The sequence below is a fragment of the Streptomyces sp. NPDC005811 genome (assembly GCF_040630405.1).
Lineage (GTDB): Bacteria > Actinomycetota > Actinomycetes > Streptomycetales > Streptomycetaceae > Streptomyces.
Map to the genome: position 1 here is coordinate 57,120 of NZ_JBEXXK010000030.1, position 57,671 is coordinate 114,790.

Annotated in this window: 46 protein-coding genes and 1 pseudogene (1 of these 47 only partly in view); 32 read left to right on the plus strand and 15 right to left on the minus strand. The window is 69.8% G+C overall.

Annotated elements, in window-relative coordinates:
- Together ABZ490_RS29515 and ABZ490_RS29520 are read left to right on the plus strand one after the other, a co-directional pair.
- On the plus strand, positions 1–595 hold the 3' portion of the coding sequence (locus tag ABZ490_RS29515; RefSeq protein WP_358996364.1) for a sigma-70 family RNA polymerase sigma factor. 296 nt of this gene lie to the left of the window's left edge; only the last 595 of its 891 coding nucleotides appear in the window; its start codon lies beyond the left edge, outside the window; its stop codon occupies positions 593–595.
- Between the two features lie 10 nt (positions 596–605).
- On the plus strand, positions 606–1,421 hold the full coding sequence (locus ABZ490_RS29520; protein WP_358996367.1) for a hypothetical protein: 816 nt from the start codon (positions 606–608) through the stop codon (positions 1,419–1,421).
- 202 nt (positions 1,422–1,623) lie between these two features.
- Here ABZ490_RS29520 and ABZ490_RS29525 read toward each other — a convergent pair whose 3' ends face one another.
- Positions 1,624–1,902, minus strand: a complete 279-nt coding sequence (locus ABZ490_RS29525; protein WP_358996370.1) for a hypothetical protein — start codon at positions 1,900–1,902, stop codon at positions 1,624–1,626.
- A gap of 350 nt (positions 1,903–2,252) precedes the next feature.
- Here ABZ490_RS29525 and ABZ490_RS29530 point away from each other — a divergent pair, with 350 nt between their 5' ends.
- The 3 genes from ABZ490_RS29530 (at position 2,253) to ABZ490_RS29540 (ending at position 4,394) form a co-directional block, all read left to right on the plus strand.
- The gene (locus tag ABZ490_RS29530) at positions 2,253–3,305 is read left to right on the plus strand and encodes a hypothetical protein (RefSeq protein WP_358996372.1); all 1,053 of its coding nucleotides are present in this window, start codon (positions 2,253–2,255) and stop codon (positions 3,303–3,305) included.
- A gap of 107 nt (positions 3,306–3,412) precedes the next feature.
- Positions 3,413–3,763, plus strand: coding sequence for a hypothetical protein (locus ABZ490_RS29535; protein WP_358996374.1), 351 nt, complete (start codon positions 3,413–3,415; stop codon positions 3,761–3,763).
- Positions 3,764–3,854: 91 nt separating this feature from the next.
- The gene (locus ABZ490_RS29540; RefSeq protein ID WP_358996377.1) at positions 3,855–4,394 is read left to right on the plus strand and encodes a hypothetical protein; all 540 of its coding nucleotides are present in this window, start codon (positions 3,855–3,857) and stop codon (positions 4,392–4,394) included.
- Here ABZ490_RS29540 and ABZ490_RS29545 read toward each other — a convergent pair.
- Positions 4,376–4,960: a DUF6417 family protein gene (locus ABZ490_RS29545; RefSeq protein WP_358996380.1), complete on the minus strand. Its 585-nt coding sequence runs from the start codon at positions 4,958–4,960 to the stop codon at positions 4,376–4,378. The two genes, ABZ490_RS29540 and ABZ490_RS29545, sit on opposite strands and share 19 nt — an antisense overlap.
- Positions 4,961–5,247: 287 nt before the next feature.
- On the opposite strand from ABZ490_RS29545, the gene ABZ490_RS29550 reads away from it, so the two are divergent.
- Both ABZ490_RS29550 and ABZ490_RS29555 read left to right on the plus strand, forming a co-directional pair.
- Positions 5,248–5,946, plus strand: a complete 699-nt coding sequence (locus ABZ490_RS29550; RefSeq protein WP_358996383.1) for an HNH endonuclease family protein — start codon at positions 5,248–5,250, stop codon at positions 5,944–5,946.
- A 704-nt stretch (positions 5,947–6,650) separates the two neighbouring features.
- Positions 6,651–7,766, plus strand: coding sequence for a three-Cys-motif partner protein TcmP (locus ABZ490_RS29555; protein WP_358996386.1), 1,116 nt, complete (start codon positions 6,651–6,653; stop codon positions 7,764–7,766).
- Positions 7,767–7,772: 6 nt separating this feature from the next.
- Here the strand turns inward: ABZ490_RS29555 and ABZ490_RS29560 are convergent, their stop codons facing one another.
- From ABZ490_RS29560 to ABZ490_RS29570, 3 genes are all read right to left on the minus strand, one after another.
- The gene (locus tag ABZ490_RS29560; protein ID WP_358996389.1) at positions 7,773–8,540 is read right to left on the minus strand and encodes a phage Gp37/Gp68 family protein; all 768 of its coding nucleotides are present in this window, start codon (positions 8,538–8,540) and stop codon (positions 7,773–7,775) included.
- Positions 8,541–8,771: 231 nt separating this feature from the next.
- Complete coding sequence (locus tag ABZ490_RS29565; protein WP_358996392.1) at positions 8,772–9,599, minus strand: DUF721 domain-containing protein; 828 nt, start codon at positions 9,597–9,599, stop codon at positions 8,772–8,774.
- Complete coding sequence (locus tag ABZ490_RS29570) at positions 9,596–10,426, minus strand: hypothetical protein (protein WP_358996395.1); 831 nt, start codon at positions 10,424–10,426, stop codon at positions 9,596–9,598. Before ABZ490_RS29570 ends, ABZ490_RS29565 begins: the two co-directional genes overlap by 4 nt.
- A gap of 1,134 nt (positions 10,427–11,560) precedes the next feature.
- Between ABZ490_RS29570 and ABZ490_RS29575 the strand changes: the two genes are divergently transcribed.
- Both ABZ490_RS29575 and ABZ490_RS29580 read left to right on the plus strand, forming a co-directional pair.
- A complete protein-coding gene (locus ABZ490_RS29575) occupies positions 11,561–17,800 on the plus strand; it encodes a DNRLRE domain-containing protein (RefSeq protein WP_358996537.1) in 6,240 nt (2,079 codons plus the stop codon).
- 17 nt (positions 17,801–17,817) lie between these two features.
- Positions 17,818–17,991, plus strand: coding sequence for a hypothetical protein (locus ABZ490_RS29580; RefSeq protein WP_358996398.1), 174 nt, complete (start codon positions 17,818–17,820; stop codon positions 17,989–17,991).
- A gap of 142 nt (positions 17,992–18,133) precedes the next feature.
- Here ABZ490_RS29580 and ABZ490_RS29585 read toward each other — a convergent pair whose 3' ends face one another.
- Positions 18,134–18,400: a DUF6417 family protein gene (locus ABZ490_RS29585; RefSeq protein WP_358996401.1), complete on the minus strand. Its 267-nt coding sequence runs from the start codon at positions 18,398–18,400 to the stop codon at positions 18,134–18,136.
- A 993-nt stretch (positions 18,401–19,393) separates the two neighbouring features.
- Between ABZ490_RS29585 and ABZ490_RS29590 the strand changes: the two genes are divergently transcribed.
- The gene (locus ABZ490_RS29590) at positions 19,394–25,492 is read left to right on the plus strand and encodes a DNRLRE domain-containing protein (RefSeq protein WP_358996404.1); all 6,099 of its coding nucleotides are present in this window, start codon (positions 19,394–19,396) and stop codon (positions 25,490–25,492) included.
- An 82-nt stretch (positions 25,493–25,574) separates the two neighbouring features.
- Positions 25,575–25,901, plus strand: a complete 327-nt coding sequence (locus ABZ490_RS29595) for a hypothetical protein (protein WP_358996407.1) — start codon at positions 25,575–25,577, stop codon at positions 25,899–25,901.
- Between the two features lie 489 nt (positions 25,902–26,390).
- Here the strand turns inward: ABZ490_RS29595 and ABZ490_RS29600 are convergent, their stop codons facing one another.
- A complete protein-coding gene (locus ABZ490_RS29600) occupies positions 26,391–26,939 on the minus strand; it encodes a hypothetical protein (protein WP_358996410.1) in 549 nt (182 codons plus the stop codon).
- A 426-nt stretch (positions 26,940–27,365) separates the two neighbouring features.
- Between ABZ490_RS29600 and ABZ490_RS29605 the strand changes: the two genes are divergently transcribed.
- The 14 genes from ABZ490_RS29605 (at position 27,366) to ABZ490_RS29670 (ending at position 42,229) form a co-directional block, all read left to right on the plus strand.
- The gene (locus ABZ490_RS29605; RefSeq protein WP_358996413.1) at positions 27,366–28,481 is read left to right on the plus strand and encodes a DNA-binding protein; all 1,116 of its coding nucleotides are present in this window, start codon (positions 27,366–27,368) and stop codon (positions 28,479–28,481) included.
- A gap of 84 nt (positions 28,482–28,565) precedes the next feature.
- Positions 28,566–29,807 (plus strand): helix-turn-helix transcriptional regulator, encoded by a 1,242-nt coding sequence (locus tag ABZ490_RS29610; protein WP_358996416.1) that lies wholly within the window; start codon positions 28,566–28,568, stop codon positions 29,805–29,807.
- Between the two features lie 186 nt (positions 29,808–29,993).
- Positions 29,994–30,410 (plus strand): ATP-binding protein, encoded by a 417-nt coding sequence (locus tag ABZ490_RS29615; RefSeq protein WP_358996419.1) that lies wholly within the window; start codon positions 29,994–29,996, stop codon positions 30,408–30,410.
- 65 nt (positions 30,411–30,475) lie between these two features.
- Positions 30,476–31,540 carry a radical SAM protein gene (locus ABZ490_RS29620; RefSeq protein ID WP_358996422.1) on the plus strand — a complete coding sequence of 355 codons (1,065 nt, stop codon included), beginning with the start codon at positions 30,476–30,478 and terminating at the stop codon, positions 31,538–31,540.
- Positions 31,540–32,736, plus strand: a complete 1,197-nt coding sequence (locus tag ABZ490_RS29625) for an enolase C-terminal domain-like protein (RefSeq protein ID WP_358996425.1) — start codon at positions 31,540–31,542, stop codon at positions 32,734–32,736. The genes ABZ490_RS29620 and ABZ490_RS29625 overlap by 1 nt, the downstream gene beginning before the upstream one ends.
- Positions 32,733–33,449 carry an HAD family hydrolase gene (locus ABZ490_RS29630; protein ID WP_358996428.1) on the plus strand — a complete coding sequence of 239 codons (717 nt, stop codon included), beginning with the start codon at positions 32,733–32,735 and terminating at the stop codon, positions 33,447–33,449. The genes ABZ490_RS29625 and ABZ490_RS29630 overlap by 4 nt, the downstream gene beginning before the upstream one ends.
- Positions 33,449–34,618 (plus strand): GGDEF domain-containing protein, encoded by a 1,170-nt coding sequence (locus ABZ490_RS29635; protein ID WP_358996431.1) that lies wholly within the window; start codon positions 33,449–33,451, stop codon positions 34,616–34,618. The genes ABZ490_RS29630 and ABZ490_RS29635 overlap by 1 nt, the downstream gene beginning before the upstream one ends.
- A 4-nt stretch (positions 34,619–34,622) precedes the next feature.
- Positions 34,623–36,788: a phosphoketolase gene (locus ABZ490_RS29640; protein ID WP_358996434.1), complete on the plus strand. Its 2,166-nt coding sequence runs from the start codon at positions 34,623–34,625 to the stop codon at positions 36,786–36,788.
- Complete coding sequence (locus ABZ490_RS29645) at positions 36,785–37,645, plus strand: phytanoyl-CoA dioxygenase family protein (protein WP_358996437.1); 861 nt, start codon at positions 36,785–36,787, stop codon at positions 37,643–37,645. Before ABZ490_RS29640 ends, ABZ490_RS29645 begins: the two co-directional genes overlap by 4 nt.
- 41 nt (positions 37,646–37,686) lie before the next feature.
- Complete coding sequence (locus ABZ490_RS29650; protein WP_358996439.1) at positions 37,687–38,490, plus strand: class I SAM-dependent methyltransferase; 804 nt, start codon at positions 37,687–37,689, stop codon at positions 38,488–38,490.
- A 278-nt stretch (positions 38,491–38,768) separates the two neighbouring features.
- Positions 38,769–39,200 carry a hypothetical protein gene (locus tag ABZ490_RS29655; RefSeq protein ID WP_358996442.1) on the plus strand — a complete coding sequence of 144 codons (432 nt, stop codon included), beginning with the start codon at positions 38,769–38,771 and terminating at the stop codon, positions 39,198–39,200.
- A 303-nt stretch (positions 39,201–39,503) separates the two neighbouring features.
- Entirely contained in the window at positions 39,504–40,124 is a 621-nt protein-coding gene (locus ABZ490_RS29660) for a hypothetical protein (protein WP_358996445.1), read from the plus strand.
- A gap of 131 nt (positions 40,125–40,255) precedes the next feature.
- Positions 40,256–41,017: a hypothetical protein gene (locus ABZ490_RS29665; RefSeq protein ID WP_358996448.1), complete on the plus strand. Its 762-nt coding sequence runs from the start codon at positions 40,256–40,258 to the stop codon at positions 41,015–41,017.
- Positions 41,018–41,134: 117 nt separating this feature from the next.
- Entirely contained in the window at positions 41,135–42,229 is a 1,095-nt protein-coding gene (locus tag ABZ490_RS29670) for a PIN domain-containing protein (protein WP_358996450.1), read from the plus strand.
- Between the two features lie 18 nt (positions 42,230–42,247).
- Here the strand turns inward: ABZ490_RS29670 and ABZ490_RS29675 are convergent, their stop codons facing one another.
- Positions 42,248–42,838 carry a hypothetical protein gene (locus tag ABZ490_RS29675; protein WP_358996453.1) on the minus strand — a complete coding sequence of 197 codons (591 nt, stop codon included), beginning with the start codon at positions 42,836–42,838 and terminating at the stop codon, positions 42,248–42,250.
- Positions 42,839–43,021: 183 nt separating this feature from the next.
- Positions 43,022–43,549 (minus strand): DUF721 domain-containing protein, encoded by a 528-nt coding sequence (locus tag ABZ490_RS29680; protein WP_358996540.1) that lies wholly within the window; start codon positions 43,547–43,549, stop codon positions 43,022–43,024.
- Between the two features lie 9 nt (positions 43,550–43,558).
- Here ABZ490_RS29680 and ABZ490_RS29685 point away from each other — a divergent pair, with 9 nt between their 5' ends.
- From ABZ490_RS29685 to ABZ490_RS29700, 4 genes are all read left to right on the plus strand, one after another.
- On the plus strand, positions 43,559–44,086 hold the full coding sequence (locus ABZ490_RS29685; RefSeq protein WP_358996456.1) for a hypothetical protein: 528 nt from the start codon (positions 43,559–43,561) through the stop codon (positions 44,084–44,086).
- Positions 44,087–44,289: 203 nt separating this feature from the next.
- Positions 44,290–44,523, plus strand: a complete 234-nt coding sequence (locus ABZ490_RS29690) for a hypothetical protein (protein WP_358996459.1) — start codon at positions 44,290–44,292, stop codon at positions 44,521–44,523.
- A 96-nt stretch (positions 44,524–44,619) separates the two neighbouring features.
- The gene (locus ABZ490_RS29695) at positions 44,620–45,471 is read left to right on the plus strand and encodes a hypothetical protein (protein WP_358996462.1); all 852 of its coding nucleotides are present in this window, start codon (positions 44,620–44,622) and stop codon (positions 45,469–45,471) included.
- Between the two features lie 280 nt (positions 45,472–45,751).
- Positions 45,752–45,925 (plus strand): hypothetical protein, encoded by a 174-nt coding sequence (locus ABZ490_RS29700; RefSeq protein ID WP_358996464.1) that lies wholly within the window; start codon positions 45,752–45,754, stop codon positions 45,923–45,925.
- A gap of 524 nt (positions 45,926–46,449) precedes the next feature.
- Here ABZ490_RS29700 and ABZ490_RS29705 read toward each other — a convergent pair.
- The 3 genes and pseudogenes from ABZ490_RS29705 to ABZ490_RS29715 all read right to left on the minus strand — a co-directional run.
- Positions 46,450–46,944 (minus strand): annotated as a pseudogene (locus tag ABZ490_RS29705) (recombinase family protein); the annotation flags it as partial.
- A 728-nt stretch (positions 46,945–47,672) separates the two neighbouring features.
- Complete coding sequence (locus ABZ490_RS29710) at positions 47,673–48,512, minus strand: DciA family protein (protein ID WP_358996467.1); 840 nt, start codon at positions 48,510–48,512, stop codon at positions 47,673–47,675.
- Positions 48,509–51,100, minus strand: coding sequence for a hypothetical protein (locus ABZ490_RS29715; protein WP_358996470.1), 2,592 nt, complete (start codon positions 51,098–51,100; stop codon positions 48,509–48,511). Before ABZ490_RS29715 ends, ABZ490_RS29710 begins: the two co-directional genes overlap by 4 nt.
- Positions 51,101–52,226: 1,126 nt before the next feature.
- Here ABZ490_RS29715 and ABZ490_RS29720 point away from each other — a divergent pair.
- The gene (locus ABZ490_RS29720) at positions 52,227–52,880 is read left to right on the plus strand and encodes an HAD family hydrolase (RefSeq protein WP_358996473.1); all 654 of its coding nucleotides are present in this window, start codon (positions 52,227–52,229) and stop codon (positions 52,878–52,880) included.
- A gap of 4 nt (positions 52,881–52,884) precedes the next feature.
- Entirely contained in the window at positions 52,885–53,724 is an 840-nt protein-coding gene (locus tag ABZ490_RS29725) for a DUF1932 domain-containing protein (protein ID WP_358996476.1), read from the plus strand.
- Between the two features lie 7 nt (positions 53,725–53,731).
- Here ABZ490_RS29725 and ABZ490_RS29730 read toward each other — a convergent pair whose 3' ends face one another.
- From ABZ490_RS29730 to ABZ490_RS29740, 3 genes are all read right to left on the minus strand, one after another.
- Positions 53,732–54,295 (minus strand): guanylate kinase, encoded by a 564-nt coding sequence (locus ABZ490_RS29730; RefSeq protein WP_358996479.1) that lies wholly within the window; start codon positions 54,293–54,295, stop codon positions 53,732–53,734.
- On the minus strand, positions 54,292–55,323 hold the full coding sequence (locus ABZ490_RS29735; RefSeq protein WP_358996482.1) for an AAA family ATPase: 1,032 nt from the start codon (positions 55,321–55,323) through the stop codon (positions 54,292–54,294). The genes ABZ490_RS29730 and ABZ490_RS29735 overlap by 4 nt, the downstream gene beginning before the upstream one ends.
- A 196-nt stretch (positions 55,324–55,519) precedes the next feature.
- Complete coding sequence (locus ABZ490_RS29740) at positions 55,520–56,284, minus strand: GntR family transcriptional regulator (RefSeq protein WP_358996485.1); 765 nt, start codon at positions 56,282–56,284, stop codon at positions 55,520–55,522.
- Between the two features lie 453 nt (positions 56,285–56,737).
- Here ABZ490_RS29740 and ABZ490_RS29745 point away from each other — a divergent pair, with 453 nt between their 5' ends.
- The gene (locus tag ABZ490_RS29745) at positions 56,738–57,493 is read left to right on the plus strand and encodes a hypothetical protein (protein WP_358996487.1); all 756 of its coding nucleotides are present in this window, start codon (positions 56,738–56,740) and stop codon (positions 57,491–57,493) included.
- Positions 57,494–57,671: the final 178 nt, after the last annotated feature.

Sequence of the window (57,671 nt, forward strand, 5' to 3'; positions counted from 1 at the left end):
GCTCTGGACCGCGGCAGCGCGCGAGGCCCGCAAGGAACCCGACTGGATCTCGCATTGCATCCGGCAGGTGGCCCTCCAGCCGGAGTCGCCGCCGCTCGCTCACCGGGCGTTCACTGAGGACGTGGCCGATGCGTACACCGCGTACGCACGCGCCTTCCTGCTCACCGATCACCGCGCCCGCTGGGTGGTGGCGGAGACCTTCGACATCCTCTGGCTGTGCTGGAGTGATGCAGCAGCCGGCGAGAACCTCCGCCGGTATGCCTGGCACCTGCTGCGTTCCCGCGTCATGGCCCGCGCCCACAGCAACGAGGACGGCACCCCCGACCTGCGCGCCACGGTCTTCTCCACGGCGGAAGTACATGAATCGGTCCCCGGCCACCTCGTCGTCCTCAGTGAACTGGTTGATCTGTTCGACGCGATCGGCCGGCTTCCGGACGATCAGCTGGACGTCGCCGTGCTGCGCTACCTGTGCGATTGGCCCTCCAAGGAGATTTCCGACGTCGTGGGCCTGAGCCCAGCCATCACCCACGCCGTCGACCATCACGCCCGCGCCACCCTCGAGCACCTGCTCCGCGCCCTCAAGCCCCGGGAGTAACCAAGCCGCCATGACCGCCATCGACGCTCTTCTCGCTCGCGCCCGGCTCCACCACCACCCCAGCGTTCCCGCCGACACCGTTGCCTACGAGGACTGTCCCTACTTCGGGCCGACCTTCGACACGGCGGCCGGCGGCGCCGAGAATTCGGATGACGGCGCTTCCGCCACCCAGCATCTCGATCACCTCTGCGAAGTCGTCGTCACGACCGCAGACCCCGATGCACTGGAGTTCCTCACCGACCGACTCCCCGAACCCCCGGGCGCGTGGCTGCTGGGATGTGCTCTGCACCTTGCCGGTGTCGACGACGGCGCGCGGTTCTGGTGGCAGTACTCCGCCGGCGCCGGTCATGCCCCGGCCGCCTACTGCCTCTCCCTGCATCACCACGCCCGCGGTGAGACCCACGCTGCGGCCTTCTGGTTCGAGCAAACCGGCCTCGATGCGGCCTCCGACTCCGAGGTCCTCACCGTCTCCGGCGTCTGCCCGCCCCTGCACCGCTTCCGCTTCGACGCCAGCGTTCCCACCGTGCTGCGCATCCTCAGCCACCTCTCGGCACCCGGGCAACGACAGCGGACCCACCGCGCCGACGCCATCACCAACTACGTCGCCAACGCCGTCACCCGAGGGCAGCGCCGCCACCCGGGCGTCGAAATCCCGGTGCCCGAATCCCGCTTCGCCGACCGAGTCAGCTTCATCCTCTCCGCAACCCCGCCCTGGACCCACCGGGTTGCCCGGGTCCTCAACCCTTCCCTGCCCAGCCGCAGACGGGGCGGCGCCCGAAGCGGCGAGCGCGCGCGTGATGCCACCGTGCGGAGCGCCGATGGATGACCGAGCCCGGACATTGCCCTTCAGGCAGGCCCACCGCGCCGCCGACATGGGTCCCACTTGCAGAGCAGTATGGCGCGCGTGCACCGCAAGGTCCGGGACCCCTGCCCGGGGCCCCGGCGCCTCGGCGTGTCGCCGCTATAAGGCCAGCCGACAGTGCAGCAGCCAGCAGGTCAGCAGCGGCCAGAGGGAGAGACGGAGGAAGTCAGGCATGAAGGCGCTCGCTTCCGCCCGGGCGCTCCCCGCGGGCAGTCGCCACATGTGCCTGGGCACGGGCCAGATAGGCGTTGCTGGCCTCCTGGAACTCGGCGCTCGCCACGCGATCACTCAGGTAGGCGTCCATCCCGTCCCGGATGACGGTGTTGGCCGTCACCCCCTCGACCGCGGCCACTGCGTGGATCCGTTCCAGCAGCACCGCTGGAAAGCGGACTGACACCACGACTTGTCGCCCTTTGCTGTCAGTCTTCTTAGAGTCTTCTGTCACGGGTTCCTCCACAGGGCCCTCAGGAGGCGTGCCCCCCAGGTTCCTGCCAGGGAAGCGGGGCGCGCCTCCTGCTCTATGTCGAGTTCGTACTCGACGCGGTAGAGGCTACGGCACTACATGAAGCCTCTTGCTGAAGTCGACCTTAACTACGGGGTATTTGACCGACTCGGACCAACGCTGCACTCCAAAGCTGATGTGAACTTCAACACCCAGGTCTAGTTGAGTGTGTTCGCAGGCTTCACGTCGCCTGTCATGCCATCATCCATGTGAGTGTGCTGAAGCACACCAGCCTGTGCCGGGCGGGGGACGGCAGAGAACCACCGTCAACTGCGTCTTTGCAAGGAGATACGTTGTCCACCACCTGGACCTTCGGTAACGGCAGCGAGGAGTCGCCTCTCAACGCCGCCGGCATAGCTGCTGTCACCGCCCAGACCCTCCTCGACGAAATCCGCGAGATCCGCCGCGAGATGACGGAGGGCCAAGACGTCGACGAGCCCGTGCTGGACGACCCCGACGACATGGCCGAGCGGGTCCGCGAGATCCTCAGCACCGCCGAGCACCCGCCCAGTCGACCGGGCGGCCGTGCCGGCCAGGAGTTCGCCTGGGACCAGTTCGCCGCCCAGCTCCTGCCCCGCCTCGTCGGCAAGGTCGAGGCCGCCCTCGCCCGCTGCACCAACACCGGCGGCATGCCCGTCACGGTCATCGGCGCGAAGGGCGACCTCAGCGAGCGGACCCGCATGTTCGCTGAGCTGATCCTGTCGAAACGGCCCTGCGTCTCGATTTCCGTCACGGGCTGCCTGCGCCGCCTCTTCGCCACCGGAAACCCGACCGCCGCATCGCTGTCGATCCTGGTGCACCTGCCCGACACGCCCCTGCACGCGGCCACCGTGACGAAGCACTCGGCACTGATGTCCAACTGCTCCTACGCCCACCGGCTCACAGAGCGCGGCGAGTGGGTCCAGATGGCCGGCGAGCCGCTCATCCCCGACCCCGAACCCGGTTACGTCCTCCTGCCCAACTCCCTGGAACACATGGAGGAAGCACTCCGCCGCGCCGGCTACACGAAGGTGCAGTTCGTCGACGCCGCCGAGATCACCCCGGCCGTCATCGAAGCCGTCCTCGAGCACGCCGTCCCCGCCGCCATCCACTGCTCCGGACACGTCCTGAACAGCGCGGTGGCCCTCGTGGCCAGCCGGCACGGCATGGCGGTCCGCCTGTACGGGCCCAACGGCAAGGCCCTGGAACCCTGGGCCGCCAGCAAGATGATCTGCAACGCGGTCACCGGCGACCAGCCGTTCCTCGAAGGCCTCATCATCGCCCGTGACCCGATGGCCGCCATGCGGATCGGACGGATCGTCAACGACGAGCTCGGCCGCGAGGACTCCGAGGAAGAAGACCTGTGACACGGCGGGGTGGCGGCCACCGGCACTCCCCGGCGGCCGCCACCCCGTTTCCCATGCACCACAAACCAGCCAGTCCCGACAGACTGGCGGCACCGAAGGACCCCACCGTGAACGACCGACCCCTGCTCGCCGCCGTGAACGACCCGGCGTCCACTCCCGATGCCGCTGCGGCTCCCTGGAGCCTCATCCCGCCCAAGCTCGTCCGGCAGGCCTTCTACCAGAGGGTCAAGGAGGCCCGGCGCCCCGCCGGAACCCTCGCCCTCCCGGCGATCACGGCGACCGGCACGCTGTACTACACCGGCGCCATCCAACACGCCGACACACCCATGGCCCTGGGCCTGACCGCGCTCGTCGTCCTCTACGACTCCGTCATCGCCGTCTGCCGCACCTGGCGAACTACCGACAACGCGGCCACCGCACAAGGGCGTTACGGCGACGGAGCACGTAAGACCGCCTGAAGGAAGAACCGGGCCCAGGGACAGCGCCTCACTCAGCCGTCTTCTGTCAGGCCCGGCTGCTTTCCTATGCTGGTCCGGCCAGGATGCTCACATGGACGCATCAGTGTGGGTGGGCGCAGTGTTCGGTCTGGCAGGCACCGGAATCGGCGGGGCCCTTTCCATCTGGGCCTCAGTCATGACCCAGCGACGGCAGGCAGATCACGAACGCGAGGGCCAACGGCAGGCGCGCGCATCCGCAGCCGTCGAGGCCGTCCTGACCGAGCTGTTCGAGATCCAGCGCGATGCCCGCCGGGCCGGCCCCGACAGCGAGACACGCAGAGTCGCACTTCACGAGCGTGTGCTGAACATCCAGGTGCTGATGCAGCGCGTCCCCGACGCGGCCCTTCGCGACCGGGTGCGCGAAGCCGCTCTCTTCCTGCCGCTCTCACCTGCCGGCGATACGCGGACCTGGGAAGAGCGAAGGGTCGACCGGATGTATCTGTGCGCCGATGCCATCGCCTGCCTCGGCGCCTACCTCCGGGGCGAACCGATGCCTGCGCGCGTGAGCCGAATAGCGGAGATACGTACCTTATGGCCGCATCCTGACATCGGATCGGACAGGGATTCCTTCATCTACGACTCGGAAGAATGATCACCTGATGGGGTAACGGGAGGCGCGCAATGCTGCGCCGCCGGGCCCGGACGGTGCATGACGGCGTAGTCACGGCCGAACCGGTTGGCCTCCAAGGCGGATCCGGTCAGCCGGTGCAGCCAGAACCCGTACGCCACCGACTCCATCTGCTCCCGCGTCAGACACAGCCGCCACCGCCCCGCACCCCGGTCGTGCACCGCCGCACGCACCTGCTCGGCAAGCCCCGGCGCCAGCGGGGTCCGCAGCTGACCGGCCAGAGCGACGAACACCCTGAGCGCCGCCATCTGCGACGGCAGCAACTCCACCAACCGCTCCCCCGGGCCGGGCCCGGACGACGCCGGAGCCGGCCGGGCACTGGCGTAGGCGAGCAGATCATGGCCGGCCGCGGACAGGCGTACCGCCCAGTGCACCGCCCGGCCCTCCCAGGCCGACAGCTCAGCACGCGTCTCCCGGTCCGCCTCCTCCACCAACCCCTGTCCGGCGAGCACCCGCACCGCAGCACGTAGCGGTGCCGCCCCCGTGTCCAGCACCCAGCCGTGCTTGAACCTCTCTTCGCACGCCCGCACCGTCTCGAGCGCATCAAGGGGCCTGTCCGCCCGCACGCCGCCGTGTCCCTTCGCTGTTCCATCACCTCGGGCAGCCGACCAGGTGGAGTGAGCACCATGGGTCCGTTCCTCGCCCGGCTCGAGGGTGCCCCAGGGCGGCCGGGTACGGGGGCGGTTCGGCCCGGCTGTCGTGCGATCGTGTGACTTCCTCGCCGTACGGGTGATGCACGGGCCAGACGGCTGCCGCAGCGCCCCGGCTCCGACTACGAAGATCACATCCCTGTCTTGATCTTCGGAAGGACCCGTTCGTGCGCCTCGCCCGTACCGGACGCACCGCAGCCGTCGCGCTGTCCGCGCTCGCCGCCCTGCTCACCCCTGCCACCGCCCACGCTGCCGCGCCGGTCGTCACGCCGCGGGGGTACGCCCCCGGCGACACCGTCACCCTGCCGGTCCGTGACGCTCTGGCTGGGCTCACGGTCGCCGACGAGAACCGCGCCGGTTACAGCCGTGACCTGTTCAAGCACTGGATCGACGCCGACCGCGACGGTTGCAACACGCGCGCCGAGGTCCTCCTCGAAGAGGCCGTCACCGATCCCGTACAGGGCGCGGGATGCACCCTCACCGGCGGCACCTGGTACTCGCCGTACGACGACCGCTACTTCGACGCCGCCCGCTCCCTCGACATCGACCACCGGGTCCCGCTCGCCGAAGCCTGGGACTCCGGCGCCTCCGCCTGGACCGCGAAAGAACGCGAGGCCTACGCCAACGACCTCGACGACCCCCGCGCCCTGGTCGCGGTCTCAGCAGCCTCCAACCGGTCGAAGTCCGACCAGGACCCCTCCACCTGGTTGCCGCCGTACGCCGGCAACTGGTGCGAGTACGCCACAGACTGGGTCGCCATCAAGACCCGCTACCGGCTTACCATCGACCCCACCGAGCAGACCGTCCTCGCCCAGCGACTCGCGGAATGCCCCGACCAGCCCATCACCGTCACCCTCGCCCGCTGAACACGGGACTGGCCCGTCACCACGGGGAGAGCGACGGGCCAGAACCTCCGACCACGGTGACACACGCCGACATCGAGCCCAGGTAACGTCGCCGGAGAAGTGCCGTCGCCCGCGATGCTTCCAAGATCGAATGACGATTCACTGGACACGGCCTAGTTGGTCGGCACTTCGCCATCAGCAGCAGAGGTCTCATCCGGGCCCGAGTGGTGGCTACTGCCATCGCAGCAGCGTTGCCTGGCCGGGAACAGCGTGGAGGGTCGGACATGCTGCGCACGTCGATGGGAACGGACTCTTCTTACGCTCCAACCCGCAGCTGCTGCTGTCAGGGTGGCCAGGAGGCTGCCGAGGAACTCGGGGAGGGACTCACCCAGCAAGTGGAGAAAAGGCTGGTACACGAGGCAGACCGGCGTGCGCGAAGAGGCCCGGCCGCACGCCGACCCTTTCACACATGGGCAGTCGACTATGACTTGCGGTTGCACCCCCGGGCCTTCGGGTGCGAACGAGACGGCAAGTGTATCCGTCTCGTCAGAGGGAAGTTGCATCGCTTGTGGCGGCAAGGATCTTTCCTCGCCGCCCAGTCTGCCGTGTGAGCAGCAGCCCGTGGGGCGGTTTGACGATTTCCGACAGGGCGGGAATGCGCTCTGGTCTCCGACAGGTACGCAGCGGACAATCTGTGCCACATTCAATTGTCCGAGGGGGCCGGCATGGGTGTTCTGTGGCCGTTGGAGCCAGCTACGGCAGCCAAACATCGGCTGTACCAGCGCTACCTTGACGCCTGGTGGCCAATCTTGCTGCAGACTTCCCAGAGCACCGGATACACCCGGCCACGAGTGACCCTGCTGGACGCCTTCGCCGGGCCCGGTCGCTACGAGGGCGGCGAACCCGGATCCCCAGTGTTCATTTTGGACCGGCTCCTGAACCACACTGCCGTCGACCGGATGCGTCTCAGTCCCGGCCGAGTGCATCTGATCTTCATCGAGAAGGACCGGGCCCGCCACGAGCACCTGCTGTCTGAGCTGACGGACCGGTTCGGGAAACTGTCCAGCCTGCCGGTGCGCGTGGAAGTCCGGCGCGGGCAGGCCGGCCAGGACAGCGTGCCCGTGTTGACGGAGCTGGGCGCCTGGGGGCACCCGATCCTCGGCATCTTCGACAGCTGGGGCAGCGTGAACGTGCCGCTGGAGGTGACCCGGCGGATCGCCCGCAACCGCTCCAGCGAGGTCATCACCACCTTCGGCCCCAACTGGTTCAGCCGCCGAGAGGAACTGAACGCAGACATCCTCGATGCGGTCTTCGGCGGCCGCGGCTACTGGACGCCGGCCGCCGACGAAGCCCGGCCCGACGAACGCTGGCGTGCATGGTTGGGCACTTACCGCAATGCGCTGCGCCGGGCTGGCTTTGGCTACCAGCTGCAGTTCCAGCTCGTGCCCCGCACCGGGCAACCCCTGTACCTCGTCTTCGGCACCGGCAGCGACGCAGGGCTGAAAGCGATGAAGGAAGCCATGTGGAAGGTCGACGACCGCGACGGCGAGAGTTTCCAGGACCCCCGCACCCGCGGAGCCGCACCGGCCGGACAGCTCGACTTCTTCCAGGCTGCTGATGCCTGCGACCCAGAATTGCTTGAGCTGGTCACCCAGCGCCTCGCGCTGGGCAACGCCACCGTGGAGACCATAGGGCAGTGGCTGCTGACCGAGACATCCCGCTGGATGGCCAGCCACGCGCTGAAAGCGGCCAAGGAAATGCGACAGGACGGGTCCCTGGTAGTGCAGTCGGCGGGCAAACTCACCAACAAGAGCCTTGTCAGCCTGCCCGCCGCCGCCTGACAGGGCTCAGACGGACGCGCTGGCCCTCACCTGCGGGTACTCACGCACCTGCAGAGCGGCGGGGAACCGTGTGATGTCCTTGTGGTGTGCCCTGTCCCAGCAGGAACCGAGCTGTTTGACGAACGGCGCTGTCCCGGAGCGACGGCACGAGTTCACGATGTCAGCGGCCCACTCCGGCTGCATTGGCCGGGAACCGGGCCCGGATTCACCGCCGACGATCGCCCAGTCGATCCCGTTCAGGTCCAGCCCGTCCAGCGGCCCCAGCAGCGGCTCGCATGACAGGAACTTCACGCTGGCCGGTACCTGCCGCAGGTCGTCGACGCGCGGCAGCTCCTTCGCGCTTTCCACCGAGACGCCCATCCACAGGTTTTCCGGCCACTCCAGCCGGTCGGCGACCAGTCGCAGGCGCCGGGCCCGCTTGGTGAGCACCTGGTAGGTGTGCTGCGGGGTTTCGGAGATCACTGTGAAGACGCGGCGCACGTAGTCGAGCGGGACCCGGGCGTGGAACAGGTCGCTCATCGAGTTCACGAACACGGTCCGCGGGCTCTTCCACCTGTACGGCACGGCCAGCGCGTCGGGGTGCAGGGTCAGCCCGAAGCCGGGGCCCGAGGTTCTCGGGTCACCGTCGGTCTGGTACTTCGCCGACCCCATCGCCTTCAGCCGCTTCGCCAGTGTCAGCGCGTAGCAGTTGTCGCATCCTTCGGAGACGCGGTCGCACCCCGTTGTCGGGTTCCACGTCGCCTCGGTCCACTCGATCGCACTGCGGTCACTCACCGGTCGGCCCTCCATCCCCTCGAACCGAGCCCTGTCCCCGGCGGCACAGCCACGGTCCGCGGTATCCCCAACGACCCGCCGCACCAGCCCGGTACGAGCATCCAACCATCCGATGGCCCTCCCCTACCCGCCGACCCCAAAATAGAACACATGTACCCAGCCCTTCGGTAGACAGTGCACTGCGAAACGCCAACTCCCGGACCCAGCAGGGCAGCAACGTCCTTGCCGCCCTCACGCCATACTCCGCTGCTGTACCGGGCCGGGGGCGGCCACCGCGTCGGCGTTTCGTGCCGCGCGGTCTTCGCGTGCCTTGCGCAGGGCGGCCGCGTGCGAGGCCTCGCCCTCATGCCTGCGACGGGCACGGACCGCCGCGAGCGCGGCCGGGGCATCGTCAGGCACGGCCTCGGGCTCGGGGAACGCACGTCGGCTGAGCTCGCGCATTGCCCTGGTCTGTCGTTCGACGGCCTCTGTGATGTCCGGGTCGGCCAGGCGGGGCGGGGCGGCCTGCCGGTGGGCGGTGAGGGCGCGGTGGTAGCCGTCGCTGGCCGACTCCCGTGTCTTCGCCGGGCTTTTGGGCGCCTCCGGGGCCTGGACGACGCCGTCGTCCGGGGCGGGCGCGGGCACGGAGCCCGGCGCGAGGATCCGCAGGCCGCGCACGACAGTGCGGCCGGCCGACGCGTTGGCGGCCGCGATGATCCGGGCCTGTTCCAACCGGACCTTCGTCGCCCACGCCGACGACTCCGGGCACACGGTGAGCCGCCCGGAGTCCGGGTCGTAGCCAACCGCGAAGACGTGCCCGGCGAGCTCGGGGGCGATGGCCTCCCACCGCTCGCGCAGCGTGGCGCCGGCGGCCGGGAGTTCCCAGGCCCGCTCGGTCACCAGCGCGCCGATCGCCGCACCGAGCCCCATCGGCTCACGCCCGTCGCGCCGGACCACCACCGTGGTCCGCGGCTTCGGCTTCGCCGTACGAGCGTTGCCGCCGTTCTTGCGTGCCGCCTCCAGCGCGGCCCGCAGCGCCACCCGCGCCAGGTCCACGCCCGACACCTCGCCGCCGCTCACGACAGCTCCCAGATGCTGTAGCCGAGGTCCAGGTTCCCGAGGCGGGACAGGCGCTGTACGTCCGCGACGAAGGCCCTGGTGAACAGCCTCTGCGCCGACGTCTCGCCGTACCGATCGATGTGGTCGAACACGACCTGGTGGTCGCGGCCGGCGCGGGTGCGCCAGTCCAGGATCTGCTCGCGGGTCAGGTCCTTGAGGACCAGGTCCCGGTCGACGTCGTCGGCCGTCGTCTGTGGTGAGGGCGCGGCGGACACCGAGCGCGGGGCGGGCAGCACGACCGGCGCCGCCGGCGCGGCCGGCTCATCGACGGCGGGACTCGTGGCTGCGGCTTCGACGCGGGCCTTGGCGGCGGCTGCCTGCTGGGCCCGGACCTGCTCCCACTCGTGTGCGCGGGCCCACGCCCGGGCGGTCACGGTCTCGTGCAGCTGCCGGTCGATCGCCGTACGGCGATCCGCCTCAGAGGCGTAGGGCATCGCGTCGTCGACGGCGGCCGCGACCGCGTGCCGCTGGGCACGGCTGCTGGCCTGCCGGTCTTCGCACCGGGGGCAGTCCGGGCCGGAGTCGAGCAGCATCCGGTCGTCGCACAGCCGGTCACCGCAATCCTGTTGCTGGCGCAGGCCCTTGCCGATCAGCCAGCCCACGGGGTCCTTGATCGGGCCGCCGAGGCGCATCTGGTCGGCCAGGCGCCGGGCGAGCCGGTCGGCGAGGACCTGCGGGGCGTCGATCCGACCCACGAACCCGCTCACCCTGACCAGCTTGGCACGGGCGGCGTCCTCCACCAGCCGGCGGGCGTCCTGCCTGTCCAGACATGCCCAGACCAGCCGCACCGGTTCGCCGGTTGCGGGTCGGCGTGGTCGGCGGGTGACACCTTGGACTTGTAGGAGAGGAGGGGACACAGCGGCGGCGTGTACGCCTCCTCAGAGGGCACCAGTTCGAGATGACGCTCGGCGATGTGACTACTGTGACGCGGCAAGGGCATACATGCTCACCTCCGGTTTCGGGCAGGAATGGGCGGCCTTGTCCTGGAAGTCCTGTCGGGTTGCGACCGTTACGAGCACGTCGGCCGGATCCTCGCCCGCCTGCTCAACCTGCACCAGCCGTGTCCGCAGGGCAGGCCAGGCCGCATCGGTGAGGACCGTACGCGTGCTCAGGAACGGTCTCCTGGACGACGCCCGCCATCAGCCGCGCGCTCGGGGACGCCGCCGCCCGGCGGGCGGATCCAGGCTGGGCCACGGTGCGCTTGGGGCGCGGCCGGTACTCCCGCGCGGCGTTCGCCCGGGCAGTGACTTCGACGGCCTCGCGCAGCAGAGTCGACCGGCCCGTCCGGCGGCGTGCGCCTGGACGCCGCGTTCTTGCGCTTCGTGCCAGCGCTGGGAGGCCTTCACCGCGGCCAACAGGGCGAGCAGGAAGCCAAGCGCGGCGACTGTGTCGTTGCGGTCGCCTGCCGTAGCGGACTGGGACAGAAGCTGCGCCGGTCGGGCCCTGCCTCTCACCCCTGCCAGCCGCCTGCCGATTGCGGTCGCCGGGAAGAAGAACCCGATCATCACTGCGCCGAGTCTGCTGGTCGAGGAGATGGCCGCCTGCCACCTCTCCCCGGTCATGCGGGCCGCTAGCTGCTGCCTGCGCCGCTCGTCATGGCCATCGACAGCCACCTGCTCCCCGACGACCCGCAACGCATGGGGCGACCGGGCGCAGTTTGTTGCCGCCTTGTAAGGCATTTGCGTGCTCAGGCGCTTGTACATGACAGCGGCTGCTACGGCGGAGTCCGTTTGAAGAGCGGATGGCCGACGGGTGAATGAGGTTGCTCCAATCACGATGAAGTGATGTAGATCACTCACCCGTGTGCAAGTTGTGTTGCCCTTTGTGCACTCTGTGAGGCATCCCGTGATCTTTTGTGGCTGCGTAGGTTCAAACCGAGCCGCAACGTGCGCGGCCACCAACTACACGGAGATAGCCGGAATATGACGATACGTTTATCCGCTTGGCGAGAGCGAGGCCGCATATGGTCGGGGAAGAGACCCCGCTATGTAGCGATAGGTCTCGCCTTGGCCCTGCCCGTCACCTTGATCGGCGGCGCCGAATCGGCGTTCGCTGCCGACCACACCAAGCAGTCCGCCTCAGCCCCGAAGAAGGCGGCGGCCACCCAGGCTGCCGACCTCCCCTCCGCGCGGGTCGCTGCGCGGCTATCGGGCAAGCGCGTCGAGGCACTGTCGGAGCGCACGGAGACGTCGACGACCTGGGTGAACAAGGACGGATCGCTCACCACCGAGCTGACCGCCGGCCCTGTCCGGTTCCAGGACGACGCGACTGGCGACTGGCGGAAGGTCGATCTGAATCTGGTCAGCGGTTCCGACGGCTCTGTCGAGCCGAAGGGGCACCCCCGCAGTCTGAAGCTGGCCGCGGGCGGCGGCGTGAGGCCTCGCTCTCTGGCAGACGCGGGCAAGGCCACGGCACGTGACCTGGTCACGCTGGGCACGGGGGGCCAGCAGATCGCGTTGCAGTGGAAGGGCGGTCTGCCCAAGCCGAAGCTGGACGGCACCCGCGCGACCTATGCGAACGCGGTACCAGGCGCGGATCTGGTGGTAGAGGCGAGACGGACCGGTTTCGAGCAGTTCGTGGACATCAAACAGCGCCCCGCTACGGGGGGCTACGCCTACACGATGCCGCTGAAGGCCAAGGGCCTGACCGTGAAGCAGTTGAAGGACGGCAGCCTGCTGTTCTCCAACAAGAAGGGCAGCAAGCAGGCGTCCATGCCCGCGCCCGTGATGTGGGATGCAACCGTCGACAAGGTCTCCGGTGAGCACACCCGCCGGGCGCCGGTGAAGCTTCAGGTCGTGCGGCGCAAGGACACAGTCGATCTGGTCTTCACTCCGGACGCGAAGTTCCTGGCCGATCCGGAGACGAAGTTCCCGGTCACTGTGGACCCGTCCACCGCGTCGCTGGGCAACGTCTTCGACACCTACGTCCAGCAGGGCGAGACCGTCGACTGGTCGGCGGACACCGAGCTGGACCTGGGTAATCCGGGCACCACCAATGCCGACGGCACGCCGCGCACGGCACGCTCGTTCATCACGTGGAACACCGCGCCGATCTCTGATGCGCTCGTGTCCACCGCGAAGCTGAGCCTGTGGAATTTCCACTCGGGCAACACCACGTGCACGGAGCAGCCGTGGGAGGTCTGGTCCGCCGGGAAGGCGTCAACCGCTTCGCGGTGGACTGCGCAGCCGGCCTGGGGGACCGCCAAGAAGGCCACGTCCAGCGAGACCAGAGGCAATGCGGCGTGCACCGCGGCTCCGGACGGGTGGATCAATGCTGACGTGACGACGCTGGTCCAGGAGTGGGCCTCGGCGAAGGCGGCCACGTCCGGCATGGGACTGCGAGCCACTTCGGAGACGGAGACCGCGCAGTGGAAGCGGGTGAACTCTGCGAACGCGGCGTCCAACCCGCCGAAGCTGGTCGTCACCTACAATTACCGGCCGCGTACCGGCACCGACCAGCAGGCCGGCCCGCCGTTCTTCAAGGACACATCCGGCAACTGGTTCGTCAACACCACGACGCCCACCCTGCGGGACACCTTCGTCGACCCGAACAACGACACGGTTGACGGCACCTTCCAGATCTTCGACAACGCCACCGGCTCCCAGGTCGGCAACGTCCTGGTGTCGCCGTACGTGCCCTCGGGGCAGCCGGCATCGGTGAAGGTCCCGGCAGGGGTGCTGGCCAACGGCAAGACCTACAAGTTCCGGACCTCGCCGTATGACGGGACCAGCTACAACACCGGCTGGTCCGCGTACGCCCTGTTCACCGTTGACACCTCGGCTCCCTCCGCGCCGGCCTCGGTGGCCTCGTCGGACTACCCGTCCGACGCCTGGGTCAAGGGCGCGGGACAGCCGGGGAAGTTCACGGTTACCCCGCCTGCAGGGGACCAGAGCGGAATCGAGTGGTCGCTGGACGGCGCCACCTGGACCAAGGTCTCCACCGGCAGCACCACGACCCCGGTGACGATCACCGTCACGCCGGCCAAGGCCGGCACCAACGTCCTCCAGGTACGGGCGACGGACAGAGCAGAGAACAAGTCCGAGCCAGTCAGTTACACCTTCCACGCTGGCCCCGGCGGGGTCACGCTGCCCGATGACGGAACGCGCACAGCCGCCCGCGTCCCGCTGACCGCAGAGGCCGACGCCGCGAAGTTCGACAGCGTCACCTTCTCCTGGCGACGCGGCGAAGCCGACACCTGGACCACCATCCCCGTCAGCGACGTCACCAACAACGGCCAGACCGTCGCGGCGTGGCCGCTCGCTCTCACCTCGGGTAAGAGCCCGAAGCTGACCTGGAACGCCACCTCGACCGTCAACCCCGACGGCGCGGTCCAGGTCCGTGCGACCTTCACCGGGCCCAACAGTGCGACGGCCTCGTCCGATCCCATCACGATCGTGGTGGACCGCACCGCGGACGGCGCGGCGAGTGAGGACATCGGCCCGGGTTCGCTGAACCTGCTCACCGGCGACTACACCCTCTCGGGCACCGACGCATCGTTCTTCGGCCTGTCCGTCACCCGCGCCGCGTCCTCCAGGTCCCCGCAGGCCGCTGCCGCCGACCCGGACGGACAGGCGGCGATCTTCGGCAAGGAGTGGCTGTCCGGCACCGCAGCCGAGGCCACCCAGTCGGACTACACCGAAATCCGCAAGACCTCGGGCACCTCCCTCGATGTCGTCGGCGGTGACGGTGCGACGCTCACGTTCACCGCGAACGCCGACCAGACCGGCTGGATCCCGGAGCCCGGCTCCGAGTCCCTCACCCTGAAGGGCGCCTTCACCTCCGGAAGCTTCACGCTGTCCGACACCGACGGCACCGTCACCACCTTTGCCAAGGTGGACTCCGCAGCAACGACGTGGACGGTCACGAGCTCGCTGGCGAGCGGCCAGACGAACTCCACGACCAAGGTGGTCTCCGAAGCCGTCACCGTCAGCGGGAAGACCCTGGCCCGACCGAAGCGGATCATCGCCGCGACCACCCTGGCCGGATGCGCCGCCGACCCGTCAGCCAAGGGCTGCCGGGTGCTGGAGTTCGTCTACGCCACGTCCACCACCGCCACAGCCACCTCGTTCGGTGCTGTGAAGGACCAGGTGAGCGCGGTCAAGCTGTGGGCGACCACCCCCGGCGCCACTGCGGCCACCGCCACCACCGTCGCCAGCTACGCCTACGACGACGCAGGACGGCTGCGCGAGACCTGGGATCCGCGGATCTCCCCGACGCTGAAGACCGCCTACACATACGACAGCGCCGGAAGGGTCACCACCCTGACCCCGCCCGCACAGCTGCCCTGGACGTTCACCTACGGCCAGGCAGGCTCCAACCCGGCCGCCGGCGCCGGGATGCTCCTCAAGGCGTCCCGCGCGACCCTGACCCCGGGCAGCGCGAGCCAGACCAACGGCACCGCCACCGCCTCCGTGGTCTACGGTGTGCCGCTGACCGGAACCAACGCGCCCAACGAGCTCGGCACAGCCGCGACCGCATCATGGGGGCAGACAGACAACCCGACCGACGGCACCGCGATCTTCCCCGCCGACCAGGTTCCGGCGGCCAACGACGGCGCATCCCTGGCCGCCGGCGACTACAGCCGGGCGGGCATCAGCTACCTGGACGCCTCCGGGCGCCAGGTCAACGAAGCCAACCCCGGAAAGAGGATCTCGGTCACCGAGTACGACCAGTACGGCAACACCGTGCGGTCCCTGACCGCCGGCAACCGCGAACTGGCCCTCGGGACCACAACCGCGCAGCAGACACTCCTCACCAACCTGGGCATCAACGCCCTGCCCTCGGCCGAGCGGGCCCAGCTGCTGTCGTCCACATCGGTCTACGACGCCACCGGCACCCGGGAGACCGACACCTACGGCCCCCTGCGGCCCATCACCCTGGCGGCGAAGCTTGTCAGCGGAACCACCACGGTGGCGGCCGCGGGCAGCCAGCTCATGGCGCGCGCACATACGGTCAAGGAGTTCGACGCCGACCGTCCGACCGACGGCACCGCAACCGTCAAAAACCAGATCACCAAACAGACCACCGGCGCCCAGCCGCGCTCATGGCCCGACCTCCTTGCCGACCCGCTGGTTGTCGCGACCGGCTACGACTGGGCCAAGGGACTGCCCACCAGCACCACCCAGGACCCGGGCGGCCTGGCCATCACCCGGACCACGTCGTACGACAGCCAGGGCCGGGTCACCAAGACTACTCAGCCGGCGTCCACCGGCACCGATGCCGGGACCACGGTCACCAGCTACTACACCGCTGATGGCACCGGAACCTGCGGCGGCAGGCCGGAGTGGGCCGACGCCGTCTGCCAGACCGGCCCTGCAGCGGCCATCACCGGCGGCGGCTCCAACCCCACCCAACTGCCGACCAAGACAGCCGAGTACGGGCTGTACGGGCAGGTCACGAAGGTCACCGAAACCGCTAACAGCGTCACCCGCACCACAACCACCAGCTACGACACCGCCGGCCGGCCCGGCACCATCACACAGACCGGCGGCCTCGGAGCAGCCGTCCCAGCAGTGACCACGCTCTATGACGCCGGCACCGGCCAGGTGGCGAAGCAGACCTCCACCGCCGGCGGCACGATCACCAAGACCTACGACCAGCTCGGCCGCCTCATGTCCTACACCGACGCCGATGGCGGCACCACCAGCAGCCAGTACGACGCCCTGAACCGGCCCACCACCGTGACCGACTCAGTGCCGTCGACCACCACGTACAGCTACGACACCGCCATCGATCCACGAGGCCTCACCACCTCGGTCACCGACTCGGTCGCAGGCACCATCACCGCCCGTTACAACGCCGACGGCAACCTCACCACCCAGGGCCTCCCCGGCGGATACACCATGAAGCAGGAGCAGGACCCCGCTGGGGCCGCCACAAGCCGCGTCTACACCCGCGACAGCGACGGCACCGTACTGGTCTCCGACAGCATCACCCAAACCGTCCAAGGCCAGACCGCCACACACACCGGAACCCCCGGCGTCACCGCATCCCAGACCTACACCTACGACAAGGCCGCCCGCCTGACACAGGTTCAGGACATCACCACCGACGCGGTCTGCACCACGCGGTCCTACACCTTCGACCAGAACACCAACCGCAAGACCGCATCCAGCGCGACCGCAGAGGTCAACGCCGACTGCACCACCACCGGAGGCACCACCACCACCAACACCTACGACAGCGCCGACCGGCTGGTGAACGCCGGCTACGTCTACGACGCCTTCGGCCGCACCACCGCCCTGCCCGGCTCAACGATCGCCTACTACACCAGCGACCTGGTCCAGCAGCAGACCGCGGGCACCCAGCGCCAGACCTGGACCCTGGACTCCAACCAGCGGCTCCGCGGCTTCACCACCGAGACCAACAGCACCGGCACCTGGACCCAGACCGCGTCCAAGACCAACCACTACGACTCCGACAACGACAGCCCCCGCTGGATCGTCGAAGACACCACCACCGGAGCCCTGACCCGCCACGTCGGCGGACTCGACGGCAACCTCGCCGCCACCACCACCAAAACCGGCGGCACCGTCCTCCAACTCACCAACCTGCAGGGCAGCATCACCCTGGAACTGCCCGCCGACACCGCCCAGCCACCCACCGTCCTGGACACCGACGAATACGGCAACCCGCGGACGGGCCAACCCGACACCCGCTACGACTGGCTGGGCGGCAAACAACGCTCCAGCGAGACCGTCACCGGCCTCACCCTCATGGGTGTCCGCCTCTACAACCCTGGCACCGGACGCTTCCTGCAGGTCGACCCCGTCGTCGGAGGCGGTGCCAACACCTACGAGTACTGCGGCGCAGACCCCGTCGGGTGCACCGACCTGACCGGAACGCTGTACGTACGCTGGTGGAAGCCCTGGTGGTCCCCGCAGTACTTCGTCAAACTGCTCCTCAACAAGGCGGAGACGCGCTGGGTCGCCTTCGGAACCGGAAGCGCCGCAGCCTTCGTCGGCTGGGCCAAGGACATCAAGTGGATTCCCGGCGGCTGGAAGCACGCCATCACCGCAATCCGCGGATACCTCTGGTACTTCACCACGGTGGCCGCCTACGCCGTGGCACGGGGCAAGTGCACCACCGTCGTCACCGGCGCCTTGCACGCGGGTAGCATCTGGCTTCCCATCCCGCCGACCATCTGGACACGCCGTTGCTGAGGCAACCGACGGAGACAATGAAGCATCGCATCGCCCTGACAGCCGAGATCGCGGCTGCCGCCATCCTCACAGCCCTCGCCATCACCCTCGCGATCCAGCACGAGACCGCACTTGCTGCAGTCTTGGCAGTGGGATCTCTCTCGTTCGTCGTCGACGCGACGCGACGGTTGCGCAGAGTGGGCAAGGTCTGACACTGAACACGCCGGGGCGCCCCAGGAACTCCTGGGGCGCCCCGCGCGCTTTCCTCACTCCAGGGCTGGGTAGTCGCCGACCGAAAGGTACACATGGGAGCGCAGCCCGTCGCGCGGCGCCGGATGCGCTTTGGCGATCGCGTTACAGGCCCGGATGGTGCGCAACGGCGTATTCGCGGCTGAACCGGTTGGCCTCCGAGGCGGATCCGGTCAGCCGGTGCAGCCAGAACCCGTAGGCCACCGACTCCATCTGGGGCCGCGTCAGACACAGCTGCCACCGGCCCGCACCCCGGTTAAACACCGCCACACGGACCTGCTCGGCGAGTCCCGGCGCCGGAGGTGTCCGCAGCTGCCCGGCAAGAGCGACGAACACCCTGAGCGCCGCCATCTGCGACGGCAGCAACTCCACCAGCCGCTCCCGCGGCCCCGGCCCGGACGACGCCGGAGCCGGCCGGGCCCGGGCGTAGGCGAGCAGATCGTGGCCGGCCCGCGGACAGGCGTACCGCCCAGCGTGCCGCCCGGCGCTCCCAGGCCGACAGCTCGGCACGCGTCTCCCGGTCCGCCTCCTCCACCAGCCCCTGTCCGGCGAGCACCCGCACCGCAGCACGCAGCGGCAGTGATGCCCGGGCCACCCGAAGTCGTTGGGGCCGGTCGCGGAGGGCCGCTCGCACGCGGTGGAGATGCCCAGCGTGCCGCACGCCTTGATGGTGTCCAGGTGTGGCTACGACCTCCATCCGTCCAGGCTGGCGCCGACCTGGACGGTTGTCGGCTACTGAATGGTAGCTATGAGAGGTCTCGCCCAGGAGGGCAGAGAGCACCCTGCAAGCCGATCAACTGCGCGCGCCGAGCAGCGCAACTGCAGCTGCGTCCATAACTGGGCGGGACATCCCGACCCCCTCAGATGCCCACCCACGAAAGCGACGGGCATTCTCCGACCACTTCGACACTGCAACAGAGAGGGAAATTCGCACCATAAGGGACTATGTGTTTCATACTGCATAAATTTGGGCATCGATCGCCACTCGCACGGCCGACGCATGCTTCCTCTTCGCAAAATCTTCAAGATCGAAAATGGATGATGAAGAAACCTTGCCGTAACCCTTGATCGATAAGGCGACGCGGTGAAGATCGCCAAATTCATTACATCTCAGGCGATTCCCTCGTGTGGCAGGTTGGTTGCACCTTTCACCTCTTGACTGTCTGTTGGACAACCCGACAGGATTCCCAACCTCGCCCCCCACCTGATCTGCATAAATGACCCGTTCGGTTGACGAATTGCAGAGCAGATCTTGGGAGGGGCGGGACCATGCCGCATAGACCAGTGACCCCGTGGGGATCACGATTCAGACGCGGACCGCGGTTGCGTCAGCTTCGGCGGATAGCTATTGGCCTTGTACTGGCCATGGCCGCGGAAGTGGCACTGGTGTCACAGAGCACCGGGATGGCGTTCGCCGCGGACATCACCACAGCCACCCCAACTCAGGCCGGTCCCGCCACGACATCCGGTTCTGCTCAGGCGCAGGACGAGGCGTCGGCAGTACTGACAGCCCGTCTCCAGGGCCGCAAGATCGAGGTGTTGTCGGCCCGAACGACCGACTCGACGACGTACGCACTGCCCAGTGGGGAGCTGGAAACTGAGGCGTACGCCGGTCCGGTGCGGGTGAAGCAGGACGGTGCCTGGGAGGACATCGACACCTCGCTGTCCGACACCGGTGCCGATCTGACCCCGGCCGCCGCGGCGGCGGGGATCGCGGTCTCAGACGGCGGTGATACGGATCTGGCATCGGTCACGAAGGGCAAGGAGTCCTTCGGGTTGGGCTGGGAGGATAAGCTTCCCAACCCGACCGTGAAGGACAGCACCGCCTCGTACGCTCTGGGCAGCGGCCAGACCCTGTCGGTGACGGCGCTCGCACAGGGCTTCTCGGAGAACATTCAACTCACCCAGCAGCCGGACAATGACACAGTCTCGTACCGGATTCCGCTGAATCTGAAAGGATTGAAGCTCTCTCAGGCAGACTCCGGGCACCTGCTGCTGAAGAATGGCGCCGGCGATCTGGTGGCCGAGGCGCCAGCGCCGATGATGTGGGACTCGAGCAAGAACGAGGCGTCTGGCGAATCCGCACACCAGGAGCAGATTGCGACGAAGATCGAGACCGCCGATGACGGCTCCCAGACCTTGGTCCTGACCCCGGACAGTGACTTCCTGGCCACCGCGACCTACCCGGTCACCGTCGACCCCACGTCGACGCTGGCGGTGACCACGGACACCTGGGTGCAGAACCCCGACTACCCCGACTCGCAGGTCTCCTCGCAGGAGTTGAAGTCGGGCACGTACGACTCCGGCACCGACACGGCGCGCTCGTACCTCAAGTTCGACGTGTCGAAGTTCACGGGCAAGCACATCACGTCGGCGACGATGTCGCTGTACTCGTACTACTCCTCCAGTTGCTCCAGCACCGCGGTGACCCAGGCCAAGCGCGTCACCTCAACTCTGAACACCACAACCCTCACCTGGGGCGCGCAGCCCTCGACCACGACGACCAACATGGCCACCAACAGCGGCCACTGGGGCTACAGCTCCTCGTGCCCAGCCAACTGGTCCAACTGGACACTGACCGGGATGGTCCAGGACTGGGCCAACGGCGCCACGAACAACGGCATCCAACTGCGCAGCTCGGACGAGACCGACTCCACAAACTGGCGGCGCTTCCGCTCGGCGAACTACACCACCTCTGGATACGCCCCGAAGCTGGTGGTGACCTACAACTCGTACGCCACGATCAGCTCGCTGGCGATCTCCCCGAGCAGCGTGAACGCCTACAACGGCAAGCGGTACGTGACCACCTATACCCCGATCCTGTCGGCGAAGGTGACGGACGCTGACGGCTCCACGGTCAAGGCCCAGTTCGAGATCACCAACGACCCGTCGTACAGCGGTGAGACCTCGTACTCCTACACAGGCACCTCGTCCTCGGTAGCCTCAGGCTCCACCGCGAAGCTGACCATCCCGTCCGCGAGCCAGCTGGCCGCGTCCCATCTGCGGATGCGGGTGCGCGGCTATGACGGCACGGACTACGGGGCTTGGTCGTCGTACATCTACTTCGTGCCGAACGTCGCCAAGCCCAACGCGCCGACGATCTCCTGCGACCCGTACACCGAGCAGACCTGGACGGCGAAGGCGGACAGCGGCGCGACCTGCACCCTGGACACGTCCTCCTCCGACGGCCAGGGCTACTACTGGGGCCTGGATGACTCCACGGTGCCAGGCCGGGTGTACGACACCACGGACGGCAACGGCGGCGACGCGTTGACGATCACGATCAAGCCGGGCGAGGACTGGCACAAGCTGTACGCCAAGACCGTCGACTCCGGAGGAAACGTTTCTTCGGCAGCTACGGAGTACGACTTCGGCGTCGGCGGCGGTGCCGGTCTACTCACCCCGGGCAACGGCGACAGCGCAGCCCGCCGGGTCAGCCTCACCTCGACAGGCAAGTCGACCTACACGGGTGTCACCTACCAGTATCGGCGCGGCGAGACCGACTCCTGGACCAGCATCCCGTACGTGGACGTCACCAAGTCCTCGGACGGCTCGGCGATCTCGGGCTGGCCGGTCGCCGTCACCAGCGGTGCGCCCGCGGCTCTGACTTGGAGTGCCACCGACTCCCTCTCGCAGGACGGTCCGATCGACATCCGGGCCGCCTTCACCGACGGCACCACCACCGCCTACTCCCAGCCGCACACCATCATCTTGGACCGCAACGCGGGCACCGCTCCGAGCTCGAACGTCGGCCCCGGCTCGGTGAACACGCTGACCGGCGACTTCACTGTGTCCGGCACGGACGCTTCGGGCTTCGGTCTGTCGGTGTCGCGGACCGCATCCTCGCGCCGCCCCACAGCGGGAGCGGACGCGGAGGGCCAGGTGGCGATCTTCGGCCCGCAGTGGATCTCCGGCACCACGGCGGAGATCACCGACTCGAACTGGGTGGACGTCCGCCAGACCTCGGCCACCTCGGTTGCCGTGGTGGATGTCGCCGGTGACGAGACCGGGTTCACCGCTACCTCGGCGGGCGGCTGGAAGCCCGAGCCGGGCGCGGAGGACCTGACCCTCACCGGATCGCTGACCGGTGCGTTCACGCTGAAGGACGACGAGGGCACGACGACCACGTTCACGAAGGTGGACTCGGCGGCCACCACCTGGCAGGTGTCCACCACCAGTCTGCCGACCGACAACTCCACGACCACGGTGGTCTCAGAGAAGGTCACTTCGGGCAGCAGCACACTGGCCCGCCCGAAGTACGTCATCGCCCCCACGTCCGCTGTATCGGCCTCGACCTGCACGACCACGCCGTCCACGGCGGGCTGCCGGATGCTGGAGTTCGTCTACGCGACCTCCACCACCGCCACCTCCAGCACGCTGGGCGACTACAGCGGGCAGGTCAGGCAGATCAAGGAGTGGGTGACCGACCCGGGCGCCTCGGCGGCGACCGCGACCGTCGTGTCGCAGTACGCCTACGACAGCTCCGGTCGCCTGCGCGAGCAGTGGGACCCGCGGATCAGCCCCGTGCTGAAGACTGCCTACACCTACGACAGCGCGGGCCGCGTCGTCACCCTGACTCCTCCGGGTGAGCTGCCGTGGACGTTCGCCTACGGCACGGCGGGTAACGCGGCCACCGCAGGTGACGGCATGTTGCTGTCGGCGTCCCGGCCGAACCTGACGGCGGGCACGAAGAGCACTACCGACGGTACGACCGCGACCACCAGCGTGGTCTACGACGTTCCGCTGACCGGTTCGAAGGCACCCAGCGCGATGGGCACCTCGGATGTTGGAGCCTGGGGACAGACGGACGTGCCAACGGACGCGACCGCCGTTTTCCCTGCCGCCGTCTCCCCCGACGACTCCGTGCCGGCCTCGAACACGGGCAGCGACCTGGCGGCCTCCGACTACAAGCGCGCAACCGTCACCTACAGCGACGCCTCCGGGCGTGAGGTCAACACCGCGAGCCCCGGTGGGCACATCACCACCACCGAGTACGACCGTTTCGGCAATACCGTCCGCGAACTGTCCGCCGGCAACCGCGAGCTGGCGCTGACTGCGGCCGCCAGTGGCGACCCCTACGACGAACTGACCCTGCTGCACATCGCCGGCGACGCGACCGCAGACCGCGCCACGCAGTTGTCGACCGTCTCCACGTACTCCAGCGACGGTCTGCAGATACTGGACGAGAAGGGCCCGCTGCACCTGGCCACCCTCACCTCGGCCCTCGCCGCCGGATCCGGCGGAACCGACGTACCCGCCGGGACCTCCTGGCCGGTCCGTCAGCACACCGTCAACAGCTATGACGAGAACCGGCCGACCGACGGCACGGCCACAATCGCCAACCAGGTCACGACTTCCAAGGTCGGGGCATGGGCCGACGGCTACCCCTCCGACGCGGACGTGCGTACCACGAGCACGCAGTACGACTGGGTCAAGGGCTTGGCCACGGCCAGCATCACCGACCCGTCCGGTCTGGCGCTGAAGACCACCACGTCGTACGACTCGCAGGGCCGGGTCACCAAGACCACCCTGCCGAAGTCGTCCGGCTCGGACGCGGGCGCCACGGTGACCACGTACTACTCGGCCGCGGGCACCGGTACCTGCAACGGCAAGCCGGAATGGGCCGACCTGGTCTGCTCCACCGGCCCGGCCGGCGCTATCACCGGCGGCGGTTCCAACCCCACCCAGCTGCCCACCAAGACCATCGAGTACGACCGCTGGGGAAACACCGCCAAGACCACCGAGACTGCCAACTCCGTCACCCGCACCACCACCAACACCTACGACAGCGCGGGCCGCATCAAGACCACCGCTGTCAGCGGCGGCGTTGGTACCGCGGTACCCGACACCACCACCACGTACGACGCCGACAGCGGTGACGTGGCCACGGTCACCTCCAACGGGCAGACCATCACCCACACCTACGACCAGCTCGGACGGGAGATCACCTACAACGACGGCGCCGGCAACACCGCCAGCACGCAGTACGACGCGCTCGGCCGCATGGTGAAGACCACCGACTCCGCCCCGTCCACCACCACCTACACCTACGACACCACCAAGGACCCCCGAGGCCTGGAGACCTCCCGCACCGACTCCGTCGCTGGCACCTTCGCCGCCACCTACGACGCGAACGGCAACCTTGCCACCGAAGCCCTGCCCGGCGGCTACACCCTGACCGTCGCCCAGGACGAGACCGGCGCCGAGACCTCGCGGGTCTACACCCACGACAGCGACGGCACGGTCGTAGCCTCCGACACGGTGGACCACTCGGTGCAGGATCAGGCCGTCACGGACACCGACAGCAACGGCCAGACCCGCTCCCGCGCCTACACCTACGACGCCGCCGGTCGCCTCACCCGGGCCGACGACACCGACCCGAGCGGAGCCTGCACCCGCCGCGACTACGCCTTCGACGACAACAGCAACCGCAGCGCGCTGGCGACCTCGACTGGTGATGTCGGTGCGGCCTGCACCTCCACTGGTGCCACCACCACGTCGTACTCCTACGACAGCGCTGACCGGCTGACCACCTCCGGCACGGTCTACGACGCCTTCGGCCGCACCACCACCCAGGCATCCGGCGCCACCATCGGCTACTACACCAACGACCTCGTCCACCAGCAGACCTCCGGCACCAGCCGACAGACCTGGAACCTGGACGCAGCCGGCCGACTTGCCTCCTGGACCACCGAGTCCAACAGCAGTGGCTCCTGGGCCCAGACCGCGGCCAGGACAAACCACTATGGTGCCGACGGTGACAGCCCGGCTTGGACCGCCGAGGACTCCAGCGGCACGATCACGCGGGATGTGCGGGGCATCGACGGCCAGATGGATGCGATCACCGGCGCTTCCGGCTCTACCGTGCTCCAGCTGAGCGACGTCCACGGCGACGTGACGGTGCGACTCCCGCTGGACACCTCACAGTCCGCTGTTGCCCAGTCCTACGACGAGTACGGCAACACAGAGGGCGATACCGCCGTCGCCCGCTACGGCTGGCTCGGCACCGCCCAGCGTTCCGCGGACTCCGTGACCGGGGCCGTCCTGATGGGCGTACGGTTGTACGACCCGGCCGTCGGACGTTTCCTGTCGCTCGATCCAGTACTGGGCGGCAACGACGACGCCTACGTCTATCCGGCCGATCCGGTCAATCAGCTGGACCTGGACGGACGGGCGTCGAAGAAGCCCGCAACCCTGAGCCACAAGGAGAAGCAGGCGCTCGACGACAAGGCCAACGGGCGGCCGTTCGACCGCAAGGCGTACAACTCGGCGAAGAAGAAGCTCGTGCAGGCCGAGAAGTACGCGAATAGCCGTAACGGTCAGAAGAACCGCTCGAATTCGGACAGCCTGCGGGTAGTGCTGAAGGCAATAGGACTGTGGGTCTTCATCATCGCCCTTGTCGTTACCCTGGTCATTTTCTGGGAGGTGGACATAGTGGCCGCAGTGCTCTGGGCACTCTCCTGATGCTTGTTGGTGGGGGCGATCCAACCCGGATCGCCCCCACCAACAAGACCCCACACATCAACAGCGAGAAAGGATTCCCGCCATGTCAGTAGGCACGGAAGCCAACGATCCGTCCTGGTACGGCGTCCGGTGCATCTTCCGTCACGGCCCGCTGGAAGTCTATGAGGAGCGCATCACCTTGTGGACCGCCCAATCGTTCGATGAAGCGATCGAGCGTTCCGAAGCCGAGGCTGCCGAATACTGCGAGGGCCTCGACGACGTTGAGTACGTCCGCATCGCCCAGGCTTACAGGTTCGATGGAATCCCCGGGGAAGGTGCCGAGGTCTTCTCCCTCATGAGAGAGAGCACGCTGCAGCCAGCAGAATATGTCTCTCAGTTCTTCGCGACGGGAGACGAGCGGATCGGCTGACTGTCTCCGAGCAAGGACCCTAACCTAGTGGCAGGGGATACGAGTTGGCTTGACCTCTCGGCGGGGTGAGTTCGCATTCATCCCGGATCCACCGGCTGACGTCTGTGGAAAACTTCTGCGGGAACGAGGAAAAGCCTTGTGACCTGTGGTGATGGGAGTTCTTGAGGCTTCCAGCACGCACGATGACAAGGCTCTTCCGAGATGCAATCTTCCCATGCCGCCTTCTATGTCTCCGCAATCTTCAACGAGCCGAATCTGATCGCGGATGCGGGACTGCTTCCGCTGGTCGCGCTCGCCGAACGGGGCGGCCTGCCCGGTCTGGCTGCCCGGGTCCGCATCAAGGCGGCCGACAACAGCGGCGTCGCTGGTGCTCGGCCTGGTCGCTGTCTTCCGGCTGCCCCCCGGCTCCACCACCAGCGACGCCAAACCTGCGGAGCGGCCCGCAGCGCCACCCGGGCCAGTGGTCCACGCCCGACACCTCGCTGCCGCTCAGGACCGCTCCCAGGTGCTGTAGCCGAGGTCCAGGTGCCCAAGGCGGGACAGGCGCTGCACGTCCGCGACGAAGGCCCTGGTGAACAGCCTCTGCGCCGACGTCTCGCCGTACCAGGCGATGTGGTCGAACACGACCTGGTGGTCGCGGGCGGCGCGGGTGCGCCAGTCCAGGACCTGCTCGCGGGTCAGGTCCTCGAGGACCAGGTCCCGGTCGACGTCGTCGGCCGTCGTCTGCGGTGAGGGCAGCACGATCGGGGCCGCCGGCGTGGCCGGCTCATCGACGGCGGGACGCGTGGCTGCGGCTTCGGCGCGGGCCTTGGCGGCCACCGGCTGCTGGGCCCGGACCTGCTCCCACTCGTGTTCGCGGGCCCATGCCAGGGCGGTCACGGTCTCGTGCAGCTGCCGGTCGATCGCCCTATGGCGATCCGTCTCGGAGGCGTAGGGCATCGCGTCGTCGACGGCGGCCGCGACCGCGTGCCGCTGGGCACGGCTGCTGGCCTGCCGGTCTTCGCACCGGGGGCAGTCCCGGCCGGAGGCGAGTGGCATGCGGTCGTCGCACAGCCGGTCGCCGCACTCCTGCTGCTGGCGCAGGCCCTTACGGGGCGAGCCGGTCGGCGAGGACCTGCGGGGCGTCGATCCGACCCACGAACCCGCTCACCCTGACCAGCTCGGCACGGGCGGCGTCCTTCACCAGGCAGCGGGCGCCCTGCCTGTCCAGACCTGTCCAGAGCAGCCGTACCGGGTCACCGGTTGCGGGTCGGCGGGTGACACCTTGGACTTATAGGAGATGAGGGGACACAGCGGCAGCGTGCACGCCTCGTCAGAGGGCACCAGTTCGAGATGACGCTGGGCGGCGTGACTAATGTGACGCGGCAAGGGCATACGCGCCCGCCTTCGGTGTCGGGCCGGAATGGGCGGCCTTGTCCTGGAAGAACACAGCTCCGGGCGAGTGAGTATGCGAGCGAACTGGTGATGCGCGAGGTGGGCGACAGCAGTGGCGTCGGCCCCGTCGGGGCCCGCCTGACCACGTGGCGTCGCTATCGGGGGCTGGCCCGGGACGACCTCGCCTCCCAGGCCGGCCTGGACCTCGCCTACGTCGCCGGGCTGGAATCCGGCAGCGACTGGATCGATCGCCGCGGCCAGTTGGCGGCGCTTGCCGCCGTCTTGCGGCTGGACATCGCAGACCTGACCGGCCAGCCCTACCCGCCACGAGGAGACGAGCACGCGGCAGTCCGTGCGGTCGCCTTCCATCTGCGACGCCGCCTCGTCCGCCGGCCCCCCGCAGCGTCATCCGGGCCGATGCTCGAGGAACTCGCCGTGCGAACCCGGGCCGCCGTCCAGGCGGATGCCGACGGCGACGAGCACCGTCTCGCACTCGCGCTTCCCGGCCTGATCGAGACGGCGGACCAGGCCGCCGCCAGCGGGCACGAAGAGGCTGAACGGCTACGGGTACAGGCACACGTCCTGGGCGCCGGGCTGCTACGGCGCCTGGGGTACAGGGACCTGGCCTGGATGCTGCTCCACCGGCCCGGTCCCGGCTCCCGGGAATCACTGCCCGTGCTGTTCGAGGAAGTACGACTGCTGATCGACCTCGGCTCCCCGGAGTACGCACTGGCCCGGGCCGAACGGGCTGAAGACGCCGGGGAAGGGGCACAACTACCGGCACTGACCGCCTTGGCCCACTCCATGGCCGGGCGCCGTCGACAGGCCGAAGACGTCCTCGACGACGCCGCCCGGCAGGGCGCGAGCGCACGCGATGCTGCCGTGCTCGGTGCCGCCCGCGCCGCTGTCGCCGCCGAGGACGGCGACGCCGAAGACGCGGTCGCCCTTGCCGGTGCGGTGGACCACGCCCTGCTGGACGGCGCGCAGCGGTCCGGCCTGCTGGTGGTCACCGCGGCGGCCGAGGCCCGCCGGGGCCGTACCGGGCAGGCCGCCGCCCGGCTCGACGAGGCCGACGCCACGGCACCGTTCCGGCTGCGCCTGGACCCGCTCGCCCGGGATCTGGTCGCCGCGCTCGCCGTACGGACGACCGATCCCGTCCAGGCCGCCGCGGTGAGGAATCTGGCCGAGCGCACCGGCCTGCGGTGACGCCGGCCCTCTTGCAGGGAATGCCCCTTGTGGGCGGGAGGCCCGCCCTAGGCTACGGCTGAGACACGGCGTTGGGCGGGGGCAATGGACGAAGAGCAGGCCCGGAAGATCGGCGAGCGCCTGCGGTCGGCCCGCCGCCAACGAGGGATGAGTCTGCGGAAACTCGCGGAACGCGCCGACGTGTCGGTCAGCTACCTGTCGATGGTGGAGAACGGGCATCGCCACTTAGACCGCTCCAGCCTGATCACGGCCCTCGCCGAGGCCCTGCACATCGCCCCGTCCGAGCTGAACGGCCAGCCCTTCGCCCCGTCCGACCCGAACGCGAGCGCCGCCCACGAGGCCATTCCCGCCCTGCGGCTGGCGCTGATGGGGATCACCATGGCGGCCCCGCCGGACCGCCGCCCACCGCAGGTTCCGGCAACCGTGCTGGCCGAACTCGTCGCGCAGGCCAACCGGCTGTACCACGCCGCCGAATACGGCACGCTCGCCGCGGATCTGCCCTCCCTGCTGGCCAGCCTGCACGCCGCCGTTGAGGCCGCCGACGGAGCGGCCCGGCTGGAACTGCTGAGACTGCTGGCGGACGCCTACCACCCGGCCTGCACCCTGCTGCTGAAGAATCTCGGCTACACCGACCTGGCGTTCATCGCCGTCACCCGCGCTGCCGAGGCGATCACGGAACTCGAGGACCCGGTCTACTCCGCCCTGTCCGGCTTCTTCCACACGCACGTCCTGATGTCGGCCGGCAGTCCCACGCAGGCCCTCGCCCAGGCCACCGCCGCCGCCAACGCCCTGCAAGGGCATCTGCACAGCCCGGACGCGCACGCCCTGCTCGGCGAACTCCACCTGATCTCCGCCACCTCCCTCACCCAGGACCGGCACCGGGCCGGCAACGCCCGGAAGGAAGAGATCCGAGGCCACCTCGCCGAAGCCGCCGACCTCGCCGAGCGCACAGGCGAGACGCGCGCCTGGCACCTCAACTTCGGTCCCGCCAACGTCGGCATCCACAGGGTGAGCCTGAACACTGACCTCGGCCTGCACGGCGAGGCCGTCACCGCCGGGCGCGCCGTACACCCCGAGGTACTGGAGGACGCCCCCGGCCGGCAGGCCGCCTACCACGCCGACCTGGCCCGTTCTCTGGCCCACCTGCGCGGCCGGGAAGCCGACGCGGTCTCCTCCCTGCTGACTGCCGAGCAGATCGCCCCCCAGCGCATCCGCGCCAGCGCCCCGGTGCGCACCACGGTCGAGTACCTCACCGACCGGCCGCTGCCGGCATACGTCGCTCGGGACCTGCGGGGCCTGGCCCACCGGATCGGCCTGCCGAACTGAGTCACGAGTACGACACCCGGCCACACGCTCCCGTCCCACAAGCCCCGGACCGCTGCTGACCAGGACGGATGACCGAGCACGAGCCCCGGACGACGGGGTTCACCGTCGTGAACACCCCTGTGTACCAACAGACTTACCTTCAGTGACGGGCCGGGTGGGTCCCGCCCAGAGAGGGTGAGGCGCGCGATGAGGCTTCCGGTGCGTCACGAGTTCCCGGTGATCTCCACGCCGGGGCATGTTCCCCTGGCCCGCCACGAGACCGCCAAGGTACTCACCGACTGGCGCCTGCCCGATGATCTGGTGGACACGTCCTGCCTGATCATCACGGAACTCGTCACGAACGTCGTGCGGCACGCCTCCGTCGCGTCGCCCACGGCCACCGTCACCCTCGCCGTCGAACAGGCGGGCGACCTGGTGCTGGCCGTCGCGGACGCGCACCCGTTCAAACCGAGACCCCTGTTGGCCTCGCACGACTTCGGCGGCCGTGGCCTGCATCTGGTCAACGCTCTCGTCCGCGAGGCGGGCGGCAATGCCGCGGTCGTCCCGGACGCCGCCACCGGCGGCAAGCACATCAGCATTTGCCTGCCGCTGTCCTCCGCCTGATCACCGAGCCGGCAGCACGACACCGGGCTGCGCGGCGACTCCCTCCACACGAAGGGGACATACCTGTGCTCACGTCGGTCCGCCACCTCGGCCAGGTGGCCCGCAAGTGGAACATCAACACTGAGGACGTGCTGCTGATCGCGTTGAACGCGTCCGGCGCCCGCTCCTCGCTGACCAAACCCAGGATGCGGTTCCGGCTGCGCCTGGACTCCCGCCCCGACGCCCCGCTGTACCTGATCCTCTCGCTCGGCCGCACCGACTCGCCGTTCGAGCTTGACGAGCACGAGCTGCGGCTGAACGGGGAGAAGGTCGGCGAGGTCGACGGCATCGAGGACGACGACGCGGTGCTGGGCTACTGGCGCAACGGCACCCGGATGCTGACCCTCAACTCCAACGCACGCTCCCAGTGCACCGGCTGCGTGTTCTGCCCCAACACCCTCGAGGGCGCCTCCGACCCGCAGATCAAGGCCCTGGACATGGCGGGCTACCTCGGAGCCCTCGCCTCGAACTCCGGGCTGGCCGACCTGTCGGGCGTGGAGACGGTGACGGTCTGCACCGGCTGCTTCCTCCACGAGCACCTCGCCCTGGAGCACCTGGCCGAGGTCCGCGCGGCGATGGGCGCGAACGGCTGCGACGGCACCCTGCACTTCCTGTCCTCGGTGGTGACCACCAAGGACGGCATGGACGCCGCCGCCGGCCTGGGTCCGTTCCACCTGACGATGACCGTCGAGTGTTTCACCGAACGCCACCAGATCCTCAAGGAGTCCAAGGCCAAGCTCACGCCCGAGGAGATGGTTGCCGCCCTCGGGCGGGCGAAGGACCGGGGCATCACCACGGACTTCACGTACATCGTCGGTCTGGACCCGATCGAGGACGCCGTCGCACGGCTGCGCACCTTCGTCGACGTGACGACGGCCTTCCCCCGCTTCCAGACGTACCAGGCCCACAACCCCTTCATGGACATCTACCGCACCCCGGGCTCGGACACGATCGAGTGGCACCTCACGATGCGCCGCCACGTGGAGGAACTCTTCGCCCCGACCGGGCTGCGCCCGCAGTGGTGGCAGAACTACCGCTCCCCCTGGTGCTTCACCTTCGCCGGCGAGGAACTGACGGGGGCGAAGATCTGATGACAGCGCTCTCGCTGCGAGCCGCCCCCTTACCGGCCGCAGGGACGGCGGCCACCGTGATCCGCGCGGTCCGCGCCTGGCAGCTCGCCCCGCAGCCGGAGGGGTTCCCGCCTGATCTGCCCCAGCCGGTCGCCGCGGCGGCGGGCGCGCCGCCGGCAGGCCCGGCCTGGGCCGAGCACCGCACCCGGTTCGCCGTCGAACTCGTCGGCGACGGTGTCTCCGGCTGGCAGGCCCCGGTCTCCGAGCCGGTCGCCCGGATCATCGCGGACGACCTGGCCCGCGGACTGATCGGGCACGACGCCGCCGCCCCGCGCCGTCTCGCCTACCGCAAGACGACCGGCCGGCACCGCAGCGGGCCGCACGCCCAGCAGGCCGCCTCGGCAATCGAACTGGCCTGCTGGGACCTGGCGTCCCGCGCCGCGGGGGTGAGCGTGACCGCTCTGCTGGGCGGCACCGTCCGCACCACCGTGCCCGCCTACGCCACCGCTCTCGGCCTCGACCCGTGCCACCCGGCGGCCCCGGACGCCGCGGCCTGGATCGCCGCAGCGGGCTTCTGGGGCCAGAAGTGGCCGCTGCCCAAACAGCTCATCCTGGCCGGGCCGAAGGCGGTCGCGAAGACGCTCGGCCCGTTGCGGGAGGCGGCGGGCGAGGGCCGGTTCATGGTCGACGGCCTGAGCCGCTGCCGCGTGGACCAGGCGATCGGGCTGCTGCCCGTGTTCGCCGACCTGGACGTCGCCTTCGTGGAGGACCTGGTGCCGCCCGGCACCTGGGCCTGGCACCGGCTGCGGTCCGCCGCAGCAGGCGTCGCGCTCGCGGCGGGGGAACAGGCGGTCGACACCACCGAGCAGCTCCGGCTGCTGACCGGCGACGGAGTGGACGTCTGGCAGGTCGATCCGGGCTGGTCCGGCGGGCTGGCCCGCGCGCTGCACACCACCGAACTCGCCTCCGGACTGGGAATGGCGACCTTCCCCCACGGCGACCGGCTGCCCGCCGCGCTGGCCCTGGCCGGGACCTGCTGCCGGGACATGATCCCGGCCGTCGAGTGGCACCTCACGGTGGAACCGCTGCGCCAGGAGATCTTCGCTGCTCCGCTCCAGGTCGACAACGGAGCGCTGCCGGTCCGTACCGGGCCCGGACTCGCCGAGCGCCTCGACCTGCCCCCCGGGACCTCGGCGATGGAGGTGACCGGCCCATGACCGGCCAGCCCCGAACCCCCCGGCCGGCCTGGGCCGGTGTACGCGGCATCTCCTTCGACCTGGGCGGCACCCTGGTACGGCCGGAGACCCAGCCGACCACCGGACTGGTCGCCGAACTCCTGGGCATCTCCCTGTCCGAGGCCCGCGCGCTGATGGAACAGAAGGCCAAACGCCACAAGATCAGCCCCGCCGACCTCGCCGGCGAACTGGCCGCCGCCTTCCACCGCCCCGACCTCGTCGGCCAGCTCACCTACGTCCTGGAGCGGGCCCGCCACCGGGCGGGTGAACCCGACGTCTACGACGACGTCCGCCCCGCCCTGGCCGCGCTCCGCGCGCAAGGCCTGGTCCTGTTCGCCATGACCAACAGCCTCGGCTCCTCCATCCCCGAGCAGACGCCCGCAGCCTTCCAGGACCTGACGCAGGTGCTCTACTCCGCCGAAACCGGCACGGTGAAGCCGGAACGCGCCGCGTTCGCCGCCGTCGAGGACACCTCCGGTCTCCGCCCGCAGGAGCTGCTCCACGTCGGGAACTCGCTGCGCGCGGACGTCGACGGCGCCGCCGCAGCGGGCTTCCACACCGCCTGGCTGAACCGCTCCGGCGCCGACATCGCCACGCCTCCCGGCACCGTCTGCCTCCACACCCTCACCACCCTGCCCGTGCTGCTGTCCGCCGGGCCCACACCGGCCGCGACCAGGACCTCGGAGGCGTACTGATGGACTCACCAGGAAAACCCTTACCGAAAGCGGCCCTGCCCGACCCGCTGACCGCCTCGGTTCCCCTCTTCGACCCCGCCCAAATGCCGCTGCGCACCTGGTGCGCCGGCAGCCGCGAAGACCCGCTCACCGGCCTGATCACCTTCCCCGACTTCCACAGCCACATCCCCCGCGCGCTCGCCGCCGCCCTCGCCGAGGGCGAACTGGTGGGCCTCGCGATCGGCGACGTCGACGGGCTCAAGGAGCACGTCGAGCAGGCGAACGCCACCGACCCGACCTGCTACGGACACCTCGCCGGGAACCAGGTCATGGCCCGCCTCGGCGCCGCCACCCGCTCCTGGTTCCACACCCAGCCCTGGCAGTACGGATGCGCGGCCACCTTCGGAGGGGACGAAGTCATCATCGCCGCCACCCTGGACAACGCCTCCGCCTTCCACCGCGCCGTGGCCGAGCTGCGCGACCGGCTCGCCGACGAACTGCCCGTCCGCGTCTCCTTCGCACTCACCGTGGCCTCCACCGAACACCTCCCCGCCAACCGCGAACAGAGCGGCTGGAAGCACGTGTTCACCGACGCACTGCTGGCCGCGACCGACAAGTGCCTGTTCGCGACCAAGTCCGCGCGCCGCGCCCGCGGCGGAGAAGGCGGCGTCATCGCCGTCACCCAGCCCCCGCTGCCCGGCCCCACGGCCCCGGCCCGAGACCCGCGCACGCTGCTCCCGCTCCCGGCCGGCACCGAGCAACTGCACGTCCTGGCCCGCCCGCTCGACACCGGCGGACACCGCATGCTCCTGCTGCCGTGCACCGGGCCCGCGGGCCTGCGCGGCAAGCGCCTGCGCGTCACCCACCCCGACGGCCGCGCCCGCACCGCCGTCGCCGTCTCCATGCGCGGCCAGGCCGCCATCTCCATCCCCGACGAGCCCCCCACAGCCCTCCCGGCCGGAGCACCGGGCATCGCCCTCACCCTCCAGCCCATCCGGGAGCGCGCCGACCGCGGCGTCCCCGACGACCTGGCCGCCGCCCTGGACCGGGCAGACCTCGACTGGGCGGTGCTGCCCGGCCACGAACAGGCCCAGATGCTCCACCTGATCACCGAATCCGCCACCACCGACATCCGCACCGCCCGGATCACCGCCACCATCGACGCGGTCGCCACCCGCACCCGGAGCTGAGTACATGACCACCACCGACCTGGCCCCGGGCATCGCCCCGGGGCCACCCCCGCCGGCCAGCCCGCTGCCGGGCCTTCCCGACTGGCCCCTCGCAGCCCGCCACGCCGCCGACGCCGTACCCGACCAGGCCATCGACGCCTTCTGGCGCGCCCTGAACTACCTCTCGGCCGCCCAGCTCTACCTCCTCGACAACCCCCGCCTCGCCCGCCCGCTCCGCACGAGCGACCTCAAGGAGCAGCCCACCGGCCACTGGGGAGTCTGCCCACCCGTCAACTACCTCCTCGCCCACCTCGGCCCCCTGACCGCATCCCGGCCCACCGGCTCCGAACTGCTCGTCCTGCACGGCGCCGGGCACGCCGGACCGTCCGCACTCGCACACGCCTACCTCAACGGCACCCTGCACCTTGCCGGGAAACAGCCCGGCTGGTCGATGCCCGACCTGCGGGCCCTGATCACCGGCTTCCCGCACACCGAACGGTTCGGCGGAGAGATCACCCCGCTCATCCCCGGCGTACGGCACACCGGCGGCCAGCTCGGGCCCGCGCTCGCCATCGCGCAGGGCATGGCCCTCGACGCCCCGCACCGCCTCGTCGTCCCGCTCATCGGCGACGGCGAACTGGAGACCGGCGCGACCGCCGCGGCCTGGCTCGCCCGCCGCGCCCTGGTCGGCAGCGGCCACCACGGCGCGGTGCTGCCCGTCGTGCTGGCCAACGGCCTGAAGATGGGCGGCCCCTCCCTGCTCGCCGCCATGAGCACAGACGAGATCCGCGCGTACTTCACCGGCCTCGGGTACACGCCCCTGATCGACGACGGAACCGACCTGCCCGCCTTCCGCCGGCTGCTGGGCGACGCCCTGGACCAGCTGTGGCCGCTGGGGGCAGCCGGGCCGCAGCCCGTGATCGTGCTGACCATGCCCAAGGGACACACCGGCCCCGAGCAAGTGGCCGGACGACGGATCGCGGGAACCCCGGCCGTCCACAAGACCCCGCTGAAAAGCCCGGCCCACACCGACGCCGAGTTCGCGGCGCTGACGGCGTGGCTCGGCTCCTACCGGCCGACCGAACTGTTCACCACCCAGGGACGCCCCACCGACCTGGTCCGCCAGGCCCTGCCCGGCCTCCCGGCCGAGCCGCCGCCGGCACCGCCCCCCGCCGTGCCGGCGGTCCGCAAGTCGAGGTCCCGGCTCAACGTCTCCGCGGCCATCCGCGAGCGCGCGGCCCACGGAACGTTCCGTCTGTTCAGCCCGGACGAGATCGCCTCCAACCGCCTCCGGCTCTCGGACGCCGGATCACCGTCGGCCTGGGCCGTCGAGATCCTCAACGAGGAGATCTGCCACAGCTGGCTCCAGGGGTACACCGAGACCGGCCGCGACGCCCTGCTCGCCACGTACGAAGCCTTCGCCGCGGTCAACACGTCTCTGTTCGCCCAGCACCTCAAGCACCGGCGCCTGCGCCACCTCGCCGGGCACAGCGGGCTGCCCTCGGTCAACTACCTGATCACCTCGCTGGCCTGGCGCAACACGTACACGCACCAAAACCCCGGCCTGGCCTCGTCCCTGCTGGACACCGAGGACGGCTCCGTCCACGTCTACACCCCGGCCGACGCGACGCGGGCCGCGGCCGTCCTGTCCGTGATGCTCGCCAGCCGCGACCGGGTCAACGTCCTGATCACCGACAAACACCCCGGCACCGCGTTCCCGCCCGACCTCTTCCGCGAGGAGCTCACCGACGGCGCCGCCGTCTGGCCCCACCTGAGCCACCGCGGGATCCCGGACATCGTCCTCGCCTCGGCCGGCGACGTCCCGGCCCGCGAGATGTCGGCCGCCGTCGCCACGCTGCGCCGGTCGCACCCCGACACCAGGATCCGCTACGTCCACGTCAACGATCTCGCCGTACTCGGCCCGGCTCCCCGCCGGCCGTACGCTCTCAGTGAGAGCGCATTCACCCGCTTGTTCGGGGACACCACCCCCGTCCTGATGGCCGTCCCCACGTACACCGGCACCGTCCGCGCGCTCCTCGCCGCCCGCAGCGAAGCCCACCGCTTCGACGTCGTCGGCTACCAGGAACCCGGCCGCCCCCTCACCGCCGAGGACCTGCTCGAACAGTGCGGCCTCTCCGCCACCACACTGTGCGCCCGGGCCGCGCGCCTCCTCACCAGGAGCAGCGCATGATCTCCGACAAAGCATCCCCACCGGATCCAGACGTTCTCAGCGCCTTCGAACGCAACGGATACGTCGTCCTGCGCGACGCCATCACACCCGAGTGGCGCGAGCAGGCCGCCGCCGCGGCAACGCGCATGATCGCCAGCGACCGGCTGACCGGGCGAGACCGCAGCGCCGACGGCAAGGACGGCTTCCGCGGCATCCTGGACGACACGTTCCTGCCGCTGGTCGCCAACCCGACCGTGCTGCCCGTCGTCGTGGCCCTGCTGAGCACGAACGTCTACCTGATGTCGAGCAACCTCATCCACCTCCCCTCCACCGCGCCCGGCACCCCGCGGACCATCCGCGTGCCCGAACGGCACGGCTGGCACCGCGACATGAGCACCGCCACCCGCGACCTCGGCATCCACTCCGTCCGCCGCATGGCGATCAAGGCCGCCTACTTCCTCAGCGACCCCACCCCGGACGCCGGCATCACCATGGTCGTGCCCGCCAGCCACACCCGCACCGGCCCGGTCACCGTCCCCGCCGGAGCCATCGACCCGCCCGACGCCATCACCCCCGACGTCGGACCGTACGACGTCATGCTGTTCGAGAACCGCCTCTGGCACGCCGGTGGCCTGAACACCTCCGGCCGCCCCCGCCTCGCGGTCATGATGCAGTACGGCTACCGCTGGCTCGCCCCCATCGACGACCCCGCCCCCGAACTCCTGCAACGCGAGGACCTCGACGACATCGAACGTCAACTGCTGGGACAACCGGACCGGCACCCCGACGGCTCCATCGCGCACGAAGGCGCCGGCGCCGCGCCCCTGCGCACCTGGTGGGAACACCTCATCCCGCCCCCGGCTCGTTCGCCAGGATGACACCGCCGCAGACCCACGACCCGAAAGAGAGAAGCACCCCGATGACCGCCGCCCGCACGCCCCACGAGCTGTTCATCTCCACCGCGCCCTACTACGCGCGCTACCGCCCCGGCTACGACCGCGCCATGTACGACATGCTCGCCGCGCGGTTCGCCCTCGACGGCACCCAGCGCATCCTGGACCTGGGCACCGGCACCGGCGTGCTCGCCCTCCCCCTGGCCCGGCTCGTCGGCCACGTCACCGCCATCGACCCCGAGCCCGGCATGCTCGACGAGGGCCGCAAACTCGCCGCCGAGCAGGACCTCACCAACATCGACTGGGTCGAGGGCGACTCCACCACCCTGCCCGGCATGGGCCTGGACCCGGTCCTGCTGACCGTGATGGGCGCGGCCTTCCACTGGATGGACCGCGACCAGACCCTGCGCGACCTCGACCAGCTCATCGAGCCGGACGGAGCCGTCGTCCTCGCCTCCGGCGGCGCCCCCGGCGACGTCGACCCCGCCCCCTGGCTCCAGGTCATCGCCGACGTCCGCACCCACTACCTCGGCGCCGAGCGCCGCGCCGGGTCCGGCACGTACTCCCACCCCAAGGAACGCCACCAGGACGTGCTGGCCCGCAGCCCCTTCTCCAATGTCGAGACCGCACGCTGGGACCGCACCGTCACCCGCACCCTGGACGAGGTCATCGGCCTGCAGTTCTCCTACAGCTACTCCAGCCCCGCCCAGCTCGGCGACCAGAAGGACGCCTTCGAGCGCGACGTACGCCGCGCCCTGACCGAGTTCAGCCCGACGGGCACCTTGGACGAGCTCGTACGGACGGAAGCCATCATCGCCAAGCGCCCGTGACGACTCGTGCGCCCGAACCGGGCCTCCTCTGCGAGGGCGGTGTGGGCCAACCCGCCCCTCGTTGTAGGGCCCGACCTGCGGATCCCCGGTATGACGGTGGCCTAGGCTTCGGTCTAGGCCATCGTCATGAGCCCAGCCGCTGTTTGAAGTACCAGAACGGGTCCTCGAGCGGGACGCGCCCCCGGCTCGGCCGCGACCAGGCGGGTGCGCCAAATCTGCCAGCCGCACACGGACGACCACAGGGATCGAACACTCGTGCAGGTGGGCGGCTATCCTGCGTGTGCGAACCACGTCCTGGGGCTGGCGCTGGAGACGGACCGCTGAACGCCCTGGGTGCCGCGACCAGCCTTGACCTCGCCTACGCCCGCTTCGAGGGCACCGAGCCGAACGGCGCGTTCAGCCGCGTCCTGGACGCGGTCCGCTTCCCCGGCGTCGAGGCCGCCGCACGGGCCCGCCGCGAGCGCGCCGTCACCGTGCGGGCCCGCCTCGCCGCGCTGGCCGCCACCGAGGACCGCCGCCAGGGCGACCTGCACCGCCTCACCCGCGACGGCGCCGAGGCCGCCGCCCGCGCCGCGGCCCTGTGCCACCTCGCAGAGCGCGACCACGCCGACACCCACAGCGCCGCCGCGGCGCAGGCCCGCGACCTCGCCGCCCACGACCGCGAGTTCGCCGCCCTCCTCCACCTCCAGGACACCGCCTCGGCCGAGTGACGGGCATCACATCAAAGCGTCCATGATTCATTGCCGCTGGGGCCACGCGCCGGGACCGATAGGCGGACCCGCAGGACGCCGAAGGAGCACCTTGCCGTGAACGACCACACTCCGCAGCCCGAACCCTCCCCCGCGTCCTGTACCTGGTATTGGGGGGGTAGCCCGCCGCTAGTGAGTGAACCCGGGAGAGAGACGGATGGGCGGCGTCACCCGTTGGTGCCGCCGGAACGAAGGTCCGACACGATCTGGACCGTGCACGACGGCGTCCGCCTGGTCCCGCGAGACCCGAAGCAGGCGTCCGCCATGACCGTCGCACCCCAGCAACCGCACACCACCGATCTGATCATTCTGGTAAGCGTGGCGGTGGGGCTCAGCGCGGGGATTGGGGTCGCCTGGAGCCACGACGAGGCCTTGAAGGTCCTTGCGCTGCCGCGCGACGAACGCTGGCGGGAAGCGGTCACGATGCCCTTGCTCACTTTGAGCCACGACCTGTTCAGCACCGGGTACGTGCCCTCCTCCGCCCTCGGCGCCGCGAGGGCCGACACCCGCGCCCAGCATCGGCAGCTCACCCCACTGTGGCGGCGTCGCACCCGGCACGGGCGGGTGCTCTCCCTGGACGCCCCCATCGGCGACGGGCTGTCGCTGTACAACCTGGTCGTCGCCGACCTCGACCGGCTCACCCATACCGCAGGTGGAGTGGTCGAGGACGAGCGGCTGAACACTGTGCTGCGCGGCCTCGATCCGGCCGAGCGGGCGGTGGTCTTCGCGTACGCCGAGGGCGCGGGCGCCACCTGGACCGAGGCCGCGGCCGCCGTCGGCAGCGCCAATCCGGACGCCTTCGGCGAACGGGTGCGCCGCAAGGCCAAGCGGCTCGCCGCCGAACAGCGCCGCCGCACCGAACAGTGCCGAACTGCGCCGGTCTGATCCCACTGCCTCGCCGCTACCAGCCCCCGTGTGCGCGATCACACCAAAACTCTCCGGAATTCTTTGCCGGTCGGGCCTCCGCCTGGGGCCGAGAAAGTGAAAGGCCCGCAGTCGCTAAGGAGGGCACGTTGATGAACGTCCCCCGCTACCGCCCCTACCGGGTCCCTCACGACTTTGCTTGGGTCGACCGTCCCCCGGGCAGGGCGGGGACCGGGGACGCCGTGGTGGTCTCGATCGGCGACGACCTTCGCCTGTTCCAGGCCGACCAGCAGTTCAGCAACCTGCCCCAGAGCACACCGGCCGGCGACAGCCTGTTCCGTCTCTTCCTCTTCCGCACCGGAATGCCCGGGGCAGCCGTCGGCGTCTCCAACACGCTGGTGTTGCCGCGCAGCAAGAGGTGGGACGAAGCCATGGAAACGGCGTTGATGGGCAGTTGGACCGATCCCCTGTGGGAGGGCGGGCACCTCACCCATACGGCCGTGAGCACGTTGCGGTCCGAGGCCCGCACGGTGCACCGGCAGCTGGTGCCACTGTGGCGACGCCGGACCCGGCACGGGCGGGTGCTCTCCCTGGACGCCGACCTCGGCGGGCTGTCGCTGTACGACCTGGTCGCCCCGGACGTCGACCTGCTCGCGCACACCACGGGCGGGGTGTTCGAGGACGAGCGGCTCACACGCGTGCTGCGCGGGCTTGACCCGGCCGAACGCGCGGTCGTCTTCGCCTACTCCGAAGGCGAGGGCACCACCTGGACGGAGGCCGCCGCGCACGCCGGCGCCACCGCCCCGGAGGCCTTCGGCGAACGGGTCCGGCGCAAGACCAAGCGACTCGCCGCCGAACAACTCCGCCGCACTGAGCAGCATCGCTCCGGGGTCGCCACGATGGTGCCGCGGTAGAGAAGCTTGCTCAGCTCGACGCCGAAGTCGTGCGACAGACCAACGCAGTTGACCTCGGCATGCCATCCTTCAGCCAGTCGCCGTGCGCACCAGTGCTGCAACTCCTGGGGAGACCTCGTGATTGTCCTGGACACCAACCAACTGCGTCATGCTGCTTTCCCCCACGGCACAGTTCTCGGCATGCTCCGCAAGATCGCCGTGCTTGGTGGGCACACGCTTGCCCTCCCGGAGATGGTGGTGGTCGAGCATGTGGCTCATCACCAGCATGAGGTTGAGCAGTCCCTCAGTCTTGCTCGAAAGGCGCTGAGTACGCTCGGAAAGGCATTCGGCCAAGACTTGACGGAACCTGTCGCGGCCCTGTCCGCTGAGGACGCAGCGCAGAAACGACGTGCCGAATTGGAAGAAAGTTTCACTCTCCTCCCCAACCCGCCGGGAGCTGCGGACGAAGCCCTAGCTCGTGAGGCCAATAGGCGTGCACCCGCTGAGCAGGTATGGGTAGACAACGAGGGTAAACCCGTGAAGGCTCACGGCGCCCGAGATGCCCTCATTTGGCTGACCCTCCTTGAAACGGCGGCCCAAGCTGACGAAGGCATTTGGTTTGTCTCGATGGACCGTGACTTTGGCAACGATGACAAGAGCGACTTTCATGACGTCCTCCGCAGCGAGGCGCAGGCCAAGCTCGGCGAGAACGCCGGTCGGCTGAGGCTGATCAGCGGCGGCATCGATCAGCTGCTCACAGAGCTTGCAACACCAGCCAAAGCTCCAGAGGACTTGGAGAATCTACTCAAGAGCAACCTCGTCGCGCACGCCGTGCACATCGCGATGCGTGGGCCTGACCTCTTCATGACTCTGCTTCCCGTCGGTTCCGGAGCTACTCACGGCTTTACGTCCCAGGGCCTGAGACTGGACGAGTCGCGCGTCCTTCGTCACAAGGCTTATGAGGTCGATGGTCGTATCTGGGTGAGTGCCCAAATGGTTTGCCGAGGCACCAAGACCTATCAATACCGCGCCGTCGAAGACGGCATCTCCTGGCCCCGAATTGCCAAAGTCAGATTTCGATTCGAAGCGACTACTCTTCTGGAGCTTGAAGATGGCAAGGCTCATTCAGCCGAGGTTGTCTCTCACGGGCCGATTGTCGTCGAAGAGACGACTCATCAGCGCGACGAAATTACACTCGGCCCCATTGAGGTGACGCTGCCTCGTATCGAATGATCCGCCCTTCTAGCTGGTTCAGCGTCGGCGAAGGGTCCGCATCGTCGCTGGACGCTGCTGAACGTTATCAGCAAGATCGCGAGTCCAAGTTGAATCACTATCCCGAGCAGCGCAGTCGATGCGGACCGCGACCTGGACAGGTGAGACGTGTTGATACTCGATGCCGACACAGAGTTGCAGAACAGCCCCGGCTGAGCTTTCGCCAAGATTTAGAGACGACTGGGCGGCCAACTCATCTGGGTCCGGCCGAATGCCGTCGACGTAATCTCCGGATACGGTCACCGACACACTGGACAGCGCCGGACCGCTTTCTTGCACGAGTTGAAACTTCGCTCTGCGCTGCCCCCACTGATCTTCATCGATCCAGTGGCCAATCAACTTGAAGATCGGGCCCCTGGCATCGTGTCGTTCTGCCTCCTCACCGTCGATCTGCCGCTGCATGAGCTGGACCTGTGCTTCAGCTGCATCAGCCTGCCGACGAGCGGACAGCGCGGAGTCCTCCGCAGTCCGTGCCTGCCCCTTTGCGACTAGCGCCTGCCAGACCGCAATCCCTGCTGCCAAGGCGCTGACCCCAGCGCTGACGATAGCCACGACGACTTCAGTATTCACGGGTTCCCCGCCCTGCCGATCTCCGAGCGGAACGTTACCGCGCGTCTGAACTTCACGGCCTCGGCTCTCGGCGTCGCGGCGGCGCTGAGTGCGGGCCGCCACGATCGAGACCGACGCCTCGTCAGGGTCGGTGAACGCACGGGCACTCAGTTCGCGCGTCGCGCGGGTCTGCCGCTCGACTGCCTACGCGATGTCCGGGTCAGCCAGGTGGGCGGGGCTGCCTCTCGGCGGGTGGCGAGGGCACGGTGGTAGCCGTCGCTGGCCAACTCCCGTGTCTTCGAAGCCCTTGGCCGCCTCTGGGGCCTGGAAGTCGTCGGGTGCGGGTGCAGGTACGGAGCCCGGCGCGGGGATCCGCAGGCCGCGCACGACCGTTCGGCCGGCCGACGCGTTGGCGGCCGCAATGATCCGGGCCTGTACCAGCCGGGTCTTCGTCGCCCAGGCCGACGACTCCGGGCACACTGTGAGCTGGCCGGAGTCCGGGTCATAGCCGACGGCGAAGACGTGCCCGACGAGCTCGGGGGCGATGGCCTCCCACCGCTCGCGCAGGGTGGCACCGGCGGCCGGGAGCTCCCAGGTCCGCTCGGTCAGCTCACCAGCATTGCCGCACTCATCCGCGCGGAACTGCTGCTCCGCCGCCTCGAGCGACAGCCCGACAGCGACGTTCCCGGAACCTGATCCGCAGGGTGCGGTGATCGGATCAGCGGACGGCAGGGGGCTCCCGTGGAAGCACGGATGTGGGACGGGCTGGTCGGCGTCGCGAAGAAGACGTACATCGCCTCGCTGGGTGAGGGAGTTGTGCCGCGCCCGTTGATGATGCCGCTGGTGCGCGGTGAGCTGGTCGGGCTGGTCTGGGTCCGCCCGCTCAGGGTCGGCCAGGACGCGGTCGCCGGGATCGCGGAACTCGCGAACATCGCCGCGGCGGCCGGCGCGGACGAGGCCCACGTCGCCTACGGCCTGCGCGCCCGGGCACTGGGCGACCTCGCCTACGACCTCCTCGCCCACCCCGACGACGACGGCACCGCCGCCGTGCCGCCCGGCGAGCGGGTCCGCCGCGCGCTCGCCCTGCGCGCCCGCCTGGACCTGCTCATCGCCCAGGCCGGGGTCGCCGACCGCGAGGACGGCGCCACCTGGACCGAGATCGGCGCGGCCGCCGGGATCACCCGGCAGGCCGCCCAGGAACGGTGGGGCCCGCACGTCGCCGCCTGGGCCGCCGCCGGCCGCCGCGCCGGGCCAGCTAGCACGGCCTGAGTGCCCTCGGCGCCGCGCGCGGCCTCGACGTCGCCTACGCCCGGTTCGCGGACGACCGGCCCGCCGACACCTTCAGCCGCGCCCTGAACGCGGTCCGCTTCCCCGGCGCCGAGGCCGCCGCACGGGCCCGCCGCGAACGGGCCGTCACCATCCGGGCCCGCCTCGCCAGGCTGGCCGCCGCCGAGACCCGCCGCCAGGACCACGTGCACCTGTTGGCCCGCGACGGCGCCGAGCCCGCCGAGCGCGCCGCAGCCCTGCGGGGCCTGGCCGAGCTGCGCGAGGAGAGCGCCGAGCGGCACTACGAACTCGCCGTCCTCGAACCCGACCACGCCGAGGCCCACCGCAGCGCCGCCGCACAGGCCCGCGACCGCGCCGCCCACGCCCGCGAGTTCGCCACCCTGCTCGCCCCGCAGGACACCCCCACCCCCGCGCCGTGACCCGGATCACACCAGTGCGGGCAAGATTCATTGCCGGTGCCCCCGCTTCCCGGGACCGAGAAAGGAAAGCACTAACACCCGAAGGAGCGCACCGGCATGACGAGGCACTATCTCTATGAGCCCTACCAGCCCATGGACAAAGCCGTCTGGGGCCCTGGTAACTACTACGCCCCGCGCCCCCCGGTGGTGACCTCTGCAATGGGCGATGTGACGATCCTCTGCGTTGACGGGGGAGCCCGCCTCTTCGACGACTCGGGACGCAGCACCGAGTGTCCGCCCGGATCGCTGCCCGCCTCTCGGGAGCTGGTGGGCCTGCTGGCGAGCAGCCAGCAGGCCATCGGCGGAATGATCATGCCCTACGACCTGGACGGTATTGCCAAGGATGTCCTCGTACTGCCACGCGGCGCCCAATGGCGGGATGCGCTGAGGGCCGCGCTGGTCGGGGACTGGAGCGATCCGCTGTGGGAGAACGGGCAGCTGCCGGTGACCGCGCTCGGTGCGCTCAAGGCGCAAGCCCGTAGGAAGCACCGGCAAGAGGTGCCGCTCTGGCGGCGCCGGACCCGGCACGGGCGGGTGCTCTCCCTGGACGCCGACCTCGGCGGGCTGTCGCTGTACGACCTGGTCGCCCCGGACGTCGACCTGCTCGCCCACACCACGGGCGGGGTCTTCGCCGACGAGCGGCTCAACACCGTGCTGCGCGGGCTCGACCGGCCGAGCGCGCGGTCGTCCTCGCGTACGCCGACGGCGAGGGAACCACCTGGACCGAGGCCGCGGCCGCCGCTGGCGCCGCCCACCCGGACGGCTTCGGCGAACGGGTGCGACGCAAGGTCAATCGGCTTGTCGCCGAACAACGCCGCCGCGCAGCCCAGCGCCGACCCACTCCCCCGGCCTCCTGACACAGGCTCAGACCCCTTCGGCCGGGCGGGATCGCCCATGCCGCGTCCGTGACTCTTGTCACGCGGACCCTGGTTGCGCGGCTAGCCCACCAGCGACCCACGTCCGGCGCCCGCTGCCTGAACGCACTGAACGCACAGCTCAGGGCCCGTCCAGGCGATTGGCGGCGGGCTCCACCACTCGTCTGCCCACGCGGACTTGCGTGGCTTACCTCCCGCTCCCGCACACTCCCGGCCCTGTCGGAGTCTCACCCCGCGACACAAGGGGTGAGACCCGTCCACGCTCCACTCCGCATGCGAGAAGCGCATGCCCGAATCCACGGGAGAGACCCGCCGTGTCCACGCTCGCCCTGCTCGTCGCCGTCCTGCTCGGCCTGGCCTTCGTCCTCGTCCCCGGCGCCCTCGCGTATCTGGCGTACCGGCACCCCGCCGCCCGCGGTCCGATGGGTATCGGCATCGCCGCTGTGGCCGCCATGGCCGCGATCGTCGTCCCGATCGCCCTCCGCTGAGCCCGCATGGGTCGCCCGCGACTCTCGCAGCGGTCCCACGTCCGCCCGTCTCCTCCTACTGGCTCTCCCCCGCGCCTCTGCCACCGTTGCGCGCCCGGCTCAGCCTGGCCGCCGAGTGGCGGAGGGACCCACAGGGCGAGGACCCGGTTGGAGTGGAGGCGGTGAGCCTTCCGGCCTGCTGGCGACTTCATCAGGGTGGCGGAGGACTGCTCAATCATCGTCTGGTGCAGGCTCAGCGGGGCCGTGACGCGCACGGAGTAGCCCTGTCCCCGGCGGATGGTCCGGCCGTCGCGCAGCGCTTCGCGGATTTTCTCCTCCTCGCCTGTCAGCAGGTGCTTGGCAACCAGGCCGGGGACGTCGACGGACACCGTGAGGTCGTCGGGCGCCTGCTCCTGGTCGTCGTCGACGGAGTCCTCCAGGAGCACCCCGAGGTCGTCGGGGACCTCGCGGGCGCCGGTGGAGTCGAGCGCGCGACGGATCGTCTTCGGCGAGGTGCCGTACTGCCGGGCGAGGGCCTTGACGGCGGCGCCCTCGCGGTACGCTTGGACGACGTCGGCGGCCTGGTCCTCGTCCAGCGAGGACGGACGACCGAGCACCTTGCCGGAGGCTTCGGCCGCGGCGACGCCCGCCTTGGTGTTCTCCGCGATCATGTCGCGCTGGAACTCCAGCGCAGCCGCGAGCACGGAGACGACCATCTTGGTCCCCGGGTCGTCGGCCGCCAGGTCGATCCCGGAGAGCAGACCCGACTCCACCTTGAGGTGCAGGCCCCGCCGGATGGGCACCGGCCGCAGGGCCAGGACGTCGGCGAGGGAGCGGAAGAGGCGGGCCGAGTCGGCGATGCGGACGGTGTCGCCGACGGCGGCCTCGTCGAGGAGCGCTTGAAGCCCGCGCGGTCCAGAGACAGGACGCGGCTGGAAGTCGCCGGGTCGTTGTAGACCGGGGCGCCGGCGGCGAGCAGCGCCGCCAGGGCGTGCCGCTGCCGGGCGTCGGTCTGCTTGTCCGTGGAGTGGCGCAGGCAGACCCGGTCAGCCACGGCGGCCTCCTCCGGTCTCCCGTGCGGCGCGGGCACGCTGGACGCGGTCGTGCTCGATGCGGGCCCAAGTCGGCGAGCACGGCCGCCAGGCGGTGGGTGTCGCCCTGGAGCTCCAGCGGGAGGTAGCGCAGGGCCTCCTGGATCAGGCGCAGGGCGGCGTGCGCGGAGAAGCCGGGCGGGGACTGGGGGCAGGAACGGTGGGTGCATCGGTCGAGCTGGCCCAGCTCCCGGCGCAGTTCCGTGAGCCGTGCGGGGTCACCCCCGGGCGCCTTCGCGGTCTTCACGTGCCGGGTGAGTTCCTCACGGATGCAGTCGTAGACCGAGTTCCAGTGGGCGGCGATGGGCCCGGCCTCGTTGGAGGGGATGCCGTTGTCGATGAGCTGAGCGACGTTCACGCTCATGCCTTCGTGTTGTCGAGCGGGGTGACAGTGCCGCCGATGAGCCGCTCGGTGGCGTCCATCGCGTGGGCTTTGCAGGCGCTCGACGACGCTGGCGAGATAGTCAACGCCGTTGCGGATGGGAGGGAAGTCCAACTGCGGCGGTCCGGCCGGACGCTCCGGCGGCACGAACCAAGGCCCGTCCGCTGCTGCCGCCTTCCACTGCGGTGTGTCGCTCGGTTCACCCGTGCGGGCGGGGTCCTGATCCTCCCTCAACATGCGCAGAGGCTAACTTCCACGTCCTGTGCTTCGTCCTCGCGGCTCTCGGCGCAGCTGCTCATGCCCCCGCTCGCACGCTAGCGGGCGGCTTTGCCATCGGGATCTCCGCTGCTTCCTCACGCTGCTGCGCTCGCTCGGCGCGGGCTCGTCGTAGGGCGGCGGCCTCGGTGATCGCAGCCTGGCGGCGGCGCTTGACACGGGTTGTCTCAATCGCGGCCGGAGCGTCCTCCGGCGTGCTGTCGGGGAACGCGTGGCGGCTGTCGTCACGCATTGCCCTGGCCTGCCGCTCGACTGCCTGCGCGATGTATGGGTCAGCCATGGACGGCGGGGCGGCCTGCCGGTGCGCGGCGAGCGCGCGGTGATATCCGTCAGAGGCGGTCTGCCTGGTACGCACCGCTCCGGCGGGCATGGTCGGACGCAGGTCGGGGCCGGCGGCCGCGGTGACGGCGCTGGCCCCGCTGGCGGGCGCCAGGACGTTGAGGCTGCGCACGTTCGCGCCCGGCACCTGTGTGTTGGCCGCCTCGATCAGCTTCGGCGCGCTCCAGCGCAGCTTCGTGCCGTACGCGGGGGCGTCGGCGACGACGTCCAGGCGGCCGGTGTCCGTGTCGAACGCCACCGCGCGGGCGTGACCGGCGAGTTCGGGCGCGGCCGCGGTGAGGATTCCGTCGAACTGAGCGAGGACGCTGCCGCCGGCGGCCGGGGCGGCCATGCCGCGCTCGGTCATCATCATGCCGATCGCCGCACCGAGCCCGAGCGGATCGCGGCCGTCACGGCGCACAGCCGTGCCGGTGCGCCGCTTCGGCTTCTCCTTGCGGGCGCCGCCGTTCTTCTTCGCCGCCTCGCGGGCCGCGGTCAGGGCCTGGCGTGCGAGGTCGACCCCGCTCAGCTCGCCGCTCACGCGATCACCGCCCCGGCGGTCTCGCCGTGCAGCGGGCGTGTGGCCAGCTCGGTCAGCCGGGCCGACCACGGCGCGGGGGCAGCCGGCTCGGTGCGGTCCGCCATCCGCGTGCGCAGCTGCTCCAGCCGCGTCGCCAGCAGGTACTCGGCCACGCGCTCCCGGGCGGCGTCGGCCGCCTTCGTCGCAGCGGCGACGGCGTCCGCACCGGTCGGGTTGTGCTTGTACCAGCGGCGCCCCTGCTCGGTCTTGTACGCCCGCCGGGCTTCCGCCTCCGCTTCCTCGGCCCGGCCAAGCCGCCCGAGGGCGCTGCTGCGGTACTCCGGCAGGGCCTGCTCCACCGCCTGGAAGGCGTTGAAGGCGAGCACGGACGCCGCCGCGATGGGGTCCGCCTCCAGGTCGCCCGGCTCCATCAGCTCCAGGAACTGCTGGTGGGTGGCCTTGATGGCCGCTTCCAGCGTCGCGCGGACGTGGGCGGTGACGGCGGCAACGTCACCGGCGTCGTCCAGCGCGGCGGACCAGGTGGCCGCGACCATCCCGGCCTCCCCGATCGCCGCCTCGGTCCGGCGCCGGTAACCGCACGCCTCACACAGCCCGGCCGACCGGTCCTGCCCGCAGTCCGCGCACGGCATGGCCTGCCGCACCGCTTCGGCCGCCGCCTCCGCCTGCCGCTCGCGCTCCGCCTGCTCCCGGGCAGCCGCACGGACGGCATCCCGGCGGGCCTGCACCGCGCGGGCCTGCTCACGGCGCACCACGAGGTCCTCCGCCTCCGCCGCAGCGTACTCACGCAGCCGGTCCTTGAGGACCCGGCGCCGCTCGACGGTACCCAGGCCGGGCAGCTCCCGGTCGATATCTGCCGCGATCTTCGCCCGCCGGGCACGCCGGATGTGGATCACGTTGCCGCAGTTATCGCACTCGCCGCCGGTGTCCAGCCGGATCCCGTCGTCGCACCGCACGTCCGAGCAGGCCGGCCGCCGCACCAGGCCCTTGCGGGTGATCCAGCCGAACGGGCTGTTCACCAGGGCCTCACCGCCGGTCTCCTCCAGCCGGTCGGTGAGCCGGTCCGCCAGCAGCCGCGGGGCCGTACGCGGCAGCATCAGCAGGTCCGCCAGCCGCCCGAGCTCCGCCGCCGCAGCCGCCTCAACACGCTGCTGCTGCCAGCCGTTCAGCCGCTCCCACAGCCCCGCGACCGGTGCCAGAGCGACCTGCACACCAAGATCCTTCGGGAGGGCCACCCTCCCCTGCTGCTGCGTCTTTCCACCCCCCGCGGCCTTCGGCCGGGCACCGGCAGCGACGGCGGCCGGCTGCTGCCCCTCACGCTCATCGGCCGGGGACTCCCTCGGCTTTTCCCCGCGCAGTGGGCCGGCCTCCGCCGCCGTCGACTCGCTCGCGGCAGCGGCGTCCTCGCCGCCGACGGCCTGGTCCTCGCGCACGCACACATGCTCCGGCCGACGGCCCTCACCCCCACGGCCTTCGCCGGAAAAGCCACCAGAGAGCGCAAGAGAACCCCCAGGAGTAACCCCAGAAGCGTGAGAGGCGTGAAGGTGTGCAGCATCGGCGCGGTCTGCCGAATCGGCCCCCAGGCCCTCCCCGGCGCCCTGAACCCCAGCAACCACAGGGGGCACAGCCTCCACCGTCGCCTCATGATCTCCGGATGCAGTAACGGCGAGGTCTGAAAACATCGCGTCGGCGGCCTCACGGGCCTCCCGGACGACGATCCCGTGCGCCTGGGCGACCGGCAGCATCCGGACCCGGCTGCGCGCGTTCAGCCCCGACGCTGTCTCCCGCCGGTCCACCGACAGCACGTCCTGCTCCCGGAGCCGGGAGAGCACCTTCGCCCCGCCCGCCGGCGAGCAGCCCAGCAGCCGCGCCACCGTCGCCGCCGGACGGCCCCGCTCGGTGTCCACGCTGCCCGAGCACAGCTGCAGCCAGCCCTTCGCGTTCGAGGACAGCACCATCAGCAGCAGCCCGAGCCGGTCGGTCGCCGCCCCGCGCCCCGTACGCTCCGCGAGCATCCCGGCCGGAGTCGTCCGGCCGTCCTTGTGATTCCAGCCCGGCGCGAACAGGGTCTCGATCAGCGCCAGGAGCACGACCAGCTCCACCCGCGACAGCGCCAGGACGTGCCGACGGTCCCCGCCGTGCTGCGCCCGGTACATCGGGATCACCCAGCACTCCAGGCCCGTCACCCGGCCAGCCGCACTGACCGTCTCGTTCGACCCGAGCACGCCACGGTCACGCAGCTGCGGAAGGACGTGGTGCGCGATCCGGGACGGCTTCAGGCCGACCCACCGACCGAGCTCCTTCGCGGTGATCGTCGCGCGGTAGTTCGTCGCCACCTTCGCCTTCGCCATCAGCACCACCGCCGCCAGGCGCGCCGGGTCGCCCGCCCCGTCCAGAGCGGGGTCGGACACCAGGGCGCGCACCGCGGCAAGGAGCCGGGCGCGCATCGTCTCGGTCAGCTGGAGCGGGTTGCCCACCTCCAGCGGAACGACCGGCCCGGCCTGCGCCGGAACCGACCGCAGCCGACGACGCGGCACACCGCCGCGAGCGAAGTTGATCAGGCCAGCGGCCGACGCCGCGATGGCACTCACTGGCCCGCCCGGGAAAACGTCAGAACATGATCCATCCGGCGACCATGGACCAGGTCACCTGTGGATAGATTCCAGCGAGCGGCGGCGGACCTGTGGACAACGCCAGCCCGGACTCCGGCAGGGACCTCCGCTGCAGCGCGAAGCGTGCGAGAGGACAGCCGAACTGGCCGACAAACAGGACTAATGAGACTGTGAAATCCCTCAAGCCGGGACTTCACAGGCGGGCAAACGAGGATGAAACGGGCGTATGCGGGCTGGCGAAAGCCCAAGTGGTCGTGCAAAATGACGACGTCCTCCTTCTCTGGAGGTGTGCAAGACGAAGCCCCGTCTCTGGTGCTTCGGGTTCTGGGTGGAACCGAGAGATGAACCGCTTGACCGGGTGCGAACCGGTCGGCGATCCCTTCGGAGGGCGTGCGAAACCCTCCGGTGGCAGATGGGGCGCCAGCCGAGGTGACTGCGAATCACCTGGGAGCTGGTCCCCGGGCGGTCAGCCGCCCTGCGACTCACCTCATCCCGGCCCCCTCAGCAGAGGGGCGAACCGGGGTGCGCTCAGACAACGCGAACGCCCCGTCGACGGACCAGCAACCGGCATGGCTGCTGACCCCACGGCGGGGTGCTGTGTGTCGGGTGACAGGTACGGGTACCCTGATCACGTCGGCACCTTCCTTCACGCGAAAAGGGTGCTCGGCAGGCCCCCGGACCCCTCCTACAAGGTCCGTCGGCCACGTGGCCCCGATGACCGGCTTGTCCAAGGCCGGATTGCGGGGCCACTTTTCTTTTTGATCAACGCTGGGGGCCACTGTACCGTTCCCGCTGAATTCCGGGCGCCCCTGGGCTGTACGTGTCGCAAAGCCCGTCCACCGCTGACTTCCCATCATGAGACGGCACCTCCCAGCTGAGTTCGCGACCGACCTTGATCACCTGCACTGATCGGGCCGCACTTGCCCATGATCCGAGCAGTGACCAACAAGGAATCCAAGAGCATTTGCACGACCACCGTCGCGAATCCCGGCACGCGGGAATCAACTTGCTGGACCGTCCCACCGCACGGACCGCACGAGCGATCAGCCGCCCACGGAGCGGGCGCCGAATCACCCAACGCAATGTCGCAGATAGGCTCGCTCACGTGCAGCAGCGCCTCGCTCTCTTCGATCTGGACGGCACACTGGTCGACCGCCAGGCTGCCTACAGCAACGTCGTAGCCGGACTCTGCCATGCCCACGGCCTCGGCCTCCCAGCCGAAAGGTGGCTGCTCGGCCAGCTCGCCGACCGGGCAAACCTCAGCGACTTCGCCCAGTTCCGCGTCGCCTTCGACCTGAGCGAGTCCCCCGACATCTTGTGGCAGGAGTACGTCCACCGGATAGCGGCCGCCATCACCTGCCGCCCCGAAGTCCTCGGGGGCCTCGCCGAACTCCGGGCAGCCAACTGGACGATCGGCATCGTCACCAACGGCTCCACCGACACCCAGCGCGCCAAACTCGCCGCAACCGGCATCAGTGACCTGGTCGACGCCGTCGCAGTCTCGGGCGAGCTGGAAATCCGCAAACCCGACCGGCGGCTCTTCGAACTCGCAGCCACGCGCTGCGGCCTCTCCCTCGCAGGCGGAGGCTGGATGATCGGCGACAACCCGGCCGCTGACATCGGAGGCGGCCACCAGGCCGGTCTGCGCACCATCTGGCTCCGCGGCCGCCCCTGGCCCGACACTGTCCCCACCGCGGACCACACCGTCGACGACGTCACCGACGCCATCGCCATCCTGCTCACCACGACCTCGGAGTAGCACAGTGGACCAGCCCACCGTCGGCATCCTCCAACCCGGAAGCATGGGCGCCGCCGTCGCCGCCTGCGCCGCGACGAACGCGGTCTCCGTCCTGTGGTGCGAGGCCGGCCGAAGCCCGGCGACCGTCGCGCGCGCCGAGAAATTCGGGCTGACCGGGGTCGCCACACTGGCAGAACTGCTGGAGCGCAGCGACATCGTCATCAGCCTCTGCCCGCCGGCCGCCGCAGAGGACTTGGCCCGCGACGTCGCCGGGCACGCCTTCACCGGGGTGTACGTGGAGGCAAACGCCATCAACCCCGAAAGGACCGGGCGGATCGCAGACCTTCTCGGGACCACTGCGACCGTCGTCGACGGCGGAGTGATCGGCTCCCCGCCCGTGGGCGGCAAGAGCCCCACGCTGTACCTGTCCGGCCCTACCGCCGCAGTCACCACGGTCGCCGCGCTCTTCGCGGGCACCGACGTACAGACCGGACAACTGGGTACAGAGATCGGGAAGGCGTCCGCGCTGAAGCTGGCGTACGCCAGCTTCCAGAAGACCAGCCGCGTGCTCGTGGCGCTCTCGGTCGGTCTCGCCCACGCACACGGCGTCGGCCAAGAGCTCGTGCGGGTGGCCGCACGGCGCAGCGACTCGTACCTTGCCGAACCCGAGTACATTGCCAAGGCTGCGGCGCGCGCCTGGAGGTGGGGCCCCGAGATGGAAGAGGTCGCCGACACCCTCGCGGACGCCGGCCTCCCACCGGAGATGTTGCACGCGGCCGCCGCCACGCTGGCACGGTGGAACGACGCCAAGGACGACGCTGAGCTCACGCTCGCCGACGCCCTCGCCCGCCTCGCCCAGCCGTAACCCGCGCTCATGCCGTCGCCGCTCCCGACCGCCGCACTACCAGCTGGTCGATGAGCCGTGCCGCCTCCTCAGGCGATGTCCCCGAGGTGTCTACAGTTAGGTCCCAGACCATGTCGGGGTGCGCATCCAGGTCCTCGCGCGTCGCCTCCCACGCCGCCAGCCGTGCACTGGTGTCGCGGTCGCCGCGCCCTGCGGACCGGCGCACGGTCTCCTCCCTCGGGCACCACAGCAGCACTACCGACCAGCCAGCTGCGTAACCGTCGACCAGGGCCCGGATGCCGTCGACCTGCCCGAGATGCACCACCGGCACCCCGGCCTCGAACACCGAGTCCAGACCCGGCCGGTCGATCGCGTACGTATTGCCGTACCGCCGGTTCGCGTAGACGACGTCCCCCGCACTCTCCAGCGCGAGCAACTGTTCGGCAGTCCCCATCCGGTAGCCGACGCGCTTGCCCGACCCCACCTTGAGCCGCTCGAACAGCGCGTATCGGCAGTTGAGCCGCGTCAGAGCGCGAGTCACGGTGTCCTTGCCCGCAGCCGGCGGGCCGTAGAGGACGACACCGTGTTTCATACGGCCACCGTCCCGATTGCCTGCCGGGCTTGATCGGCCAGCGAGATCGCGGCGCCCATCCGGTTGTCCACCACGAGATGCGGGACGGACGGACGGAGGCTTACGTCGACGGTGGCGATGTACTCCTCCCACCGCTCCAGCTTCCACGCGTCCCTGGCCGCGCCGCGGTGCGAGATGTACTCGTGCATCGACTCCACATCGCATTGCACCCAGATCGGCGCGACGTCGACGCCATGTGACGCGCACTTGTTGATCAGGCGCTCCATCCACGCCTGGTCCGTGAGCTCGGCGATGAACGGCGCGGTGACCACGGTGCTGATGCCGCACGACACGTTCGAGTGGACGGCCTGCATCAGCGCGGCGTACTCGGCGGGCCGGACCTTCTCGCGGTACAGGTCGGTATGCCGGTCGTGGGCCTGCGACCCCAGAGCGGTCAGCAACGGCTCCACCAACGGCCGAGTCAGCGGGTCCTTGTCGACCAACGGCCAGCCCGTCAACTGCGTGAGGAACCTGGCGAACTCGGTCTTCCCGGAGCCGGCGAACCCGCCCACCAGCACCACGCACGGCTTGTGCGGATCACCGCCGGTACGACGGCGCTTCCACGCCTCCATCACCCGCTGCTGCCAGCTGTAGCTGTCGAAGCCATTCCCGTCCGCGATCCGCGTCAACGCCCGCTCGACAGCTATGACATGGAGGCCGTTCCGCTGCTCAGGCAGGGGGGTGACCTCGAACTTCGTCTCCTCGCCCGGCAGTGCAGGCCGGAAGCCAAGCGAGGGCTCGGTCGCTCCGTACAGCAGACAGTAGGCTCGGCGATACGGCGGCCCTGGGTAACTCTCGCCTGTCTCGTGCTGGCTCAGGGTCTGAGGATTCGCGGCCGGCACATCTTTCAGCCCGGCCTGCTCAGCGACCAGCCGCAGCCGTTCACCGGCTTCCTCCAGCGTCAGCCCATGCCGTTCCCGGTGCTCCCTGAGCTTGTCCGGGCGCCACCCAGCGCGCTTGCCCACCCCGTCAGCCTCCGTCTTCACCATGATCTGGAGCCTAGGCGCGAGCCCCAAAATCCCGTGTGTATCTACTCGTTGAAAACGCGTTGAGGAACTCGTTCATCGAAGTGACGAGCTCTTCGTGATGTTCCTCAGAGTCACTGCCGGGTGTGATGGCCCCCACACATCGGATCGTCTGGAGGGCGTCGCAGTGGCTGCTTGTGCTTGGCCAGACACATCGGTGTCAGGCGTCGAATTCGTAGTCCAATACGTACGCTGCCGAGTCCAAGGTCATCTCGTTGATCTCCACCGCCCTCCCCGCCGCGTCGAAGGCTGTGCGGGCCAGCTTGATCACAGCCCTGTCGGTTGGGATGGACAACTGGGCCGCCTCCTCCGCCGTGGGCAGACGCACTCGGATCTCCTCACGGAACCGCGTTGGCGCGTGCCCGAGATCGGACAACCGGGCGTAGATCCCTCCGGGGCCAGTGTCCGCTTGAGTGATGAGGGAGCCTGCGACCAGCGCCTGGGGGAGATAGGACGCGGCGAGCATGACAGGCCGACCTTCCATGACGTACCGCCGACTACGGACGCAGGCTCCCTCGCCAGGTCCCAAGTCGAGCACGCCCCTGATGTGCTCAGGCGGGGTTGCGTCTTCCTGTACCGCGATCTGGTCGACGTCTGGTGCGCGGTGGTCGTCGGCCGACCAAATCGACTTTCCGCTCCCCCACTGCTCGCTAGCCAGTCGGGGAATGCCTCGACGCCTGATGGGCTGGAACGAAAGAACACGGGCGCCTGCTCCCTTCTTGCTCTCGACCAGCCCTTCGGTGCTCAGAACCTTGAGGGCCCGTCGGGCGGTGAGGCTGGCGACGCCGTATTGCGCCGCCAGGGCGTTCTCGCCCGGCAGCCGGTCGCCAGGCCTGAATCCGTCGTCCCCGCGCTCGATCGCCGCCTTCAGATCATCAGCAATCTGCTGGACCTTCGTGCGCTGCGCGCCTGCCTCATCCGTCATCAGTCTCCCTACCTCGGTAGCGATCCTAGGGCGGCTTGCTACCGAAGGGCCTTGAGGGGCGCGTTGATCGCGTTGGGAACACCCGCATGGTACATCATCGGTAACGTACTTCTTGACATCGGTACCGAGGAGGGTTTCTACTGAACCTCGGTAACGAGGTTCGCAGCCAGGTTTCGCTTCGGACCCGACTCCCCCACCTGGAACTGCCTGCGGGCGGCGCCGGATGAGGGAGCCGGAACGTCGGTCCCCTACCAGCAAGACCGCAGGAAGTCGTCCGCCCCCTGGGTGGCCGGGGTTGATGCACCACTAAATCCCCCGGTCTCGACTCACCTGCATGTACGTCGCAGCGCTATGCGCTGTCCGTCCTCCAGGACGCCGGGTCTCCCGTGCGCCTGGCGGGCGGAGAGAGCACCGCGACGCAGTCCCTCCCCTCCGTACTCAAGGAGATTCCATATGACCACCACGTCCGCGATGCCCACGGCCCGCAAGCGTCTGACCCGGACCCGCACGAAGCAGGTGAGTAACCTCCCCGCGATCGTCGTCTCGAAGCTGCTCCCCATCGACATCGACCTGCTCCCCGGCACGGAGAGCCTGGTCTGCCCGAACTGCCGGACCTGGTGCCCCATCACCGGGCACGACGGCCGCAACCCGAAGCTGGTCCCCCACCACACCGGCCGCGCCGGCACCGCCGAACCCCGCCGGTGCGTCGGCAGTAACCGCAGGGTGACGCTCGACCTGACGATCGCTGAGTGGCGGGAACTCCTGGCCGACGCCATCACGGAGACGTCGTCCCGCCGCGCGACCACCGTGCTCCGCAAGCCGAAGGTCGCGTCGGCTCCGGCCATCGCCCACATGGCGGCGCCGGACCTGGACGCGAACGGCACGCTCCGGCTGTTCCGGGCGCACTGCGAGCAGTGCGAGGTCTGCCAGGAGTCTGGTCACGCTCACTGCACCGAGGGCAGCCCGCTCGCCCGCCTCTACCTCTACAAGCTCCGCAACGCGCCCGGCCGGGCGGCTGCTCAGCAGGAAGCAGAGGAGCCGGGCGACGGCCGCGCGCTGTGGCTGCTGCGGGAGATGAAGTGGGCGTCGACGGAGACTGCGGTACACGAGACCGACACCCGGCGCGCGCAGCTGCCCGCCGGTGACGCTCCGCTGGGCAGCCCGCTGGTCCCGCTGACCACGCTCCACCCTGAGCGCCCCGAGCGCTGAACCGCCCGCACGAACGACCGCGGCCCTGGCCATCCCGAGCGATCGGGGAGGCCAGGGCCGCGGCTGCTCGTACGGCAGTCAAAAGGAGCGGCCCCGGGATTGCGCCCCAGGGCCGTTCAGCAGGTCACTCCGTGAGAGGAAAAACCTTGAGTCCCATCATGACATCTCCCGCGCCGCC

Bases quoted from the DNA above. Each gene is read 5' to 3' on its own strand.
- ABZ490_RS29665 (WP_358996448.1), top strand. From the start codon at position 40,256: ATGAACGTCCCCCGCTACCGCCCCTACCGGGTCCCTCACGACTTTGCT.
- ABZ490_RS29540 (WP_358996377.1), top strand. From the start codon at position 3,855: ATGGACGCATCAGTGTGGGTGGGCGCAGTGTTCGGTCTGGCAGGCACC.
- ABZ490_RS29595 (WP_358996407.1), top strand. From the start codon at position 25,575: ATGTCAGTAGGCACGGAAGCCAACGATCCGTCCTGGTACGGCGTCCGG.
- ABZ490_RS29605 (WP_358996413.1), top strand. From the start codon at position 27,366: ATGCGCGAGGTGGGCGACAGCAGTGGCGTCGGCCCCGTCGGGGCCCGC.
- ABZ490_RS29730 (WP_358996479.1), bottom strand. From the start codon at position 54,295: ATGAAACACGGTGTCGTCCTCTACGGCCCGCCGGCTGCGGGCAAGGAC.
- ABZ490_RS29575 (WP_358996537.1), top strand. From the start codon at position 11,561: ATGACGATACGTTTATCCGCTTGGCGAGAGCGAGGCCGCATATGGTCG.
- ABZ490_RS29590 (WP_358996404.1), top strand. From the start codon at position 19,394: ATGGCCGCGGAAGTGGCACTGGTGTCACAGAGCACCGGGATGGCGTTC.
- ABZ490_RS29520 (WP_358996367.1), top strand. From the start codon at position 606: ATGACCGCCATCGACGCTCTTCTCGCTCGCGCCCGGCTCCACCACCAC.
- ABZ490_RS29745 (WP_358996487.1), top strand. From the start codon at position 56,738: ATGACCACCACGTCCGCGATGCCCACGGCCCGCAAGCGTCTGACCCGG.
- ABZ490_RS29640 (WP_358996434.1), top strand. From the start codon at position 34,623: ATGACCACCACCGACCTGGCCCCGGGCATCGCCCCGGGGCCACCCCCG.
- ABZ490_RS29625 (WP_358996425.1), top strand. From the start codon at position 31,540: ATGACAGCGCTCTCGCTGCGAGCCGCCCCCTTACCGGCCGCAGGGACG.
- ABZ490_RS29630 (WP_358996428.1), top strand. From the start codon at position 32,733: ATGACCGGCCAGCCCCGAACCCCCCGGCCGGCCTGGGCCGGTGTACGC.
- ABZ490_RS29615 (WP_358996419.1), top strand. From the start codon at position 29,994: ATGAGGCTTCCGGTGCGTCACGAGTTCCCGGTGATCTCCACGCCGGGG.
- ABZ490_RS29660 (WP_358996445.1), top strand. From the start codon at position 39,504: ATGACCGTCGCACCCCAGCAACCGCACACCACCGATCTGATCATTCTG.
- ABZ490_RS29635 (WP_358996431.1), top strand. From the start codon at position 33,449: ATGGACTCACCAGGAAAACCCTTACCGAAAGCGGCCCTGCCCGACCCG.
- ABZ490_RS29555 (WP_358996386.1), top strand. From the start codon at position 6,651: ATGGGTGTTCTGTGGCCGTTGGAGCCAGCTACGGCAGCCAAACATCGG.
- ABZ490_RS29740 (WP_358996485.1), bottom strand. From the start codon at position 56,284: ATGACGGATGAGGCAGGCGCGCAGCGCACGAAGGTCCAGCAGATTGCT.
- ABZ490_RS29645 (WP_358996437.1), top strand. From the start codon at position 36,785: ATGATCTCCGACAAAGCATCCCCACCGGATCCAGACGTTCTCAGCGCC.
- ABZ490_RS29695 (WP_358996462.1), top strand. From the start codon at position 44,620: ATGACGAGGCACTATCTCTATGAGCCCTACCAGCCCATGGACAAAGCC.
- ABZ490_RS29610 (WP_358996416.1), top strand. From the start codon at position 28,566: ATGGACGAAGAGCAGGCCCGGAAGATCGGCGAGCGCCTGCGGTCGGCC.
- ABZ490_RS29735 (WP_358996482.1), bottom strand. From the start codon at position 55,323: ATGGTGAAGACGGAGGCTGACGGGGTGGGCAAGCGCGCTGGGTGGCGC.
- ABZ490_RS29600 (WP_358996410.1), bottom strand. From the start codon at position 26,939: ATGCCACTCGCCTCCGGCCGGGACTGCCCCCGGTGCGAAGACCGGCAG.
- ABZ490_RS29580 (WP_358996398.1), top strand. From the start codon at position 17,818: ATGAAGCATCGCATCGCCCTGACAGCCGAGATCGCGGCTGCCGCCATC.
- ABZ490_RS29650 (WP_358996439.1), top strand. From the start codon at position 37,687: ATGACCGCCGCCCGCACGCCCCACGAGCTGTTCATCTCCACCGCGCCC.